Raw genomic sequence first — 57,671 nt, 5'->3', positions numbered from 1 at the left:
AGCCTTGTGCGCCGAACTGGACGGCCGTGAACAGATCGGCCACATCGTCCGACACCGTCAGGATCACGATGCGGATGTGAGGGTAGCGCTGTTTGATCTGGCGGGTCGCCTCCAGGCCGTTCACGGGTCTCATGTGGATGTCCATGAGCACCACATCCGGCTGCAGGTTGCCGCAGAGGGCGATCGCTTCCTCGCCGTTATAGGCTTCGCCGACGACGGTGAATGAAGGATCGTCCTCCAGCAAGCTCTGGATAGCCTGGCGGGCAAGCGGGTGATCATCCGCGATGAGAACGCGATAACAGGTCTTTGACATGGGGTTTCCTCCTTGCTGATGTGACGGACAGCTCCGTGCCGTTTTCCGGCGAAGACTGAAGTTCCCACGAGGCTCCAAGCTCGGCGGCCCGCTTGCGCATCATGGTCAGGCCGTAACGGTGCCGCTGGGGTTCGTCTTCCGAGAATCCGACTCCGTTGTCGGCGATTTTGAGCGACCATTCCGCGCCGCTCGTTTCCAGATCGATGGAAGCCTGGGTCGCGCGGGAATGCTTGCGGATATTGGTGAAAGCTTCCTGGACGATGGCGAAAATCTGCACTTCTTCGGCAGCCGTGAGAACTTTGTCGGTCGCCCGCAGATTTTGGACGGTTTCAATGCCGGTCAGCACCTCCCAGTCCTGCAGCCATTTGCCGATGCGCAGCGAGAAGGAGGTTCCTTCCTCGGGCAGGGTACGGAGATTGAAAATCGCCTGACGGAGATGATGATCGATTTCGGAGACGGCGGCTTTGGCTTCTTCGGTTTTACCCTGCTTCAGTTTCACGTTGATAAAAAACAGCGTCTGGGCGAGATTGTCGTGCAATTCCCTGGCCAGCCGTTCGCGTTCTTCATAAACGGCGCGTTTGGATGTTTCGCGGGCCAGCCGGTTGTTGGTACGCTCGATGCTGCGGAACATCCAGGTGGCGAATATGTAGGAGACGAGGAGAGTAAGGAACGTAATGTACCAGTTTCCGGTTTCCATGGACATATAGCTCAGCATGAATTCATGCCGGATAAACTCGAATCCTCCGATAAACAGGGCAGGGGTCAAAGCGGCCAGCCATTTGAGGGTTTTAAGCGACATATCAGCCCGTCCTTTGCATAAATAATGGTTCTTGGTATAACGATGTACCCAATATACCGTAACGCGTGGGGAGCAACAAGGCGAGAGAATTTTTCCTCTTCGCACACCGCGACTTTTTGGAGAAACTTTCGTCTAATGGGTTTAGCGTCCTTTTCCGGACGAAAAACATGCCTTCGGGCAAAGCAAAACCGGCCCCTCGGGTCAAAGGGCCGGCTGCGGGTCAGTCAATAGAGCATTTCCCGTAAGGAAGCTCCTTTATTAATCGATTGAGCGGGCAGGACCGCATAACAGAACGGATCGCTCTCTTCCTCCACAACTTCAATCATGAGAATGTGTTCGATCGGAAGAAGAACGTTATTCATCTTAATCAGACCAAACTGTTCGTAATGATTGGAAATGACGCCGGTAATGGTATCATTGCCGCAGATGACTTTAACTTTCTGCTTTTGGTATATGAGTATATCAAACATAAATAAACTCACCTCTCTATTAAGATATGACAAGTCCTTTGTGATATTCGTCACACCATTTTTTAAAAAGAAAGAACATTAAATTTAATTAAAGACAATTTAAAGATTTGTCTTTAAATGAAGTCTTTCTTTAAAATAGAGAAAGAATGTAAACGCCTACAATACACAATCGCCGAGTACGTGCTTATCGCAGCGGAAATCCGGCCAGGGACAAGGAGGATGTGCAGCATGGAAATAAAACGACCCCCCAGCCGGGACGAAATTATGATCGGACTGATCGGTCCGGAAGAGCTCCTGGATAAAGCGGAGGAGACGATCAAAGCGTTTCCTTCTTTTCATCCTTTGTCTTTAAAATGGGAAGGGGAGCCGAACGGGCTTCCGGACGTTCAGCGTCTCGGCGAGCAGGCCGAGGTGCTGCTTTTTACGGACCCGGACACATTCCGCCTGGCTAAGCAGAGCGTCACGTTCCGGATTCCGGCGCACTATGTGCCGCTGACGGGCACCGGCTTGTACCGCGCGCTCTATCTGGCCGGACATACCGGCTCTCCCGGAAAACTGACCGTGGACGGACTGACGGAGCCTGTCGTCGCCAAGGCACTGAGGGAACTCGGGGAGAACGGTATGGACGTGGTCTGCTACGGGGGACAGAGCGACGGCACCCCGCAGGAGCTGATCGACTTCCACCGGGCAGGGGCATCGAGGGAAACGGTCGCCCTGACAGGAATGAAGGCGGTTGCGGAGGCTCTGACGAAGGAAGGGCTGCGCAGCGAATGGATCGCCCCGACCGAGCACGATATGACGATTTCGCTGCAGCGCGCGCTGCTCTCCACGGAAACGCGCCGGAGCAAAGAGGGCCAGATCGTCATCGGGTTCATCAACATCGACGGGTTTGAGCGGCTGGCCGCCAGATCGGGCTCCGAGCACGAAGTGCAGCGGATGAAGCTGGACCTTCACCGGATCGTGCTGGACTACGTCGAACATCTCGACGGGTATCTGAACACGCTCGGCGGGGACGAGTTTCTGTTCATGACGACGAGAGGGATATTCGAGCGGGAGACGGGCGGCTACAAATCCATTCCGCTGGCCAAAGATTTGTCGCTCATGCACGACCTCACGCTGAGCATCGGCATCGGCTTCGGCCGTTCCGCCAACGAAGCGGGTACGCATGCGCGCCTTGCCCTGCGTCGCTCCAAAGATGCGGGAGGCAACATCACGTTCATCGTGCGCGAGGACCGCAGTGTCATCGGTCCGCTGGAGATGACGGAGCCCAACCGCTTCGACCTGTCCCTGCTCGATGCCGAACTGATCAAGGAAGCGGGCAGGGCGGGGATGACGCCCGCTTACCTGAGCCGGCTGGTCGCGTATGTGACCCGGTTCGGCAAGCTGGATTACACGGCGCAGGAGCTTGCGGCCGTTTTGGACGTGACGGTGCGCAGCACCCACCGCTTCCTGCTGGCCTGGCAGGACGCCGGGCTTGTCGACGTCATCGGCGAAGAACGCGGCGTTTCCAAAGGGCGTCCGAAGCAGATTTTCCGTCTGGCCTTTCTGCAGGAGAGAATCCGTTCGTAACGGTGACCCGAGGCCCTGCCGGCTACTCGCGGATTGCGGAGAACGGGCCGTCCCTTGGCGGCAGCGGCGAATAAAGATGGGACAGGCGGAGCACACTGTCAATGATTTACTCCATGCCCGGTTGTTTCTAATCCGGTTGATGCGCTTTTTTTGAAGCCATGCCCAAATAAAAAAGCCCCTCGGCGAGGAGCTCTCAAGTAAGCGACTGCGGAACGGGGCTCTTCCGCCATAAGCGGAGGCCTTTACGCCCGGTGCATACGGGTTTCGAATTTTTTGCCGAGCAGCCAAAGCAGGCCGATCACGACCAGGACGATCAGGAACTTCCAGGGCTGGCGGATAAAAGACATGATGTCGTACCCGACGAACGCCATGGTAAACACCATCACCGCTTTCCCCGCAACGATAGCCGGCAGAAAAATCATTTTCTCGACCCGGGACAGGGCCGCCGCCACTACGACCAGCGAAGAAGGCGTAAACGGGAAGCAGCTCAGCAGGAAGATCGTGCCGAATCCGTGGTTATGAATCCAATTCATCCCGTTGCGCAATTTGGGCGAACGGGTCAGCTTCTGCATAAATGCGGTATTGGACAGTCTGCGGAACAGCAGGAACAGGCAGATCGCGCCCAGACTCGTGCCGAGCCAAGAGTACAGGAAGCCGAAGCCGAGCCCGTAGGACGCGGCATTTCCCATGACAATCACGAATAGCGGAAGAACAGGAATGAACGCTTCGATAAACGTCAGCAATATACCGGGCAAAGGACCGAGAGAGTTATAATGAGACAAAAACAGCGCAATCTTCTCTTCGGTCAGCACACTTTTTATAGATTCCCAAGTCACGGCGGTTTCAAGAGCTCCTTTTTCGGGTAGTGAAAGATCAACTGGACTGTTTTAATGTTTCGTAAAAAAGGGTTTATACATGAGTATAACGAATGAAATCCGGAATGGTTTCTCGGGCAGAGGCAGTATCCATGTCCGGCAGGTTCATCCGTTACCCAGTTTACCTTAAAACAGAATATTTCTTACACAGCACGAAAGGGGAATTTTGTTCATGGCAAACCGCAGCAATTACAACGGAGGTGGCCCTTTGAAAACGGATCTTACCCGCATTCAGGATTACTTGGAGTGGCTTAAAACGAAAATCTATCTGGACTCTTTGTCCGATAAAGCGAAAACGCGTGCCCTGCGCCGCGGCGAAGTCTACAAATGCAATTTGGGAAAAGGCATCGGAAGCGAAGAAGAGAAAGAGCGTCCGTGCATCATTTTACAAAACGACGTCGGCAACAAACATTCCGGGAACACGATCATCGCGCCTATTACGCACACAGCGGGCATTCCGAGCGTATCCGTAGAACTCAAGGGCAGCTATACGTATTTGGAAGCGGGCAAAGAAAAGCAGCTTACCGGTTACGTACTGCTGGCCAATATTATGACTGTCAGCAAGTCGCGCATTACGGGGAGCTGCCTGGCAAACATCCGCGAAGAGATGGACGAGATTGAAGAAAAAGTGATGGTCTCTCTGGGTATGTTCAAAAAATATAAGGATCTTCTCGACAAAAAAGAGAGGGACAAAGCGTTTATCAAACGCCTGCTGCAGGAAAATTACGCGCTCAAAGAAAAGCTGGATTTGTATGAGCGTCCGGACAGCGCCTCGGAAATACATGGTTGACAATGCTTATTTGGTGTGGTTTAATTGTCTTAGCGACTTACAAATATGTTTGATCGGTTGATCGAATCGCATCCCAAAGGTCCATTACAATATCAAATATAAGGAGTCCGTTGATTCCTTCGTCTTTCGAAAAAAGATCTCCCGCCAGAGGTCTTTTTTTCATGTCTACTAAATAATACACGGCAGGGGATATTTTGAAACGGGGAGACGCAAAAAGTGGAGCCTAAATGCAGTTCTGCAATCGTTTTCGAGCCGCTTGGAGACCAAGCGGTTGTACTCCGTCTGGGTGAAAGCATATCCGAAGACATACACCGGCGTGTTCTGGAGGCGGCGGAAGCGATAAGCCGCAGCCCGTTTCCGGGACTAGTCGAAATCGTACCTACCTATACAACGGTCACGGTCTGGTACTCCGTCGTAGAGGCGGCGGTAGCCGCCGGAAGGCATTTTTCTCCTTCGGAGCTGGAAGAAACCGAGGCTATGCTGGCAGGCGGAGAGCCTGTCGTTTACACGTGGATCTGCAGGCATCTGGAGCGTGTTCTGAAAACGGGTGCTGCGGAGCATTCGGTTCTCCCAGCTTCTCCTTCGCGGGAAATTTTTATTCCGGTATGTTATGGAGGCTCCTTCGGTCCGGACCTGGAGGATACCGCACGTGCGCTTGCCATGAGCCCGGAGCAGGTAGTCCGGCTGCACAGCGGAAGCGTGTACCGGGTCTATATGATCGGCTTCGTGCCCGGATTCCCTTATTTGGGAGGACTTCCTTCTTCACTGGCTCTTGGCCGGAGAGCTAATCCCAGACTCGCCATTCCGGCCGGATCGGTGGGAATCGGAGGCAGCCAGACCGGAATCTATCCGCTTCCTTCTCCGGGGGGCTGGCATATTATCGGCCGTACGCCGCTTGATCTGCTGCGGACGCGGGAAAATCCTCCCGTGCTTCTGCAGGCGGGGGATACGGTCCGCTTCGTGCCTGTAGAGGAAGCGGAATACGGGCGGCTGTGCCGAGAAGAAACGGATATTTCTAAGGAGGGGAACCGCGGATGAGCCTGCTTGTCGAAAAACCCGGGCTGTATACGACCGTGCAGGATACGGGGCGCTTCGGTTTCCGCCGCTTCGGTTTTGTCGCCGGCGGGGCGATGGACGCCTTGTCGATGCAGGCGGCCAACATTCTCGCGGGTAATCCCCGGCATGCGGCCGTGCTAGAATGGACGCTGCAGGGCCCCCGGCTGCTGCTGCTTCAAGATACGCTCGCCGCGTGGTGCGGGCCGGAGCTTGCGGTATACGCCGGCGGGGAACCCGTTCCCGGCTGGCGGCCCGTCTATATGCGGGCGGGGACGCTGCTTGCGCTGGGCAGCACACGCAGCGGATGCCGCGGCTATCTTGCCCTTGCGGGAGGCGTCGACGTTCCGCTTGTGCTGGGCAGCCGGAGCACCTATACCCGCGCCGGACTGGGCGGGTTGGAGGGGCGGCCGCTTCAAGCCGGCGATGAACTTCAAGCGGGAAGGCCGTCTCCCGCGGCGGAACGGATGATGGCAGAGCTCCGGCTCCAGGCTTCCGCTGAAGGCAGGGAAGTTCAGGCCGCCCCGTGGGAGGCTTCCTTGGCCGTAAGACCTGGCGGGACGGCGGGGGACCCCGCGGTTCTTCGTGTCGTCCGCGGAAGTGAGAGCGGCCGATTTAAGGGCGGTCTGGACGCCCTGACCGCGAATGTTTACCGCGTGCAGCCCCAATCGGACCGCATGGGCTGCCGGCTGCAAGGCCCTGCCCTGGAGCTGTCCGTTCCGGGCGAGCTTGTATCGGAAAGCACGGCGCCCGGGACCATCCAGGTTCCGCCGGACGGACAGCCGATCGTGCTGGCCGCTGACAGCCAGACGACCGGCGGGTATCCGCGAATCGGGCATGTCATCAGCGCGGATCTGCCGGTTCTGGGCCAGCTTGCTCCCGGCGCGTCCGTGCGTTTCGCGGAAGTGACCCTGCATGAGGCGCAGGCGGAGCTTATGCGCCAGGAAATGAACCTGAGGCTGCTTCAGACCGGAGTATGCGCAAGGATGGGGAGATAAGACATGTTCACGATCGATTTGAACTGCGACATGGGTGAAAGCTACGGCGCTTACCGGTTCGGCCGGGACGAGGAGCTGCTGGAAAGCGTGTCCTCGGCGAATATCGCCTGCGGGTTTCACGCGGGAGATCCCGGCGTCATGCGCCGGACAGTGGCGCTTTGCCTGGAGAAAGGCGCCGCCGTCGGCGCGCATCCCGGGCTGCCCGACCTGGCCGGCTTCGGCCGCCGGGAGATGGCGGTCGGCGCCGAAGAAGTCTACGAGCTGACCTTGTATCAGCTCGGGGCCCTTCAAGCCTTCGTACAGGCCGAAGGCGGCACTCTCCGCCATGTGAAGCCCCATGGCGCTCTGTACCACATGGCGGCCGCACGCTGCGATCTGGCCGATGCGGTCGCCCGGGCGGCGCTGCGCGTCAGCGGCGGCGGTCTCGTGCTGCTCGGGCCTCCGGGCAGCGAACTGCTCCGCGCCGGGAAGGCGCATGGGCTGCGCGTAGCGGCCGAGGCGTTCGCCGACCGGACGTACCGGCCGGACGGCACCCTGACGCCCCGGACGGAGCCGGGAGCGCTGCTGAGCGATCCGGCGCAGGCGGCCGCCCAGGTGCTGCGCCTCGTGCGCGAGGGCGCCGTGACCGGTGCGCGCGGCGAGACCGTGCCGCTGACCGCGGAGACGGTCTGCGTGCACGGGGACGGCCCGCACGCGGCGGCCATCGCCCGCTCGGTCCGGGCGGCGCTGGACGAGGCGGGCGTAGCGGTCCGCCCGCCGTGGGGAGCATAAGCGGCACCGTGCGAGTTTCAGTGCGCGGAGAGGCATCGCATGACGGGCGGCCAGTCGCAGCGAGCGCAGAGGCACCGCATAACGAGGGGCCAGTCACACGCGGTTGATGCTTGTCCTGCGGACAGCGCCGCTCGGCTGGGCAGGCTCCCCGGACTGATAGCGCTGGCGTCTGGAGTCAGCGGACGATTCGCTGCGGCCGCTTGTCCGAGGCCATCTTAGAGAGCCGGTGCAGGTGTCCTTTCGAAGTCAGAATGCGGCCCGTTGTCTCCGGGTTGAGGCGGGATGTGCAGTTCAATTTGCCGAACCGCCTGAGCCCGGTCCCGAGGACCGATTCTGTGACCGACTGGCCGGCGCACTCGATCCGGTGTTCCGCCGGCTTAGGATCAAAGCGGAAGTCCGCGCTTTGGCTGATCTTCTGAAGATGACGCAGCAGGATTCGGACCGCATCTAATCCGAGCCCCGTTGCGAAATCCGATCCTGTTCCCGCCGAAGCGGAACGCCGCCAAGGAATTTTTGGAAAGAACGATTATAACGAATCTTCCCCTTGAGAACGGTCCCGCAGGTGTGCGTTAATAGAGATGCAGCCGGCCGGCTCCACTCTATCAGGAAAGGAGTGATTCGGAACAATGAACACGACAATGGAGGTGGCTTCTGCGTAAGCGGAAGCCCGTGTCGAACCGGGGGCGGCAGCGCCCCCGGTTTTTATTTTCCTGAAAGATATGTGAATATGCGTGACAAAAACGGGCCGACTCCATATAATTGGAAATAGTAAACCCAAAAAAACTAGGTGAAAGGAGATGTTTTCCATGAAGTTTGTTCAAACAGTAAGAGTGAAAGTCACCGTAGAGGTGCTCATTTTCTAACTGCTATCATCATGGAAGTACCGTTCACCTGTTTGTATATACATACAAGCTGCGGCACGATACCTATCGTGTATATCTTTCCTTATGAATGATAGCAGGTGCGGAAGATGAAGACCCTCTACGTTTGACGATGCGGTACGGATCATACACGACCAATTCGAGGAGGTTTTCATCCGATGAGTTACAAGAACGGCAAGGATATTCTTCCGGCCAGCTTGCTTAAAGAGCTGCAGAATTACATTCAGGGAGAGATCATTTACGTTCCGAAGAAAGAGAAGAAACGCGCAGGCTGGGGAGAAAATAACGGAACCCGCCTCATCATAGAACGGCGCAACCGCGAAATATTCCGGTTATACCAAAACGGTTCAACCGTGCTGGAGCTGATTCAGACGTTTCATCTATCGGAAGACAGCATACGCAAGATCATTGGAAAAACACGCGAGCGGCTGAAAGAAGCTGCCGCGACACCATAAAACGGCGACCTCTAAGGCCGCCGTTTTTCTGTGTCTTCCGGCTTCTTCCCCAGAGGCTGGCAATTTTTTTACCCGGGTCGGGCCCATGTGCTATTATAGATAAAAAGTTGCGGTGGATGGTTTATGGAAGGATTTCGGGAATTTTAATCGAACCCTATCGGTGTAGAAACAGACCGAAGACGAACGGGAGGAATGGGCTTGAATCCATACCGCATTTTGCTTGCAGACGACGAAGCCGCGCTCCGGTTTTTATTGACAGAGACGCTTTCGGACGAAGGATACGCCATCACGGAGGTTATGGACGGCAAAGAAGCGGTTGCCGAGCTCGTTAAGGAGCGTTACGATCTGGTCATTCTGGATTACATGATGCCGGAGAAAACCGGGGTCGAGGTGTGCCAATGGCTGCGCTCGGAAGGCGGAATCAACCGGGAAGTGCCCGTTATCCTGCTGACCGCCAAGGCTCAGGACAAGGACCGCGAGAAAGCGACTGCGGCCGGTGTCAGCACTTATATTGTCAAACCGTTTAGCCCTCTGCAACTGGTCGATACCGTGGAGGCTCTTATAGGCGGCGCGTGACAGCGATTACTCGATTACGAACGGAGTGAATCTCAACCATGAATCAACCGAGCTCCCGGGGGCATGGCGCAGATGCCAAGGGAAGAGACGAACGGCTGCTGAAGCAGGGGCGCAGGCTGTTCATGAAGGAATTGGCCCACCAAATCGCACAGATGGATGACCTGCTGGTGATTATAGCTTCCTCTCCCGAGATGAAGGATCTCCAGGACATGTACCGGATCGTTCACATGCTGAAAGGGAGCGCCCCCATGTTCCAGTTCGGGAGGATCGGCAAAATCGCCGAGGAACTTGTCCGCGTGTGGGAATGGACGCAGTCCCTTCATCCTTCTGCGGCGTTGACGGCGGATTTCACCCCTCTGGTCAATGAAAGCGTCAAGCATACGAGCGAATATATCCGTCATCTGCTGATGGAACACGATGTTTCGGTGATCGAGCTCGAGTTGGACGAACAGAAGGAAAACGGGATCGTACACAATATGGGCGGCAAAAGGCGCCTGTTGATCATAGACGATGACGATGTGCTGCGCACGTATCTGGTGCGGCGGCTTGAACTGGACGGCTACATAGTGGACGAAGCGAGCGACGTGCCGTCCGCGAAGCTGCTTTTGCGGCGGCAGTCCTACGATTTGATTACGCTGGATCTTATGATGTACCCGCAGTCGGGCTATGAGCTTTTCGATTTTCTCAAGGAAGATCCGACTTTGAAATGGGTCCCTCTGATCGTGTTGTCCGGCCGTGATGATTTAAGCGATAAAGTGCGCTGTTTTCATCTGGGTGCGGATGATTACGTAACGAAGCCTTTTCAATATGAAGAGCTGGCCGCACGCATTTACGGGATTGTGAAAAGAACCAAAAATTTCGAAGAGCTGGCCTTCCGCGATCCTCTAACGGCGGTGTTCAACCGGAGGTACTTCGATCACCAGATTCAGCTGGAGCTGGAGAGGGTGCAGCGCTATCCGTCCGCCATCTCGCTCGCCTTTATCGATATCGATAATTTCAAGCGGATCAACGACCGGCACGGTCACCACACGGGGGATCTGGTTCTTCAAGGCCTCGCCCATCTGCTGCAGACCCGGATGCGCTCGACGGACCTTGTTTTCCGTTTCGGAGGAGAAGAGTTTGTCGTGGTCATGCCGGGGACGGGAGCGGAAGCGGCGGCGGAGTCGCTGCGCGCGCTGCTCGAGATGGCGCATCTTCAGCCGATCGTGTCCGACGAAGGGGAGGACTACTGGATTACGTTCTCTGCGGGCGTGTCGTCCTGGAATCCGGATCTGTCCAACGACGAATGGATTCTGAGAGCCGACCGGGCGATGTACCGGGCGAAACAGGACGGCAAAGACCGGATCTATATCGAGGAGGAGACGGAAGCTGCCCCGGCCGGCATCGGAGGGAGCCTCCGGCGCCGTCCCAAGCTGCTCGTCGTGGATGACGATAAAATTTTGCGCGCCATCGTCGTCTCGGGTCTCCAGCACCTGCCTCTCGATATCGAAGAGGCGGCAGACGGAGAAGCCGCCTACGAGCGACTCCGCGAGGGCGGCATAGATTTGTGCATTTTGGATGGCATCATGCCCAAAATGAGCGGAATCGAGCTGCTGGAGCGTCTTAAAGCCGAACCGCCCGTGACGGGAGACATGTGCAAGGTGCTTATGCTTTCCGGTCGAAAAAAAGAAGAGAACGTGGACACGCTGCAAAAGCTCGGCGTTTACGAATACATGACGAAGCCCTTCTCGATGGTCGAGCTGGAGATGAACGTGAAACGGCTGCTGGATTGAGGCGCGTTTACCGGCTTCATTTAATTAAAAAAACATTTCAGCCTGCGGCAGGCCGAAATGTTTTTTTAATTTTGAAAGGTGAGCCGGGGACCGAATTGCCCGGTTGGGCTCAGATGCTAAGACCGCTTTACACGAGCTGTCCCTGCGCCGTAAAAAATACGCGTCCGCCGACATGTATGGCGAAGCGGCCGTCATTTTCGCTCCCCCGCAAATATAGCAAGGACGGGCGGCCGATCTCATAACCCTGCTCGACAGACGTTTCGACGGAGGGGCCGCCGAAATAGCGGTAACGCGCCAGGTAAGCGGCCAGGCAGCCGTTAGCGCTGCCCGTAGCCGGATCCTCCGGCACTCCGAGCTCATCGACGAACACGCGGGCGTTGATCCCGTTCGCGTTGTCGTAAGTCTCCGGGCAGAACGGCATGACGGGAACGGCGGCCTCGGCGGGGAGCGCGGCCGCCGCTTCGGAGCGGTAAACCGCGCTGCGCACGGAAGCGATGGTTTTCACGGGAATGAGGAGGAAGGGGATGCCGGTCGATACCACTTGGGCAGGGTAACGCTCGTCGATTTCCTCCGTTGCCAGTCCGATTACCGCTGCTGCGGCGGAAGCGGAAACAAGGCTTCCGAAAGAAGGCTGAAGCTGCTCCATCCACAGGACGCCATCGCTGCCGAACGTGACCGGAATGTTTCCGGCGGGAACTTTCAGGGTAATTTCTTGTGCATCGTGACTGTACAGGTGACGGACGATCCAGGCGGTCCCCAGACAAGGATGACCGGCGAACGGCAGCTCGCTGTTCGGCGTAAAGATACGGACCCGGTAGCTTCCGTCCGCATCCGGCTCCGGCTGGAGGAACGTGGTCTCGGAATAATTCATTTCACGGGCAATGCTCTGCATGTCCGGGGCGGACAGCGGCTCGGGACAAACGATGACGGCGAGAGGATTTCCCGCATATTTACTTTCGGCGAATACATCCACCACATAAAATTTCTGGCTGGACAAGCTCATAGCGGGGCCGCCTTTCTATGGAAAATAGGGTTTGACATGATTTTATTGAAATACTCGTTGAAAGTACAGCACAGAGACAGACGCAGAAGCAGGACTTCGCCCTTCATTCATGGAATTGTCATCTGAGTTTTCTTTTTCCTCCTTTTTCATCGCGTATACTGGAGAGGCTGACGGCTCAAGACATTCGATTCGGGGAACCTGTTTCTGGTACACTCATCTTAGGGGGTGAGTAAATGGCCAAACGATATTTTACGGTAGAGGAAGCCAATGCCCTGCTGCCTTCGGTGCAGGACCAGATTTCCGGTCTTAAGGAAATCAAGAAGAAGTTCGAGGACAAGTACACGGAGCTCCGTGAAAAAAGACAAGCGGTCCGCAAGCTGGGCGGGAATGAGCCGTACGATCCGCTCTTCGAGCTGGAATGCGATCTGGAATTTCTGCAGATCGAAGCCCGCGGAATGATTCAGCACTTTTATCATCAAGGAATCGAGCTTAAGGACATTGATTCCGGCCTGGTGGATTTTCCGTCCATTCTGGAAGGCGAGGAAGTCCTCCTCTGCTGGCGCAGCGGAGAGGAACGCATCGGTTATTATCATAGCCGGCATGACGGATACACGGGCCGCAAACCGCTTCCCGGAGACAGTTAGTTCCGGGAAGCGTGACTCACAAAATTGCGGGGGGCGAATGGACTGAACATGAAGGAAAAGGTAGTGAAGCCGGCTAGGCGGGCCTTTATAGCGGCTGGCCTGCTGTGCCTGCTCGTCATCCTGGGAGGATTGTTTCCCCGGGAGGCGTTTGCGCATGCGATTCTGACCGGGACGGATCCCGCTCCGAACAGTACGCTCGCGCAGGCGCCGGAACAGATCAAGCTGACCTTTAACGAGGCGCTTGAAGAAGGCGTCTACTATATACGCGTTCTCGATCAGTCCGGCGCGAAGGTTACGGACAATGCGGCGGCGATGACGAAAGACCGGACGGGGATCTTTTTGCAACTGCCCAAGCTGGACGACGGGCTTTACGTGGTGTCTTACCACGTCATCTCCGGTGACGGCCACCCGGTGGGCGGCAGTTATCCGCTCACGGTCGGCAAAGCGGCGCCCGCAGCCGGGAACGCCAATACGGACGGTACGTCTGCCGGGCACAACCATAATCTCGGCAGCACGGGCGTAGACGGGCTGATCCAATATGCGGCGCGCGGTCTATGGTATGCGGCGATGCTCGCGCTGACCGGCTGGCTGCTTTGGAGGCGCTCCGGATCCGGCCGCAGGCTGCCGGAGGACGTTTCCGCGAAATGGACGCTGAATCTGCAGCGTTTTTACCTGGTCGCTCTGCTTTTTGTCATTCTTACACATGTGGAGGCCCTCCTCGGCGACGGAGAACTTTCCCAGCTCGGCAGTCTGCTGACGGGCACGGGAATCGGCATATCCTGGCTGGTTTCGCTTGGCTTGTCTCTGGCGGGCTTTGTGCTGTTGGGACGAGCGGCCTGGCTGGATTACGTCTGGGCGGCCGCTCTGCTCGCGGTTAAATCCCTATCCGGCCATGCGGTAACGTTCCCGCCTGTCTGGGCAAGCATAGCCGCCGATTTTATCCATCTGGCGGCGGCGGCCGTCTGGGTAGGCGGCTTGACGGCGGCGGCTGCGGTGTACCGGAACAGACGGGAGGAGTTTACCTCCTTCCTGGGGCGCTTCTCCGGAGCGGCGCTTTGGTCGATTATCGCGCTTACCGTAAGCGGTGTTGTGCTGGCGCTGTTGTTCCTGCCGAGTCTGGACATGATTTTTTATACCCAGTGGGGTATTCTTATGCTCGTGAAGGTTGGCGTCGTCGTGCTTGTTGTAGGAACGGCCGCCTTCCTGCGCTATACCTTGAAGAACAAGCGGGATAGGGCGACAGCCAAGCTCTATAAGGTCGATTTCAGCTTTATGCTGATTATATTGGCCGTGGTCGGCGTCCTGACTTACTTGTCTCCGGCTCCCCCCAATGAGCCGCTGAACTGGCACGAGATGGGCAAAAGCGTCCATATGACGGCCGAAGTGTCACCGAAAGCACCGGGGACCAACACGTTCAAGGTGACGGTCTGGGTGCTGGATACGATGGGACCGCCCAAGCATGTGCAGATGAACGCCCAGTACGAGCCGAAGGAAGAGGAGGAGGCCACGCTGGCTCCTATCCAGATTCCGCTGGAGCTTCAGGAGAATCAGGAAGAGAACTGGCTGGAGGGGTACAACATGTACACCTATTACACCCAGGGACCTTACCTGCCGCTTCCCGGCAAGTGTACGCTGGAAGTCCGGATTATGGACTCCAACGACGACGAGGCGGTTTACAAGAAAGAATTCAGGCTTTATTAAACAGCGAAAACAGCCCCTTATGCTTGCCTGCATAAGGGGCTGTTTTTTTGCGGCTGCGGAGGCCGGGGAAGCGGCGGGGCCGGAGCGTGAACGTGACCCGTGGCGGCGGCCCGGACAGGGTGACGGAGGCTGAGCGCCGTCATGATCCGGGACCTAAACCGTTCTGTGGCGGCCTTGCATCTGCTGCCGTTGGACCGGCCACCGGGCCAGCGGGTTTGAGCCGCAAGCGCGGCGGGCCCGGTGATTTAGTATCGGCCCCGGAGCCACTCAGAGCCGCCAGGAGCTCCCGGAGCTTCCCGGATCTCCCCGGATCTTTCCGGAGCTTTCCGGAGTTTCCCGGCGATTCGTTCACCGGGTTTCCTCGCGTCCCGGCGACAGGCGGCCGTAGGTCCATTTTCTCCAGACCCATTCGGCGGGCCCGTAGCGGAATCTTTTCAGCCAGAATGCCGAAAAGGCGATCTGCAGCGGGTAAATGACGAGGCAGAGCAGGGTGCCCTGCCATAGGCTGACTTGACCGTACAGGCGGAAGCCGAGGAACAGAACGACGCAGAGGACCGTCTGTGTCAAATAATTGGTCAGCGCCATCCGGCCGTAAGGCTGGAGGAAGCGGAGCCGCCGCTGCCAAATCGGATTTTGGAGCAGCAGGACAAGGGAAGCGATGTAGACAAACGCCAGCGTGAACCCGCTCATGTAGACGAGGAAGAACGTCACGAGGCTCAGCTCGGTTTCCGCCCCGATAGCGTAAATGGCGGCGATGGCAGCCAAAAGCGGGATGCTGGCCGCGAGGCCCCGGCTGCGGATCCTGCGCCACTGCTCCCGGTGGGCGCTTGCGTCACGGAGCAGGCCGCTCTTACCGGCGGCAAGCCCCAGCAGGAACATGCCGAGGACGACGGGCAGCAGGGAGAGCTGACTGGACAGCGAGTCCCACACTTCGCTGCGCCAGTGCCAGGCCAGCCAGTCGGGCCAGGACAGCGTCCGGAAGGCATGGAGGCTTGCGGCGGCTTCGGCTTGCGTGTATAGGGGGCCTCCCAGCGAGGGGTCGATTCCTCCCCTCGCGTACGCGACCAGCACCACGATAAGGGCGGGCAGGCCGAGAATGAGCAGCAGGTAGCCGAGTACGAGGAGGAGTCCCCACGTGCGGACGGTTTCCGTTCTCATCCGGTAAAAAGCGGGGAGCAGGAAGCCTGTGATGGCGTAAAGAGTCAGAATGTCTCCTCTCCACAGAAGCGCCAGATGCAGGAAGCCGATCAGCAGCAGCACGAACAGGCGTCTGCGGAACAGGCCGGGCCCGTATCCCTTTTGTTCGGCGCGCGACATGAAGATGTAAAATCCGAGCCCGAACAAGAAGGAGAATATCAGATAAAACTTTCCTTGAACGAACAAATCGAACAGCAGCCGGAGCCATCTGTCCGCGCCGTGGTAGACCGCAAATTCGCTTCCGCTTAAGGTCGGCACATTGACCAGGAAGATACCGAGCAGAGCGAAGCCGCGGATGATATCGAGGGCGATGATGCGTTCAGTTCCTGCGGAGGGGCCGATCATGGAGGTAACACCGTCCCGTCATAGCCCTGAAAGGCGGATTTTTCCTCATCATACGTGAAAGAACCTCCGGTAGCAAATCGGAGGCTTGCGGCCGCATGTTCCCCCCTCAGAACAGCGTGAGCGCCCACAGAATGAACGAAGTGGCGGGGACGAGGAGCACCTGTGCCAGAATCGTTCCGGCCAGACGGGAGAGCATGAGGAGGCCGAACATTTTGTTTACGGCCTCCTGGCTGGCTTTGCCGTGCATCGCCCGGTCCGTCAGCAGCCCGACCTTCGGGTCGATCAGCAGCGTCATAATGATGGTGGCGATGCCGTTGATGAGGGCGGAGGACATGGTGGCCTGCGACTTGTTGTCGGGGCTGAAGGCCGACGCGTACAGGGCCGACAGGACGCCGACCGTATAGATGGCCGTAACGACGACATTGAGCAGCACGAGGCGTTTGGGCACCCCGCCGATCCGCAGGCGGGAGAGCATCTGCAGGCGGGGCGGGCGCAGGTGCTTGCGGGCCTGCTTGATGCCGTGCACGTTGGCCGTAGCTTTCAGCAGAAGCGGAATGGACCCCGTGACTTCGAAATGGGCGATCATCCGCGCCGACAAGGAGACGAGCGTCGGAAACAGCACGATCGCCAGGGCCGTTCCGACCGATGCCGACATCAGGACGAAGCGGAACGGGGCCAGCGCCAGATGGGGATCGGTTTGTCCCGCCTTATCGGCGATGCCGGAGATCATCAGGCCTTGTACCATGTTCGAGGTCCGCGAGATCAGGACGATCATTCCCGCCAGGGAAAGGGCGACAGCCAGTTTGGCGGTCCGGATTCCGGCCAGCCGGAAGGCGTAGGCGGACGTTTCGGCCGCGTGAATAATCAGAGTGAACAAACAGGCGAGGAGAAGCATGGTCAAGAGATATCGACTCTCCTTTAAAGGTATGGAATCGCGCCGTCGGTTAGGGCCGTATGCGGGGCTCTATCCGGGCAAGGGCCAAAGGAAGGACGGCACGATATGCCGAGCTGCTTTAACGGTCCGTTCATTTGGCGCGGTTTTTGCCGGAGTGTTCAGTTCCGTACGGTCTTTCTAGTGGAATTATACAAGGAACCCTTCCTTTAAGCGAGAGAGCGCGGCAGGCAAAGGAAGATTTTTACACGGGTATACGGAATCGTTTTAGCGGAAAAACGAGAGTTTTCAGGTTGACAACCTCGCTGTAAAAAGGTATTATTCCTTGTGAATGATAATCATTATCACCAAGAGCGGACAGGAGAGAATAAAACGAATGAAATCAGCAGCACGCAAATCTTACGTATTGTGTCTGATTGTCCTTGCGATGGCGCTTGCTTTGGCAGGATGCGGCAAAGGCAACCAGGCTTCGGATGGGGGAGCGGCATCGCCCGCGCCCGGAGATACAGCGAAACAAACGATCAAGGTTAAACATGCCATGGGCGAGACCGAAGTGCCGGCTGCGCCGAAACGCGTCGTCATTCTGACGAATGAAGGAACGGAAGCCTTGCTGGCTCTGGGCATCAAGCCGGTCGGAGCGGTTAAATCGTTCACCGGTAACCCATGGTACGACCACATCAAGGCCGATATGGAAGGCGTAACCGTCGTAGGCGACGAGCAGCAGCCGAGCATGGAAACGATTATCAGCCTGAAACCGGATCTGATCATCGGCAACAAAATGCGCCAGGAGAAGGTCTACACGCAGCTCAGCGCGATCGCGCCGACCGTGTTCTCCGAAACGCTGCGCGGCGAGTGGAAGAACAACTTCAGCCTCTACGCCGAGGCGGTGAACAAAAAAGCGGACGGCGAGAAATTGATCGCCGACTTCGACAAGCGCATTGAAGACTTCAAATCCAAAGCGGGCGACAAACTGAAAGAGAAAGTTTCCGTCGTGCGTTTTATGGCCGGCAAAACCCGCATCTATCTCGACGATACGTTTACCGGCATTATTTTCAAGCAGATCGGCATTGCCCGTACGCCTGTAAAAGCCAAGGATACATTCGTGGAGGAAATTACGAAAGAGCGCGTGCCGGAAGTGGATTCCGACCGTCTGTTCTACTTCACGTATGAAACCGGCGACGGCAACGGTACGAAGCAGGAAGAAGCGATTACCAAGGACCCGCTCTGGCAGAACCTGAACGTGGTGAAGAACGGCAAAGCCCAGAAGGTGAACGACGTAACCTGGAACACCGCGGGCGGCGTTAAAGCGGCTAATCTGCTTCTCGACGATCTGTACAAGTTCTACGACATCAAGTAAACATGACTGGCGAAGCTCCGGCAGCGCCAAGCGAAAACTCCGTCCTCCGGGCGGGGTTTTTTTACTGTGCTGCAGACGCTTATCTTAAAATAGTTTAAGAAATTCCACAAAATAGGATATGGTATCATTATGGATAAAGACAGAAAACGGGCGGTTGGTCAAACCGTTAGCCGTGTTGGAGGTACTGTTATGTACGGGGGAACGATCCTGCTTGTCGACGACGAAACCGAAATCACCAATCTTCTCGAAATTTATTTGAAAAATGAAGGCTACCGGCTGTTGAAAGCTTCCGACGGTGCCGAGGCTCTCGAGCTTTTGAACGAAAATGAAGTCGATCTCATCATTCTCGACGTCATGATGCCCCGGATGGACGGGATCGAGGCCTGCATGAAAATACGGGAAGAAAAGCATATGCCGATCATCATGCTGTCGGCCAAAAGTCAGGAGATCGACAAAATCACGGGGCTGAGCATAGGGGCCGACGATTATGTGATCAAACCGTTCAGTCCGCTGGAAATGCTGGCACGGGTCAAATCGCAGCTCCGCAGGTACCGGCAGCTCAACGGCCACCAGGCCAAAAACGAGAATGAAATTCTCATCGAAGACCTGCTCATTAATCTGGGAACCCATAAAGTATATGTGGAGGGCAGCGAGGTCAGACTGACGCCCAGAGAGTTTGCCATTCTTCATGTACTGGCCCGGAACAGGGGACAAGTGCTGAGCATGGAGCAAATTTACGAAGCCGTATGGGACGAGCCTTTTTTTGAATCGAACAATACCGTCATGGTTCATATCCGCAAAATCCGTGAAAAAATCGAAAAGGACCCGAGCCGTCCGCAAATGATCAAAACGGTCTGGGGAATCGGCTACACCATCGAATAAGTTCGGCTCTCAGGGGCAAGACTGGAGTGAACAAACTTGAAAAACAAATTTATCCACACCGTGCGCTGGCAGTTTATTTTCGTCTTTATTCTCAGCATTGTGTTCGCTGCGGGAACCGTGCTTCTCGCCTATCGGATAGTGAAATCGATCATCGGTCTCAGCTATTACTCGGGACCCCTCCGCTGGGTCGTCAACAACATCGGCTCTACGCCCGTGATAGTCGTGGTCGGGGGCGGGCTGTTTCTTGTTTATTTTTTTATTTTCAGCCGCAAGATTATCGGGTATTTGGAAGAGATCACACAGGGCGTGCAGGAAATCGCGAAAGGCAATCTCGACTATGAAATCGTGGCCCGTTCTTCCGACGAGCTTGGCGAGGTTGCGGAAACGATCAACGTCATGACCCGGAAGCTGAAAAAGTCTATCGAAGAGGAAAGAAAAGCGGAACGGACGAAAAACGAGCTGATCACGGGCGTTTCGCACGATCTCCGTACCCCTCTGACGTCGATTTTGGGCTATCTGGAACTGATTGAGACGGATCGGTACAAGGATGAAGTCGAGTTAAGATATTATACGCGCATCGCTTTTGAGAAAACGAAAAATTTGAACAAGCTCATCGACTACTTGTTCGAATATACGTCGCTGCCCGGCGAAGGCATCGAGCTTGAAATGAAGAAAGTGAACATCTACGGCTTTCTGAAGCAGCTGGCGGAGGAGTTCGTCCCGATTTTAACGAAAGCGGACATGACGTGCCGGGTGACTGCGGAGGACGACACGCTTTATATCCGGGCGGACGGCAGGCAGTTGGTCCGAGCCTACGAAAATCTGATCTCCAATGCGATCCGGTACGGCAGCGAAGGCAAGGTTGTCGATATCAAAATCAGCCGCAGCGGGCAGGAGGCTGTCGTGGAGATTGTCAATTACGGAGAGCCCATTCCGGAATCAGACCTGCCGTATATCTTCGAACGGTTTTACCGGGCGGAGAAGTCAAGATCGTCCCGTACGGGCGGAACCGGCCTGGGGCTGGCTATCGCCAAGAGCATCATCGAAATGCACGGCGGCGAAATAGCGGCGCGCAGCCACCGGAAGCAGACGGTTTTCGAAACGCGGCTTCCTCTGCAGCCTTCAGGACAACCGGGAACAGACAGCTAAGGAAGGCCGATCATTAGCGGCCTTCTTTTTTTTCTATCGGCAGGGAAATCCTTAAGTTTTCTTAAGAATGCTTTAAGCGGACGGTAAGCGGTCCTAAACCGAACCTTAAAATCTCTCTTGTATACTAGAAATCACGAGAACGCCGAAAGGAGCGGAATCATGAACCGTAAAAAATGGGTATGGGGCGCATTGGCGGTAATTTTTCTGCTGGCGGCATATGTGAGGATCGATTTTCTCCGTTCGGTCGACCACGAGATGCCCCACGACTCGCTGAATTACGATACGATGGTCAGACAACTGCTGGAGACGGGAGTATACGCCTATAACGGCGAGACCCCGAACGCGCTCGTGACCCCCGGTTATCCGCTTTTTTTGGCGGCAGTATATGAGATGGCGGATTATAAGGAGCACGACCCGCTTCCCTGGGTCCGGTACATACAGGCGCTGCTGAGTCTGGGCGCTTTGGGGTTCGTCTACCGGATTGCGAGAAGGTTTTCCGGCGAGCTGACGGCACTCATTGCGCTTCTGATCGCGGCCGTATATCCGCCGTTCGTCTGGGCCAACGGGGCCATTCTGACCGAGGTGCTGGCCATTTTCCTCTTGATGGGATATCTGCTTGCTCAGATCCGGGTTTTCGAAACGCCTTCTTACGGACGGGCTGCGGCCGCGGGAATCTGGCTCGGTCTGACCGTGCTTGTACGCCCCGAATTTCTGCCGCTGATTGCCGTGGCTTTCGCGTTCCAGTGGCTGCGGGACAAAGAAGCGAGAAAGCGGACGATCCGGCAGTTTGCCTGCTCCGCCGCGGCCGTTGTGCTGCTGCTTGCGCCCTGGTGGATTCGCAATGCGGTTACGCTGCATCAATGGGTCGCGACGGCGACCCAGGAAAATCCGTTCAGGGCGGGAACGTATCCGTACAATACGTTTAACGACGAGAGTCTGGTCGATCCTGCGGGCAAAACGGAGAAAGAGCTGGCCATAGCCCGGTTGAAAGCCGGTTTCACGACGCAGCCGGGGCTGTTTATCAAGTGGTATACGATCGGAAAAATGCAGTACGTATACCAGAGCGTATACCGCGGCGGCGGCCATGAGCCGTATTATGCGGTAATTCCGCTTAACGCGAACCTGCTTCACCGCACGCTTGCGCTGTCCGGCGCCATAGCCGTTCTGGCCGCACTGAGGCGCTGGAGGGAGACCGTCACGCTGCTGGCTCTCGTGATTATCACGATGAGCCTGATCCGTCTCGGCTTCGTGGCGGATTACCGCTACAACGTCACGATGATGCCCTTGATCATCATTCTGGATTGTGTCCTGGGCCGGCGTGCGATTATGTGGTGGAAGGGCAGGCGTACACAGAGGGCCGCGGTTTTGAAGCCGGTTGAATAAAGAAACGAAACATGCAAACGAATGAAATGAAAATGAAAATGAAATTTACGAGGTGCAAAATGTTGCGTTCACTTTTTACAGGTAAAAAAAGTCTTTTACTCGTTCTTGTTCTAGTTCTTCTGGTGGGTGCCGGAGGGGGCTGGTATTATTATTCCTCCAAGTGGAAGGCCGCTGTCGGGGGACCGCTTCCGGCCAAGCAGGAGCTGACCAAAGTCGTATCGGCCGACAAGCTGCAAGACAGCTATGACATTGTTGTGGTCGGCACGGACCCCGAAGGCGTCAGCGCGGCCGTGTCCGCGTCCCGCAGCGGGCTGAAGACCCTGCTGATCGAACCCCGCAAGCGTACGGTTCTGGGCGGTCTTATGACGGAAGGCTGGCTGAACAGCATCGACATGAACTGGGACAAAACCGTGTCGACTCTGCCCGGCACAGAGCCGGAGTATTTCAACCAGGGCATTTTCAAAGAATGGTACGAGAAAATCGAAGGGCATTCCTTTGACGTAACGACGGCGGCCAACGCGTTCAACAAGCTGGTGCAGGATGAGAAAAATATCGACGTCTCGATGGACGGCTACAGCGTGGAGCCGGTTCTTAAGCAAGAAGGAACCGCTCAAACCGTAACCGGAATCACCGTGACTAAACAAGATGGGACGAAACAGACCATCGGCACCAAAACCGTGATCGACGCGACCCAGGATGCGGATTTCGCCGCGGCTGCGGGAGTGGCTTTTACGATCGGACGGGAAGATATCGGGGATAAAAAAGCCCGGATGGCCGTCACGGCCGTATTCCGGCTCAAAAATGTCACGGACGATGTGTGGAGCAAGGTCGCCAAAAGGCTGAACGGCGACAATGATAAGGATACGGGCCTGGACAAAATGTCCGCTTGGGGATACGGCAAAGAGATGGCGGGCTATGTGCCGCTGAATAAAGAACGGATGAAGATGCGCGGACTCAATATCGGCAGACAGCTTGACGGTACGGTGCTGATCAATGCGCTCCATATTTTCAATATCGACGGCTTGAATGCGAAATCCCAGCAGGAAGGGCTGGAGATCGCCGCCAAGGAAATTCCGAATGTCGTCAAATATTTGAAGACGTTCGATGAATTTAAGAACGTCGAGCTGGACAGCATCGCTCCCGAGCTGTATGTGCGTGAAACCCGCCACATGGAGGGGCTGTACAGGCTCAGCGTCGTGGATTTGCTGGAAAACCGCGACCAGTGGGACCGGATCGCCTTCGGATCTTATCCGGCGGATATCCAAAGAACGTCGCCTAACGATAACGGCGCGGTCGTCGTTCATCCGACGAAGTACGCGGTTCCGTTCCGCAGCATCGTACCGCAGAACGTAGACGGCCTTCTCGTCGTCGGCCGGAGTGCCAGCTACGACACGCTGGCACACGGCAGCGCCCGCGTCATCCCCGTCGGCATGGCCGAGGGCGAAGCGGCAGGAGCGGCGGCCAAGCTGGCCGCGGAGAAGGGTGCGACCTTCCGCGCCATGGCGGAATCCAAATCCCTGATCGCCGAGCTGCAGAAGCGGCTGAACGACCAGGGGATGGACCTCAAGCCTTACAAGCTGGACGAAGCGGCGTTTATGAAGCATAAGGCGTATCCCGGCCTGAAGGCGGCGGTATCTATGGGCATCGCTTACGGCTCTTATGCCAACGTGGGCTTTAAGGAGCTGGATAATCCGTCGAACGCGCAGCGGATAGTCAACCAGATGAACAGCGTAAGACGGATGTTTGCCGCTTCTTTCCCGGGAGATCCTTCCGCCGCCGTAAAAGGGGTGGAGGAGCCTGCGAAGAAAACGCTGACTCTGCAGCAGGCGAGCTACACGATCGCGCTGGCCGCGGGGCTGAAGGTAGAAGCCTCGGAAGCGCAGGCCGCGCTGGAAAGCGGCGGGCTGCTCAGCAAAGCGACCCTCGGCATCATCGCCAATAAAGAGAAGTTAAGCGACGGCGATGTGTACATGATGCTCAAAGACGCGGTAGAAAAGCAGGCAGGGGCGAAATTCTAGAAAACCGAAGACTGTACAGGCGGGAACGGAGCGCTATAAGGGCCAGGTTCATCTGAAGGCCGGGCCCGGGTGACTTGAAGAGTCCCTCCTGCGCAAGAGATGCTTACGAAGGACAGACTTGCGGAAAACGGGATATAGCCGTTCCTGAAAAAATTGAATGCCCTGTTCCGGCGCCGGGACAGGGCATTTTCTTTTTCGGGCTTTTATCGCAAATTTATTGCAGATTGATTTTTACCGCTTTGTCCGGCCCCGCATTTTCTTTGTGAAGAAGCTGGAGCCTGGGATCGCCCTTGGGCTGCTCGAACACCAGAGTGCCCGAAACTGTGCCGCCCGGAGCCAGTTCGCCGTATTTGAGGCCGGTTTCCCCCGAGAAGGAAGCAAGGACTTTGTCGCTGGTCATTCCCCGGCTGTTGGCCATTTCAAAGCTGTAGGGGTTGTATGCGAGCTCTTTGGTGCCGGAATTTTCGATATTCAGCGTGACCACGACAAATTCGCCGTCCGGCAGGTTAGGTGTCTCGGGACCCTGCTCCGTAAATTTTTCCACTTTGCTTACTTTAATTTTCGCATCCCCGATTTGAACGGTATCTTCTTTGGAGTATTCCTGAGCGGGAGGCGCGGCATAACGCGGGGCTTTGGCGGCGGAGGACCGGTCTGCGGCGCCGCCCTGTTTGAGCGGGGATGCTTGCTCCTTATAGTCGCCGCATGCGGTCAAGGCCAGACACGAAACGGCGGCAAGCAGGCCGAGTTTTGTTTTCAAGAGACTCTCCCCCAATCTGAATGTTCTTCGTTAAGACTTATAACCCGCAAACGAAACCAGGTAAACAATTCCGGCGCAAACAATTGCCTTCCTCGACACCGCCTGATAAACTGATGGAAAGCAAGCCGAAAGCATATCGATCACGATGAAGAAGAAGAGTAAGCGTCAGGCAGGACTTCAGAGAGCTGATGGCAGGTGAGAATCAGTGTCAGGCAGACGCCGAATGGGCTTCCGAGTGCCGGTCCGAACCCCTTTGCGGGCAAGTAGGAGCCGGCGGCATCCGGTCCGGCCGTTATCCTTGGACCCCGTATCGAAAGCAGCCCGCTTTCCGTACGTTAGAGCGCGTTTGTCCAGGCAAACGAACAAAGGTGGTACCGCGAAGAGAAACTTCGTCCTTTTTTAAGGACGGAGTTTTTTTGTTGTCCGGTTTACGTTTCGGGCCTTAATCTTCGAAAACATTTTATTTCACATAAAGGGGGTGATGGCCGTGGAAGACGGTTGGTGGTGGCGTCCGGAAAGCAGGACGGAAGCAGTGCGGAACCATTTGCGCAAAAACATTAAAACCAACACTCAAAGGAGCAACGAATATGGAACGAATATTAACGGGAGACCGCATCACCGGGAAGCTGCACCTCGGTCATTACGCCGGAAGTTTGAAAAAGCGGGTGGAGTTGCAGCATCAGATGGAAACGTTTCTGCTGCTGGCGGATGTGCAGGCGTTGACGACTCATTTTGAGGACCCGGATCTGGTAAGAAAACATCTGCGGCTTGTCGCGCTGGACTACTTGGCGGCCGGAATCGATCCGGAGAAGGCAGTGCTCTGCGTGCAGTCGCTCATTCCGGAAATCGCCGAACTGACGGTGTTTTACTCGATGTTCGTCACCGTCAGCTCGCTGAGGCATAACCCGACGACCAAAAGCGAGGCGGAGCAGCGGGGGTACGACGATTTGTACTACGGCTTCCTTGGTTATCCGGTCAGCCAGGCGGCGGACATCACGTTCTGCAAGGCAACGCTAGTCCCGGTGGGCGACGACCAGGTTCCTCATATCGAGCAGACCCGCAAAATCGTCCGCAGATTCAACTCGCTCTACCGGCCGGTGTTCGAAGAACCCCGGGCGCTGGTCGGTCATACGCCGCGCCTGATCGGCCTGGACGGGAACGGCAAAATGAGCAAGAGCCTGGGTAACGGCATACAACTCGATGCCTCTGCGGAAGAGATAGCGGATAAGCTGAAGCGGGCCAAAACGGATCCTTCCAGAATCCGCAAAGACGATCCGGGACATCCCGGGATTTGCCCGGTCTTCTCCTACCACGAAGCGTTTCGGGCCGAGGATGCCCCGGAAATAAAGGAAAGCTGCGAGCGGGGAAGCATAGGCTGTTCCGCTTGCAAAGAGAAGCTGGCGGAAGGGTTGCACGTCCTGCTGGAGCCGATGCGGGAGCGCAGGGCTTATTACGGGGCGAAGCCTGCCGAAGTGGACGAAATTCTCCAATCCGGCACAGCCAAAGCGCGCGGCATCGGTCGCGAAACGATGCGGGAAGTGCGGGAAGCGATGCGGATTGATTATTTCGGACGTTGACGGGCCAGTGCGGCAGTGTACCTATGCCGTACCGCAAGGCTCCGTAGGGCGCCCAGCCATGCCGCAAGGGTAGCCGGGCAGCCGCACGGCAACGCAAAAAAGCCTATCCGTTAAAAATCCGGATAGGCTTTTTGCGTGTGCAATCATGCGCCGGAAGCTTCCGCTTCTTCCGTCCATGCTTGCGGGTGGTTGTCGCTCAGATACTGCGCCGCTTTCGCGTTGCTTTCGACTTGAGCGACGTTTTTGCAGCCCGGGATGACGGCGCTGACCGCGTCATGCTTCAAGCACCACGCGAGGGCCCACGTCGCCATGTCCATCGCTTCCGGCACTTCGTGCTCGCGGATGCGCTGTACCTCCTCGAGCTTGCGCTGTGTCTCGGCGGGGTCGTGCCGGTGGCGCGTGTCCGTGGCGGCGAAAGTGGCGCCCGGCTTGTACTTGCCGCTGAGATAGCCGCTGGCGAGGGGAACGCGGGCAAGTACGCCGAGGTTCTGCTGCAGGCACGACTGGAACACGCTCTCTTCCGGAGCGCGGTCGAGACGGTTGTACACGACCTGAATCGCTTCCGAGCCGACCTGCGTGGAGGCGGCTACCTGATGAAGGTTGTCGTTCTTCGCGATGGAAGTGCCGATGTGAAGAATTTTGCCCGCCTGCTTCTGTTTGTCCAGCGCCGTCCACAGGGCGTCGTTGTCGAACACGGAATCCGTTCCCGAATGGAACTGGTACAAGTCGACGTAGTCTAATCCCAACGCTTTCAGAGAGGCGTCCAGCTGCCCGATCATATCTTCCGCCGAAAAACGCTCGTCCCGTTTAAACCGGTCATGGTAATGGTGGCCGAACTTGGTCGCCACGACCCAGCCTTCACGGCCCCGGCGGCTCAAATAATCGCCGATAAACGATTCCGACAAATGATCGCCGTAGCATTCCGCCGTATCGATGAGGTTGATCCCGAGCTCCTTTGCCTTATCCAGGACAGCGTCCACTTCGTCCTGCGTAAAATCCTGTCCCCATTCGCCGCCGAACTGCCATGTGCCGACGCCGATCACGGACACTTTTAATCCCGTTTTGCCGAGTGTGCGGTATTTCATCTTTTCAACCTCCCGCGTGCGTATTTGACCGTGTCGGATCCGGAATCCGTACGGTATATTCTCTTTCATTTAAAGGGAAAATGAAGGCAAAGTCAAAATGCCGCTTGATCCGAAAGCGAAAATGTGACATACTATACCTAACTAATGTTAGTTAGGAGAATGAGGCTCATGAATACCCCCGAGCGGATCAAAGCGGCCGCACTCGATTTGTTTGCCGCCCAAGGCTACGAAGGCACCTCCATGGCGAATATCGCGGAAGCCGTAGGGATTAAAACGCCTTCCATCTACGCACACTTTAAAGGCAAAGAGGAATTGTTTCTCAGTCTGCTGCAGGATGCGTCCCGAGGCGAGCTGGAATTTGCAGCTTCGCATCTGGAAGCCGGCGGCGAAGCGCTGGACTGCAAGCTGTATAAGCTTTTATCCCATACGCGCAGCAAGTACGAGCATAACGGTTCGACGAAATTCTGGATCCGGATGATGTACTTTCCGCCGTCTTCGTTGTACAGGGAAACGATAGATCTTTCTTATACGTACTTGTCCCGGATGGAGGAACGGCTTACGTCCGTGTTTACCGCGGACCGCGCCGCTATCGGCGTGGACCCGGACAAAGCAGCGGCCGCCTTTCTTTGTCTGATGGACGGGGTGATTGTGGAACTGCTGTACGGTACGGCCGAAAGCTATAATAAAAGGCTGGAGGCTTCGTGGGACGTCTACTGGCGGGGAATCTCCCATTCATGAGCCTTCATAAGCATACGGGGAAAGAAGGAGGCACAATTCGATTATGAATCGGAACTGGTTATATGTACTGGCGGCGGGACTGCTGGAAATCGGCTGGGTTTCGGGTCTGAAACATGCGCATGACGCGTTTACCTGGATATTGACCGTAGCCGCGATCCTGCTCAGCTTCTGGGTGCTGCTGATGGCGACAAGCCGTCTGCCCGTAGGAACGGTGTACGCGGTATTTACGGGGATCGGCACGGCGGGAACGGTCCTTACGGAAACGATCGTGTTCGGAGAGCCGATCAGCTGGCTGAAGATTGTCTTTATCCTGATTCTGCTCGGCGGTGTGGTCGGGCTTAAAATCACGACGAAAGAACCGGAAGAACCGGCGAAAGGAGCGAATTCCTGATGGCATGGGCCGCACTGATATTGGCGGGATGTTCGGAAATTTTCGGCGTACTCGCCATGAACAAAATCGCGCAGAAGAAGACGATTTGGGCTTACGCGCTGCTTTTCTTCGGCTTCGGCATCAGCTTTTCGCTGCTGTCCTTTGCCATGGAATCCATCCCGATGGGCACGGCTTACGCGGTGTGGACGGGAATCGGCACATGCGGAGGCACACTGCTGGGCATGTTTATGTTCGGCGAGTCCAAAGACTGGCGCCGCATCCTGTTTATCGCCATGATTATTTCGGCGGCCGTAGGACTCAAGCTTCTTACGTAACCGCCGTATGTTCTTTTTTTTTTTGCAAGGGAAGCGGGCATTGAATGGGCTTGCAACGCCGCGCCGATTTTCATATAATAGGTGGCATAGTTAAACGCAGCATCAATTCCATAGCAAGTGCAATGAAGGAGAAAAGTACGCAGTGCTTCCTGACAGGGAGGAGACGCCGGAGATTGAGAGCGTCCCCGTGGAACCAGGCTGCCGAAGTTCGCTCCCGAGCAGTCTCTTGAACCGTGGCCTGCGGCCAGTCAGTAGAGAGTACCGGCTACGAACCGTTATTTCGAAGAGTGAGACACGTCAGAGGCAAATGACCTTCCGGGAAGGCATTTTGCGCAGCAGGCGGTCTAACAAGGGTGGTACCACGGCTTTTTCGTCCCTTACCGGGCGGAGAAGCTTTTTTTGTTGTCCGGAAACCGTCAAGGGTTGCCAGATCTAAAGGAGGGATTACACATGAGAGAACGTTTGGAAGCGTTAAAAGTACAAGCGCTGCAGGAATTGGCCGCCGTCGGCAGCCAGCAGGAGCTGAATGAGCTCAGAATCAAGTATTTGGGCAAAAAAGGGCCGCTGACCGAAATTTTGCGCGGCATGGGCGCGTTAAGCGCGGAGGAGCGCCCCGTTATCGGCCAGGTGGCCAATGACGTCCGCGGTGCGATCGAAGAAGTGATCGCGGCGAAGCAGGAAGAATACGACCGCCAGGAGACGGAAAACCGCCTCCGCGCCGAAACGATCGACGTTTCGCTGCCGGGCCGTCCGTCCGTACAGGGAGCCGTTCATCCGCTGAACAAGATCGTCGAAGAGATCCAGGACATTTTCATCGGGATGGGATTCACCGTCGTGGAAGGGCCGGAAGTGGAGCGCGATTACTATAACTTCGAAGCGTTGAATCTGCCGAAGGACCACCCGGCGCGCGATATGCAGGATTCGTTCTACATCACCGAGGAGCTCCTGCTCCGCACGCATACGTCCCCTGTTCAGGTCCGGACGATGGAAGGCCGCAAAGGAGCCGTGCCGGTCAAAATCATTTCTCCGGGTAAAGTGTACCGGCGCGATGACGACGATGCGACGCACTCCCACCAGTTCACGCAAATCGAGGGGCTTGTCATCGACAAGAACATCCGGATGAGCGATCTGAAAGGAACGCTGCTGCAGTTCGTGCGCGAGCTGTACGGCCCGCAGACTCAAATCCGCCTGCGTCCGAGCTTCTTCCCGTTCACCGAGCCGAGCGCGGAAGTCGACGTGTCCTGCATGATGTGCGGCGGCGTAGGCTGCCGGACCTGCAAGCAAACCGGCTGGATCGAAATTCTGGGTTCCGGCATGGTTCACCCGAAAGTGCTCGAAATGTCCGGGTACGATCCGAACGAATACAGCGGGTTCGCCTTCGGCATGGGGCCCGAGCGCGTAGCGATGCTTAAATACGGGGTAGAGGATATCCGTAATTTCTATACGAACGACCTGCGCTTCCTGAAGCAGTTCGTCCACCTATAAACCGGAGAGAAGGAGGAGAAGACGATGAAAGTATCTTATCAATGGCTGTCGGAATATGTAGATGTACAGGGCTTCACGGCTGAAGACCTTGCAGATAAAATGACACGGAGCGGTATCGAAGTCGACATTGTCGAATCGCTGAACAAAGGCGTGTCGGGCGTTGTCGTCGGCTTTGTCAAATCGAAGACGAAACATCCCGATGCGGACAAACTTAACGTTTGTACGGTCGATGTCGGAACGGGTGAAGACCTGCAGATCGTCTGCGGAGCCAAAAATGTGGATGCCGGACAAAAGGTCCCGGTTGCCGTTATCGGCGCCGTACTTCCCGGAGATTTCAAAATCAAGCGCGCCAAGCTTCGCGGCGTGGAATCCCAGGGCATGATCTGCTCCGCCAAAGAGCTGGGCATGAACGATAAACTGCTGCCGAAGGAAATTCAGGAAGGTATCCTGGTTCTTCCGGAAAATACCGAAATCGGAAAGCCGATCGTGGACGTGCTGGCTCTAAGCGACAATGTCCTGGAACTCGAGCTGACGCCGAACCGTTCGGACTGCCTGAGCATGATCGGCACCGCGTATGAAATCGGGGCCATTCTCGGACGTCCGGTGAAGCTGCCGGAAGAAGGGCGCAACGTTAATGTGGATTTCAGTGCCGTCAAAGCGGAAGACAAAATCTCCGTTTCGATCGCCGCTCCCGAACAGTGCACGCATTACGCGGCGCGCCTCATTGAGGGCGTCCGCGTCGGCACGTCTCCGCTCTGGCTCCAGAACCGCCTGATGGCGGCGGGCATCCGTCCCATCAATAACATCGTAGACGTGACGAATTACGTGATGCTGGAATACGGCCAGCCGCTGCACGCGTTTGACGCGGATCAGGTCGCGGGCGGCAAAATCGAGGTCCGCCTTGCGAAGGAAGGGGAGAAGCTGGTTACCCTGGACGATGTGGAGCGCACGCTGGAGCCGCACATGCTGCTCATAACCGACGCCCTCAAACCTATCGCGATTGCGGGCGTTATGGGTGGCGCCAATTCCGAAGTGACGGAAAGCACCACTTCGATTTTGCTGGAGTCGGCACGGTTTGCCGGCCCGTCTGTCCGTAAAACGTCCCGCCAGCTCGGTCTGCGTTCGGAGGCGAGCCTCCGTTTCGAGAAGGAAGTCAACCCGGAAGCGGTCATTCCTGCACTTGACCGTGCGGCGGCTCTCCTTGTGCTTTGCGCCGGAGGCCAGGTCGCCCAAGGCATTGTGCAGGAGACCGTTCAAACCTTCTCCGGCGTCAAGATTCCGTTGAAGCTGGAACGTGTCAATACGTACCTTGGAACGGATCTTTCGCTGCAGCAGGTAAAAGAAATTTTCGACCGTCTCGGTCTCGAATACGGACTGCTTGAAGAAGACTCTCTCATCGTTCACGTGCCGGGCCGTCGCGGGGATATCACCCGAGACGTTGATCTCATCGAAGAGGTCGCGCGTCTGTACGGCTACGACAACATCCCGACGACGCTGATGACCGGCGTAACGACCCCCGGCTCTTTGACGCGCGAACAGTCCCTGCGCCGGACCATCCGCCGTCTGCTTGCGGGAAGCGGTCTGCACGAAGTGATCACGTACACGCTGGGACAGCGGGAAAATGCCGCAGATTATCCGGGCCTTTATCCGGAATACGCGCCGATCCCGCTTGCGATGCCGATGAGTGAGGACCGCAGCGCCCTGCGCACGTCGCTTGTGCCTCATCTGCTTGAGGTGGTGAGCTATAACCGCAACCGGAACAACGACGATGTCGCGATTTTCGAAACGGGTACGGTATTCCTGTCCAAGGAGACGGCCTTGACCGCACAGCCGCAGGAAAAGCGTCTGCTGAGCATCGCGATGACCGGAAACTGGAGCGGCGCTCACTGGGGGCAAAAAGCCCGCAAAGCCGACTTCTACGATTTGAAGGGCGTGCTGGAACGGGTCCTTTCTTACCTGGGCGTAAACATCGAGTTTAGGTCCGCACAAAAAGAAGGCTTCCACCCGGGACGCACGGCGGAGCTATTCCTGCTCACTCCGGAAGGAGAGCGCCGGTCCATCGGATACATGGGGCAGCTGCATCCGACGCTTCAGAAGAAGCGGGATCTCGAAGATACCTACGTGCTGGAAGCCGAGCTTGATCCGCTTCTCCAGCATGCCGATTTTGAAGTGGACTACCGCATACTTCCCCGCTACCCGTCGGTAGGGCGCGATATGGCGCTCGTCGTGGACACGGCTGTTCCGGTAGGCGATCTCGAACGGCTGGCGGCGGAAACGGCGGCGGAGCTGCTGGAATCCATCCGCGTTTTCGATGTTTACACGGGAGAACGTCTGGGCGAAGGCAAAAAGAGCATCGCTCTGGCGCTGGTGTATCGTCATCCCGAGCGCACGCTTCAGGACGAAGAAGTCACAGAAACGCATGCGCGTGTCGTGAAGGCATTGGAATCGGCGTTCGGAGCCGAGCTCCGTAAGTGATCTTTCGCTGAAATATCAAGGCTACGGAAGGAAATAGGGCCGGTCGCATCGAATTCTTTTTCGATGGACCGGCTTTTTTCTATAAAACAAGGAAACAAATGGAAAAATCCGATGTCTTCAACCGGAACCGCCATGCAGGCGGCCGGATTCGAGTGTTTAAACCGAAGGAGGATATCTCATGAATTCGGAAGAAAAAACGAAAATCATCGTTGATATATATGGAAATGAATATAAGCTGAAAGCCAGCAACAGTCCCGGCTACGTGCGCAAAGTGGCGGCGGAAGTCAATGACCAGATGGTGCAGATCGCCGAAAGCTATCCGAGACTCGATACCTACAAAATCGCGGTGCTGGCGGCCGTCAATCTGACGGATGAGAAAGCCAAAGTCGAACAGAGGTTCAGCGAGACGGAAAGTCGGCTGAACGATTTGCAGCGGGCGCTTTCCAAAGCCGACGCCGCGGTGGAAACGGCACGCGGGCAGCTCGAAAGAGCCCATCAGGAAGAGCAGCTGCGCAAAGCGGAACTGGCGGAAGCCCGGGAGCAGGGAGCTAAGGCCGCCAAGCGCCAGCAGGAGCTGACTGCATCCCTGGAGCAGACGAAGCAGCGCGCGGAGCAGAATCAGCGGGAGCTGAACGCGGCGAAGGAAAAGGCCCAGCAGGGAGCGAAGCGGGAAGAACAGCTCAAGGCGGAGCTTCAGCAGGCCAGACAAAGTACCGAGAAGCTCCAGCGGGAGCAGGCGTCTCTTAAGCAGCAGATGGAGAAAGAAGCCCGCAAGGCCGATCAGTGGAAAAAGGAGCTGGAGCAGGCGGCGTCGCAAATCAAGACGCTTGAAAGCAAAATCGGGCAGGCGAAGCGCGATGCCGACTCGCTGCTTGAGCAGTTGGAACAGGAAAAAACGGCGGCCGGTCAGGCGAGAGAAGAATCGGCGGCCGCGCTTCTGCAAATCCAGGAAGCCGCTGAGAGGGAACAGACCCTGCGGGCCGAGCTTCAGCTGGTCAAACAGCGCAGCGAGCAAGTTCAGCGCGATCTGCAGGCGTCCAAAGAGCGGGAGCAGCAGCAGACCGGGCAGATGGAACAATTGCGGCAGGAACTGGCGGAATCGGCTGAAAGAGAAGCCGCGGTCCGGAAAGAAGCGGATCAGGCGAAGCAGGATGGCGAAGCGTTTTTGGAGGAGCTGGAGTTTGAAAAAGCCGCCGCCGAAGAGAACCGGCAGCAGGCCGCAGCCGAGCTGGAGAAGCTTGCCCGCGAGCAGAAGAACACGGAGGAACAGCTCCGCCAGTTGAAGGATGCGCTCGAACTGGCAAAACTGGAGGCGGACGAAAGCCGGGAAAGAGAAGAGCGGCTGAACGCCGATGCTCAGCAGGCGGCCGAGCGGGAAAAAATGCTGCGCAGCGAGCTCCAGCAGGCCCAGCGGGACGCCGAAGCGCTTCTGGAGGAAGCGGAGCTTGAAAAAGCCGCGGCGGAGAGCTTGAAGGAGCAGCTCCGCGAAGCCGGGGAGCGCGAGCAGACGCAGCGCACCGAACTTGCGCTGATGAAACAGCGCGGGGAGCATATGCAGCGCGAGCTGGCCGAAAGTAAAGAACAAACCGCACAGCGCGAGCAGAGTCTGCGGGAAGCGGCCGATCAGCTGGAAGAAATTCGCGACGAGCTGGAAAAGTCCCGTAAAGACGCGGAGGCGCTTCTGGAAGAACTGGAGGCGAACAAGGCTTCGGCGGAAGAAGAGCTCCGTGAATCTACGGAAGCGCTCAAAGCGGCACGCCTTGAATCCAAAGCGGTGCGAGAAGCGGCAGAGAACGAGAAAGCGGCGGCGGAAACGAGACTGCGAAATGCCGAAGAAGCGCTGGAAACGGCGCGGCGGGAAGCGGAGGAGAGCCTGACGACGGCCCGGATGGAAGCTGCGGAGAAGCTCGAAGCTCTGCGGAAGGAGTCTGCCGAGCAGTTGGAGCTGGCGCAGCTTGAAGCGGAAGAGCAGCTGGAAGCTTTGCGCAGGGAAGCGGCCGATCTGGAAGCGGCGCGGAAAGAGACCGACGCGCAGCTGGAAGCTATGAAACGGCAAAGCGCCGAGGAGCTGGAGCTGGCCCAGCTGGAAGCCGAGGAAAAGCTGGAGACCGCACGACGTGAAGCGGCAGCGAAGCTGTCGGAAGCCGAGAACGAAGCGGCTGCCAAGCTTCTGGCGGCCGTACGCGAGGCCGAAGAAGTGGAGGCCGCCCGCAAGGAGGCGGCAGCCAAGCTGGAAGAAGCCCAGCGTGAAGCTGCGGCCGCGCGCGAGGCTTTCCGGCAGGAGCTGGAGGCGGCGCGTGAGCGGGCCGAGCAAGAGCTGCTGGAAGCGATGGAAGCGGCGGAACAGGAAAGCGAGGCCCGCAAGGAGGCCCAGCGGGGCCAAGAGGCCGCCGAAGCCAAACTGCGCGAAGCGTCCGAGGCTCTGCGGGCATTGGACCTGAGAGCGTCCGGGCTGGAAGCGGAGAAGGAAGAAGCTTCCGCGCGTCTGGAAGCGCTGGAGCGCGAAACCGCCGAGCGATTTGAAGCTTTGAGGCGTCAAGGAGCCGAAGAGCTGGAGTTGGCGCAGCTTGAAGCGGAAGAACAGCTCGACATCGCAAGACGGGAGTCGGCAGCGGTGCTGGAGGAAGCGCGGCGCGAAGCCGGCGAGAAACTCCAAGCCGCCGCGCGCGAAGCGCAGGAGCTGGAAGCGGCCCGCAAGGAAGCGGCGGACAAGCTGGCGGAAGCGCAGCGTGAGGCCGAGGCCGCGCGTGAAGCGTTCCGGCAGGAACTGGCTGCCGAGCGGGAGAAGGCCGAGCAGGAGCTGCTGGAAGCGATGGAAGCGGCTGAGAGGGAAACAGAAGCGCGTTTAGCGGTGCAGCGCGAGAAAGTCGACACGGAAGCCAAGCTGCGCGAAGCGTCCGAAGCACTGCAAGCCGCGGAGCGTAAAGCGGCCGAACTCGAAGCGCAGAAGGAAGCCGCTGCGGCACAGCTGGAAGCTCTGAAGCGGGAAAGCGCGGATGAGCTGGAGCTGGCACAGCTGGAGGCGGAAGAGCGCCTGGAAGCCGTGCGCAAAGAAGCGGCGGCCGAACTGAAAGCCGTGGAGAACGCTGCTGCGGAGAAGCTTTTGGCAGCGGAGCGCAGGGCCGAGGAGGCTGAGGCCGCCCGTAGGGAGGCGGCGGACAAGCTGGAAGCGGCACGCCGTGAGGCCGAGGCCGCGCAGGAAGCGCTTCGCCGGGAGCTGGAAGAAGAGCGCGAGAAAGCGGAGCTGGCTCAGTTGGAGGCGGAAGAGCAGATGGAAGCTCTGCGCAAGGAAGCGGCGGCAGAACGGGAGTCTGCGCAGAGCGCTGCCGCGGAGAAGCTTCAGGCGGCGGAGCGCAGGTCCGAGGAGTTGGAGTCTGCCCGCAAGGAAATTGCCGTTCAGCTGGAAGCGGCACGCCGTGAGGCAGAGGCCGCGCAGGAAGCGCTTCGCCGGGAGTTTGCCGAAGAGCGGGGGAAAGCGGAGCAGGAGCTGCTGGAAGCGATGGAAGCGGCCGAACGGGAGACCGAGGCACGTCTGGCGGTCCAGCGCGAGAAGGAAGCCGCGGAAGTCCGCCTTCGCGAGACGGAGCAGGCGCTTGCGGCCGTCCGGCAGGAAGCCGGGGAGCTGGCGGCTTCCCGCAGCGAGGCGGCGGAAGAATTGGCCGCCGCCCGGAAAGATTTTGCCGAACAGCTCGAGTTTGCGGAGCTAGAGGCGGCGGAGAAGCTGGAGGAAGCTCACAAGGAAGCGTCCGAGAAGCTGGCTTCCGCACAGCGGGAAGGCGAAGCCGCCCGCCAGCGCGAACTTGCCGCGGAACGCGAAAGAGCCGAGCGGGAGCTGCTGGAAACGGCGGGAGCCGCGGAGCGGGACAAAGCGGCGCGGGAAGCGGCCGAGATGGAGAAGGCCGCTGCCCTGGCCAAGCTGCGCGAAACCTCCGAAGCGCTTGAAGCGGCCCGGCAGGAAGCCGAACAGACGCGCGAATCGGCCGCGAAGCTTGTCGATACGCTCCGTGCGGAGCTGACACAGGCGCGGCAGGACGCCGAAGCCCTGCTCGAAGACCTCGAGCAGGATAAATCCGCAGCGGATGAGGAGCTGCGGAAAGTATCCGAAGCCCTGCGCGCCGCACAGCAGGAAGCGGCAGCCGCCGCGAGTGCCGCAAACGCCGCGAAAGCCGCGGAGCGGGAAGCGGAAGCCCGCGCAGCCTCCTTGCGGGAGGAAATGGCGGCCCGGCTGAAAGCCTCCGAAGAGCGCGAAGAAGCGCTGCGCGCGGAGCTGGGGCAGGCGCGTCAGGACGCCGAGGCGCTGCTGGAGGACCTGGAGCAGGGGCAGAGCGCCGCGGCTGAGCGGCTGCGTGAAGCGGAGAAGGCGCTGGAGGAAGCGCGTGCGGAAGTGGACCGCGCCCGTGAGGACCGCGCCAAGCTGGAGGCTTCCCTTAAGGAAGAGCTGACCGAAACGCTCAAGCAGGGCGAACTCATGCTGAGCCAGGTAGCCGCCGCTCGGGAAAAGGCCGACAAGGAGCTTGCGTCCGAACGCGGCCGTTCGGCCCAAGAGCGGCTTGCGGCAGCGGAACTTGCCGCTCAGCTGGAAGCGGCCCTCAAACGCGAAGAAACGATCCGGGGCGAGCTGAACCGGGCACGTCAGGACGCCGAAGCGCTCCTCGAAGATTTGGAGCAGGGCCAGGGCGCGGCGGCGGCCAAGCTGCAGGAGACGGCAGCCGTATTGGAAGCCGCCCGCGAAGCTGCGGTACGCGAGCTGGCCGCCGAGTGCGACAAGTCCGCCGAAGCGCGGCGCAAAGCGGAAGAGCTTGCCGGACAGCTGCACGAGGCGCTTGCCGGCCGGGAAGATGCGGCCGAGAGAGAGGCGAAGCTGCGCGAGGAACTTAACCGGGTGAAGGCATCCGGAGAGGCGCTCAATGCCGAGCTGACGGCCGCCCTCCGCGAAGTAGCCGCTACCCAGCAGATGGCTCACGAGCAGGTGCTCCAGGAGCAGGCTATCCGCCGGGAGCTCGACGGCTCGATGCAGGAGCGCCGCTCTCTGCAGGAAGAGCTGGACGCGTACCGCCAGCTTATGGACGAGCAGGCTGATCACGAGCGAGCCAGCCTTGGAGAACTGGGCGGCCTGCGCGGAGAGACCGAACAGCTTCGCCAGGAAGTGGCCCGGATTACCGAAGAACTGGAAACGGAAGCTAAGCGGAGCGGACTTCTCCGGCATCAGCTGGAGGAATTGGAGCAGGCTCACCTCCAGGCGGAGCAGGGCCTCAAAGAAATGAGCCGTCTGCATGAACAGACGAAGGGACGCTGGGACGAACTGCAGGAAGAACACCGCAAGCTCCAGGACGAGTATGCGAAGCTTCAAACGGAGTATAACGAATGGATTCAGCTTGTGATGGAAGAACCGAAGAAATAATGACTCTTCCTTCCTGGAATGTGCTGGATTGGTCTATCCTCGTGCTTATCGCCGGAGGACTTGTTCTGGGCTACGCGCGGGGATTGATCTCTCAGCTGGTTTCAATTGCCGGATTGTTTATCGCCCTGTACGTCGCCGTCCGTTTTTACGAGCCCGTTGCCACGTATTTACTGCAATGGCTTTCCCTTTCTTCTTTTTCCGGTTATGATAAATATGAGTTTTTGGTAAAAGGGCTGAATTTGGAGCGTTATATCGCGAATGCCCTCTCTTTTGCCCTGCTGTTCTTTCTGGTCAAGCTTGCCCTTGGAATCGGGGGGAGAATGCTCAACCTGATTGCCCGGCTGCCTGGTTTGCATACCGTTAACCGGGTGACGGGGGCGCTGCTCGGAGGGATAGAAGCTTTTGTGATTGCCGCGGTTGCGGTTCATATCATGACGATCCTGCCGTCCGATTATGTTCAAGACAAGCTCGGTCAGTCCCGGTTTGCTCCTTATATCCTGAATGACGTAATGGAATGGGCCCGGAAATTATGGCAGCAGAGCATGTAAGTTCAAGGATCCTTCCTCCCGTAAGGGAGGTTTTTTATTCATTATAATCGGCTCTCCAGCGAATCCGGTCGGCGTGAAGCGCGGTTGCTGGAATTTGCACCGGTACTCCTCGTACAAGCAAGACTACGCAGATGCACGCGGCTATCCCGCCTAAGCCTGCTTCCGTCACGGCGAGCGACGACGATGCGATTGTGGAGCAAGGGAGGGAGAAACCGTATGGAACAGACGTTAGCCGCCGGCAGCGTTGTGACCACAGCTTGTATCATGGCTGCAGCATGTCTCGGTTGGTTTTATGTATGGATTCGTAGAAAACAAAAAGCGGAGGGTGCCGCTCTCCTGCAGTCGGTCATAACGGCTTTGGCCGTGACGTTCTTTTTCCTGCTGCCGCTGCTGATTATGTTCGTGTGCGTCTATGCGGCTCTACTCAGTGCGGGGACGTTCCTGCCCGACAGTGTCTGGTTCCAACAGTCCGAGGATCTGCTCAGCCTGGCTCTGCTGCTTATTTTCGCCCAGACGCTGCTGAGCATTCCGGTAAGGCTGCTGCTCCGGATGGGGGCTTTGAAGGGGCTTGGGGAATTCCGTAAAAAAATCGGGATGCCGCTCATTCCGCTGCAGCTCAGCCTGACGATGCTGACTCTCGCCCTCGGCTATCTGGCCGCTAGGGAATGGCATCTCACTTCTGTCGAACTGACCGAAAGCGGGCTGTATTACGTGTCGATTCTGCCGCCTCTCGCCGCATTCGGTATTTTTACCCTGCTGCGCAGAAGGAGAGGAGACCATCCGGGCCCCGGCGCATAGGCTGGTGAGCGGGGACAGACTGTGACAGGTATGTCCTTTCTTGCCGGAAAAGCGTTCACGTGTTGCGGCGCCGCATGACGGAAGTCAATCTAACAGCTTTCCAGGGCCCGCTGCACCTGCTTTGCGGCCAAACCAAAAAGGCTTGCGGACGTATCGAACGATACGTAACCGCAAGCCTTTATTTAGACTCGCCGGAAATGACCGGCGGGCTTATTTTATTCTACAACGAGCTTGGCCGTCATTGTGGAGTGGCCGCTTCCGCAGGGAATGCTGCAGAGAATATTGTAAGTGCCGGCTTTTTCCGGAGTAATGACTTTGCTCTTGCTGTTGTTGTCGAGACTGACCTTCAAATCGGGAATCGATACGCCGTGAACGCCTTCTTTGATTTCCAGGTTGATTTTCAGGGGCTCGCCTTTTTTGACTTTATATTCAGGCTGATCGAATTTCCAATTGGAAGCTTGAAGCGTAATTTCCTGGCTTGCCGTCGCGTTAGCGTCCGTAGCCGTAGTATCCGTCTTTTTGCCGCAGGCGGCCAGAGCGAATACAAGGACCAGAGCCATCAGCAGTGCTGCTGTTTTTTTCATAAAATTCCCTCCCTTTGTTTCATACACCCTCATCATACACCCGGAAGGCGGGGAAGTCAGCGGCTAACAAGTGAACCCTTTATGACAAATCGTCGATTAGGATGTGAGGAAATGGTCGGGGTAAAGGAGGAAAGAGGAAGATGAAAAAGACCGGATTCCGCTCGGGAGAGCGAGAATCCGGCCGCGGCATCCCGCCGGTCAGTGCGTGCTTTTGTGTCGGCTGTCTTTTCTGTCAAACGGAGAGACCGGAATAAACAGATCGACAATTCCGACGACAAGAGCGGCAAGGATTGCACCGATGATGGAGGCGCGTACGCCCGTAACGATGAACTGGGACAGCCAGATGACAAGCGCGCTTGTCAGGAAGCCCACGATTCCCCGTCCGAACGGCGTAATCTGCCTGCCGAAGATGCTTTCGATAATCCAGGCCAGCACAGCAATGACGATGGCCAGCAGCAGGGCGCTTACGAACCCGCCCACTGAAAAACCGGGAACGATCCAGCTGACAACCATCAAAATCAGTGCGGAAACGATAAATCTGATCACATGACCGAGAAATCGCATCGGAAAGGCACCTCCTTGATTTGTTGACGGAACGGCGCAACGCAGCGGTCGGCGCTTGATTCCCCGTTTGAACGGGTTCTCTTCTTCTTGCGGCCCGAGGACCGAAAGACGTAAACGTGCCGCCGCGTATCATGGCAGGATGCGCGTCTTTTAGCATGCCCGCCTTCGCGCTTTCGCATGAACCGGAGGTTATAAAAGAACTCTCCATAGCTTCGCCGTCCCGGATTGGATATAATAAAGAGATCATATTAGATGTGATGAGGGAGAATGCTTTGAATACCAAAACGTTTAAGACCATGGAATTTCATAAAATCACACATAAACTGAGCAGCCACGCGGCCACCTCGCTGGGAACGGCTAAAGCGGCGGAGGTAAAACCTTCGGGGGATTTCGAAGAAGTGAAGCTGCGCCTGCAGGCGACGGACGAAGCTTTCGCTGTGGACCGTCTTAAGGGCGGGGCTCCTTTCGGGGGCATCCGCGATATCCGTGCGGCCGTTCACCGGGCCAGAGTGGGCGGAATGCTCAACCCGAGCGAGCTTCTTGATATCGCGACTACGATCTACGGGGGCCGACGGCTTCGCAAATTCCTGGAGACGATGGATGAACAGCATCCGGTTCCGATGCTTTTGAGCTGGGCCGAGCTGCTGAGCGACAACAAGGAGACGGAGGATCGGATCAAAAGCTGCATCGACGACAACGCGGCGGTGATGGACAGCGCGAGCGGCGAGCTTTCCCGGGTGCGCAGCGAGCTGCGTACGGGCGAAGCGCGTGTACGCGAGAAGCTGGAGCAGATGATCCGCAACCCATCCGTGCAGAAGATGCTGCAGGATGCGCTGGTCACTATGCGGGGAGACCGCTATGTCATTCCCGTTAAACAGGAATACCGCTCTTCGTTCGGGGGCATGATTCATGATCAGTCCGCTTCGGGAGCTACCCTGTTTATCGAACCGGAAGCCGTCGTTACCCTGAACAACCGGCTCCGCGAGCTGAAATTCAAGGAAGAAGCCGAAGTGGAGAAAATTCTCCGGATGCTGACGGCCCAGGTTGCGGAAATCGAGGAAGATCTCCTCTCGGACGTCGAGCTGCTTGCTCAGCTGGACTTTACGTTTGCCAAGGCCGGACTTGCCCGTGAAATGAAAGCGACGCTGCCGGAGCTGAACGACCGGGGCTTTCTTAAGCTGAAAAAGGCGCGTCATCCGCTGATCCCGCTCGACAAAGTCGTTCCGATCGATCTGGAACTCGGCGGGAGCTTCACGACGATTATCGTGACGGGTCCGAACACCGGCGGTAAGACGGTTTCCTTAAAAACCGTCGGCCTGCTCAGCCTTATGGCGATGTCCGGCCTGTTCGTTCCGGCGGAGGAAGGCAGCGAGCTGTGCGTCTTCGACGGCATCTTCGCCGATATCGGCGACGAGCAGAGCATCGAGCAGAGCCTCAGTACTTTCTCCAGCCATATGACGAATATTATCGGCATCCTCCGGGATATGACGCCGAAGAGCCTCGTGCTCCTCGATGAGCTGGGCGCCGGCACCGATCCGGCCGAGGGCTCCGCGCTTGCCATCTCGCTGCTGGAGAACATCCACCGGATGGGCTGCCGCATGATCGCGACGACCCACTACAGCGAGCTGAAGGCGTACGCCTACGAGCGCCGCGGCGTGATCAACGCCAGCATGGAGTTCGACGTGCAGACGCTGAGCCCGACTTACCGCCTGCTCGTCGGGGTTCCCGGCCGAAGCAACGCGTTCGCGATCGCGGAGCGCCTCGGTCTTCCGCGCGCGATTATCGACAAGGCGCGCGGACAGGTCAGCGACGAGGACCAGCGCGTCGAGTCGATGATCGCCTCGCTGGAGGAGAACCGGCTGACCGCCGAAGCGGAGCGCCACAGCGCCGAGCAGATTCGGCGCGAGAACGAAGAGCTGCGGGCGGCGCTCTCCGCGGAGCGCGCCAAGCTGGAGGAGCAGCGCGACAAGGTGCTGCTCAAAGCCGAGCGCGAAGCGCAGGACGCGATCGCCAAGGCCCGCCGCGAAGCGGAAGAGATCATCGCCGATCTGCGGCGTCTGGCGAAGGAAGAGGCCGGCGCGATCAAGGATCACAAGCTGATCGCCGCCCGCCGACGCCTCGACGAGGCCGAGCCGAAGCTCCGCAAGCCGGGAGCTAAGCGCCCCGAGCGGAGCAAGGCGGAGGTCGAGCCGGGTGACGAGGTGCGCGTAGTGAGCCTTGGCCAGAAAGGCCACGTCGTGGAAATCGTGAATCCGTCGGAAGTGACGGTGCAGCTCGGCATTATGAAGATGAAGGTGAACAAGACCGACCTGGAAGTGATCAAGGCTTCGCCTCAGAAGAAGCCGGTTCAGCAGGTGGCCGCCACGGTTAAAAGAACTCGGGACGATAATATCCGCATGGAGGTCGATCTTCGCGGAACGAACGTGGAAGAAGGCATCATGGAGCTTGACCGGTTCCTGGACGAATCGTTCCTAAACAACTTTGCCCAGGTGTACGTCATCCACGGCAAAGGAACGGGCGTGCTGCGGACGGGCATCCAGGACTATCTGCGCAAGCACAAGCATGTCAAAAGCTTCCGGATCGGAGCCTATAACGAGGGCGGCAACGGCGTAACGGTGGTTGAACTGAACTAACGGGATGGAAGTTCCGTAAAAATATTTGGAAATGATTGAAACGTTCTTGCAGGTCCCCCGTATGAAAAAGTATGAAAGTTTTAAAAGCACAATTCAAACGAAAGCGGGAGGGAATTCCAAATGGGAATTTTTAAAAGACTTAGAGACTTGACGATGGCTTCGATGAACGATTTACTCGATAAAGCGGAAGATCCGGTAAAAATGCTGAACCAGTTCCTCAGAGACATGGAGCAGGACATTCAGGAAGCGGAAGTGGCGGTAGCCAAGCAGATCGCGATCGAGAAGAAATTCAAGCAGCAGTACGAAGAAGCGGAAGAAATGGTCGGCAAGCGTACGGAGCAGGCGATGAAAGCTCTGGAGCAGGGCAATGAAGACCTCGCCCGCCGCGCGTTGGAAGACAAGAAAGAGCACCAGACCCGTTTCGACGAAATGAAGCGCCAGTACGACATCGCCAAAACGAATGCCGATCAGCTTCGTAATCAGCTCGCCGAAATGAAAGACGAATTTTCGAAAATGAAAAACAAGAAAGACCTTCTGATCGCCCGTGCCGAAGCGGCGAAAGCCCAGAAGCACATCAACCAGGCGATGTCCGGTTTCGGAACCGACAACGCGGCGAAAGGCTTCGACCGCATGTCCGAGAAGGTGCTGCAGCTTGAAGCCGAAGCGCAAGCGAGCGGCGAACTCCGCTCCAAAGGCAAGAGCCTGGACGACGAACTCGACCAGCTCGGCAAGAACGACGGAATCGACGACGAGCTTGCGGCCATGAAAGCGAAGCTGGCTGAAAAAAAACAATAAGCATGATATAATGGCGGTATGCCTAACGCGGAGACTGAGAATTTTCTCAGTCTCTTCCCTTGTTTACCATTCCTTGCGACGGAGGAGGCATACATTTGTACGAAGAGGTGAATCAGTTGGTCAGCAATCCTTACCTTGGAGCGCTAGCGTACTTCTCTGTGGCGGTCGTGGCCGTTATCGTATTTCTTACCATTTTCGAGATTGTAACGAAGTATAACGACTGGGAAGAGATCAAGCGCGGGAATGTCTCTGTAGCTATGGCTACGGGCGGTAAAATATTCGGGATCTGCAATCTGTTCCGGTTTGCTATCGAAAACAACGATTCGCTTATCCGCTCTCTCATTTGGGCCGGATACGGCTTCCTTCTATTGATGGCCGCTTATTTTATTTTTGAATTTTTGACGCCGTATTTTAAAATCGACGAAGAAATCCAGAAAGACAACCGCGCGGTGGGACTGCTGTCGCTGATGATATCCGTCTCCATTTCGTATGTCGTCGGAGCGTGCGTGCCTTAAAGGGCGGCATTCGAATCCGGCTCTTCGGGCGCTTGGCGATGGCGGAAAGGAAAGCGAAAGATGAAATATTTATGGGGAATTTTATTTGCTCTGGCCGTATTGTTTATGGGGCTGGGCGTCTGGTATTTGATGAATCATTGACCTGTCGGAGGTGAACTGGCGTGAACGAGGAAGAACTGAAAACCGTATGTCCGTGGTGTCAGACGGAAATCGTATGGGATCCGGAGATCGGACTGGAAGAAGAATGTCCGCACTGCTATAACGAACTGAGCGATTACCGCAGTATCCGGCTTGGTGCGGATGAAGAAGACGGGGAAGAGCCGGCTAACGAAGCGGAACCGGCGGCCAGTCCGGATGATTTCCTGGACTGGGAAGAAGACGGCAGCTACACCAATCAATACGCCGAAGCCGTCCAGAATGTGCTGGATACCCAGGAGGAAGCGCCGGAGTGCTCCGCCTGCCGGGAACTTATGCTCCACGGTGGCACGCAGGTAACTGCGGGTACAGGCTATACTCCCGTCATACCGGGACCGGTCGGCAGGCCTTTCCTGAATCCCGGCTACAAATTGAATGTATTTGTCTGCCCGTCCTGTTTCAAGGTCGAGACCTTTTTGGCGGAAGAAGACCGGGAAAAGCTTCTGGCCGTTTTGAATCCGTCCAAAGAGGGAACGGACAACTAAAGAGATCCATTGTAAACCGCTGCCGTCCTTGGGACGGCAGCGGTTTGTTTTTCCGCTTCGCATGAGGCTCACGGAGCTGTGTTCGGCTTCATGACTGCGGTCAGCCGCCATGCCGCGGCTTGGGCTGGAGCGGTGCGGCGTTCACGCATGAGCGGGGTCTCCTGGCAAGGAAAACAGGAAAAAAACGGAACCTGTTTGCTTCTTTGAAGAGACCTTCTTTTGGACAGGATAAGGAAGATCAGGCTTCGAAAGGAAGGGATTTGAGGATGCAGCAGGACAAATACCGGGGCCGCTCCCGGCTGGCAGGCTGGCTCGGAACAGCCGAGGAATCGGCCGAAGCGCAGCCCTGGGAACATGAAGCGGATACCGCAGCTTCCGCGGGGAAGAAGAAGAAACCTACCATTGGAAGACTGGATGCCCAGTCCGCCCTGCTGCTTATAGAAAATATGCTTTTCGCGGCCGCCAACGCCTTGTCCGGGACGTTCGTCAGTATTTACCTGTGGAAAGCCAAAAGCGATTTTGCCATGATCGGATGGTTTACACTCACGCATCAGCTTGCGATGGCGCTCACCTTCTGGGTGGCGGGCAAGTGGGTGAAAGAACATAACAAAATGAACTGCCTCCGTGCGGGCGTTGTCATGTCGGCGGTTTTTTACCTGCTCGTTCTAATGCTCGGTCTGTCCAGCGTGAATTACATTTTTCTGCTCGGTGCGGTTCAGGGGATGGCTTCGGGTTTTTTCTGGCTGGCGTTCAACATCGTCTACTTCGAGGTTACGAGCAGGGAGACACGGGACAAATTCAACGGTTGGGCGGGCTTGCTGGGAGCGGGCGTCGGGATGCTGGCCCCTTGGATTTCCGGACTCATCATCGTTCATATGACGGGTACGAGCGGTTACCGGGTTATCTTCTCGATCTCGCTCGGTATTTTTGTTCTCGGCGTGGCGGTGAGCTTTTTCCTGAAAAAGCGGAAGATCGAAGGCACTTACGGCTGGACGTACGGTTTCCGTCATTTGCGGCAGGGCGATACTCCGTGGCGGCCGGTGTGTGCCGCTTTGATGGCGCAAGGTTTCCGCGAAGGCGTATTCGGGTTTATGATTTCGCTGCTGGTGTATATCGCTACGACGAGCGAGCAAAAGCTCGGAAGCTACGCCTTGGTTACTTCGGGAGTTTCCTTCGTCAGTTTCTGGCTGGTGGGCCGTGTGCTGAAACCCAAATACAGAAGCAGAGGGATGCTCATCGGGGTCCTAATGGTGATCGCGGCTATATTCCCTTTTTTCTGGAAAGTGAATTATATGACTTTGCTCGTATTCGGAATCGGGACGTCCCTTTTTCTGCCGCTGTTTACGATTCCCATGACGTCGTCCGTATTTGATCTGATCGGAAAAGACGAGGAGAGCGTGAAACACCGGGAGGAGTTCGTCATTTTGAGGGAGCTGGCACTGAATGCCGGGCGTGTTCTGGGTACGCTGCTGTTTATTGCCGTTATTTCTCAAAGCACCTCTCCGATGGTAATCAATACGCTGCTGCTTGTGATCGGAAGCGCGCCTTTCCTGAGCTGGCTCTTCATGAGAAAGGTTCTGAACCCAGAAAACTCTTGACAGAGCTGTCCATTCCTATAAAAATAGTGGGTATATGTTTGGAACCCAATGTGTTGGAAAAAGGAACAATCGTGCTTCGGGGAGGAGACCGGTAATGAGCGGGAAATTGGTAAACAGCATCGCGGAACTGATTGGAGACACGCCTGCCGTACGGCTTAACCGCCTGACAAGCGAAGAGCATGCGGAAGTCTATGTTAAGCTGGAATATTTCAATCCGAGCGGGAGCGTAAAAGACCGCGCGGCTTATAATTTGATAGCGCAGGCCGAGCAAGACGGCCTGCTGAAGCCCGGCGCGACGATCATCGAGCCGACGAGCGGCAACACCGGCATCGGACTGGCGATGAACGCGGCCGCGAAGGGGTATAAAGCGATTTTGGTCATGCCGGATAACATGACCAAGGAGCGGATCACTCTGCTCAAGGCCTACGGAGCGGATGTGGTGCTGACGCCTGCGGCGGAACGTATGCCGGGTGCCATTGCCAAAGCGCTGGAGCTTCAGCGCGGCATTCCCGGCAGCTTCATTCCGCAGCAGTTCGAGAACAAGGCGAACCCGGACATTCACCGGGTGACTACCGCCTTGGAGATTCTCGAGCAGACGGGCGGCAGGCTCGACGCGTTCGTCGCTTCGTCCGGCACGGGCGGGACGATCACGGGCACGGGCGAGGTGCTCCGCGAGCGGATCCCGGGCATCGAGATCTACGTAGTCGAGCCCGCCGGATCGCCGGTGCTGTCGGGCGGAGAGCCCGGCCCGCACAAGCTGGTCGGCACGTCGCCGGGCTTCGTGCCGAAGATTTTGAACACGGACGTCTACGATGAGATCGTCCGGGTAGAGGACGAGGATGCGCTGCGCACCACCCGCGAGCTCGCGGCCAAGGAAGGCATCCTCGTCGGTCCGTCCGCTGGCGCGACCGTGTGGACGGCCATCCAGGTGGCCCGCAAGCTGGGTCCCGGCAAGCGCGTCCTGTGCATCGCGCCCGATACGGGCGAGCGTTACCTCAGTATGGGCATCTTCGGCGAATAAAACGCGGGATGGCGGCGCATACGGCCTTATCACATCACTGCGTCATTCCGCGAGGATAAATTTCCGCGTAAGAGGCTCGTTCAGACCGATACAAGGTCGGACACTTGATTATCAACAGTCGATCCGGGGCGTTCTCATACAGCACGTGCCGAATAGGGCGCGCAATCGGTGTCCGCATGAAAAGAGCTTTCCCAAAGTTCAGGGAAGGCTCTTTTTTTGGCCGCTCGCCGTTTTATACCGGCGACGGTTTCTAACGTTAAGGAGTCCCGTTGATCCAGCGGGAGACAAAGTCCGCGGTTTCCGCAGTGCTGTTTCTGGCCCCGTCAAACCACCAGACTCCCGAACCGGCAACGCGGGCTCCTTCTTGAATGGCCTGATTAACGGCTATCGAATGATTGGCCGCGTTTTCGTGAGGAAGGTGCGATGCCGTGTTTTCGTACACGCCCGGCCCGAGCGGAACCAGGGCACAGTTGGCCGGAAGCGCGCTGCTGAACCGTTTGACGCTGTCCTTGATGGCCAGCTTGTAGGAAGACGCATCCGAGGTGGACTCGTTTGCGGGGTAGGGAGCCGGACCGCTCGGATCGGTCGTGTCATAGTCCATGACGACGATCATATCAAGCAGAGCACCGAACTGCGTAATTTCACCGGCGGGCATGCTGGAAGCGAACGGGTTCCCGTCGATGGACAAATGCTTGGAAGGTCCGATCGCCGTTCTCACTTTTTGGATAAGCTCTCTGTAATCTTGGCTGGCGGCGCCCGCTTTCAGCGGTTCGAAATCCAGGTTGATTCCGTCGAGGCCGTACTTCTCGACCATTAGTTTACAATGCTTCGCGATGTTGTCGTGCATTACGGATTTGGAGACGGAAGGGGTATGCAATTTTGCGGGTTTATCCGCAAATTTTTCCTGCCAAGGCAGCCCCTGCACATGGAGAATGGAATTTCCGTTCACCGAACCGATCAGTTTCATTTCGGGAGCGAGCTGCCGGGACATTTGAACCCATCTGCCGAGCTGAGCATAGGAGGCGGGTCTCATCGTGCCGTCCATCGGAAGCTGTTCATCGTCATCGTACGTTTTGCTGTCGTAATCTTTATCGAAAAAACCGATGTCGATCATTTGAAACTTCGTCTGATACGTTTTCATTTGCCCGATAACGGTTTGAATCGTGCTGTCCGTTTGGGGATAAAGCACCCAATCGGGGGTGGTGAAGACGACGTTGTTCGTCCGGTAGGCGGTATCGGCTGTCCATGCCTGAACTTCGACAAAATGGTTGTAGGCATTGGCAGAGCTTCCGTTGGAGTAGATTCTTAAGTAGCGGGCATTTACGGGGTTGAAGTGAATGGTTTTACCGTCCGCCGTGCTCGCATACTCGGCATCGGTTCCTTTTCCCAGGCCGGAGGAGCCGTCCGCGTCATTGTTGAAAACGGTAGTGGCTTTCGTAAAAGCCGCGCTGTCCGATACTTGGACGATCACATCCTTGTACGTCCGCTGATCAAGGTAATACTGCCACAGTGCAATCCGGTCGATCTTGTAGCTTGCGCCGAAATCCAGCTGGATGTAGGTGCTGCCGGTCCCCGCTTCCGTAAACCGTGTACTGTCATCGCTTTTGCCGTCCGTGGATAGAGCCGGGTTGGCAAGGGCCGTGTTTGATACGGGAATTTTGCCCGCCGCTATATTATTGCTGGAAGCGGAAACGGAGGATACCCCCGCATAGGACAGTGCGGAAAGCAGAAGTGCTGCCGCAAGCGTGCTTTTTTTCAACATATTCATTGAAGATCCCTCCCGGTAAGATTGGATGAAACAGGAATGAAAAATCAATCATCCCTTTAATTAATAAGGACACCTTACGAATCAAATGTATAACGGTATCCATTTTTTGTCAACTTGGAGAATAGAGGAAGATGATTGAGAATTTGTAAATAAAATCAAACCGAAAGCCCATATGCATGTGAGTATGCGAAAATGCTCACCAAATTTGTGAAGGATACATATAAAGAACGGAAAGTTTCGTCTCGACACCCGCAGGCGTTAGTGCGGAATGGCCGGAGTGTTTTGGCCTTGCGCGTATTGCGGACGTTTCTGAAGGAGGGGAATAGGTTTCTTGGCGGAAAGTGCGGAATATGAGAGCAAGTCATTGAATAAAAATACAGTATCATGTATAATTATCACATATTCACTTGTCCGTAGAAAGGTGGCCTACATTAATGATTTCGTTGTCCGGTGAAATGCCTAAACCATGGGTCTTGAATCCCTTTATACAATCCTATACAGAATTAACTTCACAGAAGGTCGATCGTAAAAATCTGAAACAGATCGCGAACGGCCGGTTTATTTCCGCTTACGAGGATCAGAAGCTGGTTGGAATCGCGTTTTGTACCGGAGACGTAGAGTGGGAGAACGAAGTATCCCTTTCGGTTCTTATTCTGCCTTCCTACCGCAAGAGAGGGATCGAATCGGCCATGCTGCGTCTGCTTCGCGGCAAGCAGTCGGCCTACAGCCGTACAGTAGGCTGAGCGGAATGCAGCCGTCAGGACGGCGGGCTGTCCTACAAGCACAACAAAGCACGTCTGGCTGCCCCGGAAGCCCATGCATAGGCAGATTGCTTACGCAGAAAGGATTTTCGGGCAGAGAGCTGCGTGACGGAAGCTTCGGCAGGCCGCAGCGGTTGGCCTTGCGGTTCACCGCCGTCGGGCGATGCCGCACCGCGTGCCGGGGCAAGTAAAGGAAGCTGCAAGGAGCACGTGCTTGCGGCTTTTTTGCGCTTCCGTTTTTTATTGAATTCGGCGGGGGCTGCGTGTAATATGGAAGATAACGATTTTCCCGATCCGATGCTTGATTTCATTGGACCTTATTCATGATGATTCTTAGTAGGAGGCTTGACGATGGACGATTTGAAGCACAAGATTCTGGATATTCTGAAAGAGGATTCCCGCCGTTCTCCGGCGCTTATCGCGACCATGCTGGGAATTACGGAAGAAGAGGCGACGGCGGCCATCCGCCAGATGGAAGACGAGCACATCATCGTGAAGTACGCCACCGTGCTCAATTGGAGCAAAGTGGACAGCGACAAGGTGAACGCGCTGATCGAAGTGCAGATCACGCCTGAACGGGGAACCGGATTCGACGCGATTGCGGAACGCATTTATTTATATCCGGAAGTGAAGTCGGTTTATCTGATGTCCGGAGCTTACGATCTGCTTGTGGAGATCGAGGGCCGTACGCTGAGAGAAGTGTCTTCTTTCGTTTCCAGCAAGCTGTCGACACTGGACCGGGTATTGTCAACCAAAACTCATTTTATTCTGAAAAAATACAAACAGGATGGAATCATTTTCGATGACCGTGAGGATGATCATCGGATGCTGGTCTCACCATAAAGGACGATGACGATGATAAACCAGGAAGAAATCGGACGAAAACCGAAATCCATGCAGGGCTATTTGTCACCGCTGGTCCGGGACATTCCTCCTTCGGGCATCCGGCGTTTTTTTGATTTGGTAAGCGGAAGCAAGGATATTATTTCTCTGGGCGTCGGGGAGCCGGATTTTGTGACGCCTTGGCATGTCCGCGAGGCATGCGTGTATTCCCTGGAAAGAGGCCGGACGAACTATACGCCGAATGCGGGCCTCCCTGAGCTTCGCGAAGCGATCGCCGAGTATTTATATACGCATTTCGCCGTAAAATACGAACCTTCGAACGAGGTCGTCGTAACCGTTGGCGGCAGCGAGGCGATTGACCTTGCGCTGCGCGCGCTGATTACGCCGGGCGATGAAATTCTCGTTCCCGAGCCCTGTTACATCGCTTACAGTCCGATCGTTACGATCGGCGGGGGAATCCCGGTCGGCATCGAGACCTTCGCGAAGGACAGCTTCAAGCTGAAGCCCGAGGCGCTCCGCGCAAGTCTGTCGCCGAAATCCAAGGTTCTCGTTCTGAGCTATCCGAGCAACCCGACCGGCGGCATCATGACGTACGAGGATTGGGAGCCGATCGCCCGGATCGTGGAAGAGAACGATCTGATCGTCATCGCCGATGAAATTTATGCGGAGCTCACGTACGGAAGCAAGCATGTGAGCTTCGCATCGCTGCCCGGCATGCGGGACCGCACGATTCTCGTCAGCGGCTTCGCAAAGGCTTTTGCCATGACGGGCTGGAGAGTCGGCTACATGTGCGGGCATCCGGACCTGATCTCCGCTATGCTGAAGATCCATCAGTACACGGTGATGTGCGCTCCGATCATGGGTCAGATTGCCGCTCTTGAGGCGCTCCGCAACGGACTGGAGGAGAAAGACCGGATGATCGAGTCCTACAACCAGCGCCGGCGCCTGGTGGTTCAAGGCTTCCGGCAGATCGGTCTCGACTGCCACGAGCCTCAGGGCGCGTTCTACGCGTTCCCTTCCATCGCTTCGACAGGCCTCAGCTCGGAAGAGTTCGCTCAGCGCCTTCTGACCGAAGTGAAGGTGGCGGCCGTGCCGGGACAGGTGTTCGGCAACGGCGGAGAAGGCTTCGTCCGGTGCTCCTATGCGACTTCCGTTTCACAGCTGAACGAGGCTTTGGACCGTATTGGGTCTTTTGTGAAAAATTTGTAAAGACTTGTCCCAAAAAATAGTTTTCAGAATCGGAAAAAACTGATATCTTTAGGGTAAAGGAGGGATATGTATGGCTTATTTAGAATATCGTCTGGCCGACAACTCGGGTTGGTACAGCCATGACGTTTCCGATCAACGCTGGTTATCGAAACGACCTGTCAAATTAGCCTCCCTCTTTCACCTGGAAGAAGAAATTCAGTTTATGCGGAACAGACTGGAGCAGATGGTCCAGTCCGGTGAGGCTATGACTTCCGAGTCTGTAATTGAAATGAGTATGCTTCTTGATCATAAGATTAACGAATATATGAATTTAGTCCAGAAGAGCCGGTAAATGCCGGCTTTTTTGCAGCGTTTGCACAGCTATCAGGCAACGGAGGGGTTACGATGACACAGAAACGCTGGTTTCCGGCTGCGGTACTGCTTTTATTATTCACCGTCTTGGTTTCCGGGTGCGGGAAGGCCCAGCCCAAAGCGGATGTTTCCATCTTTATGATGGCCCGTGAAGGCATACCGGTCGATGCCGCTTTTAAGCTTGAAAATTCGTTGAAAGCGCTTGTGGGGGACAAGCCGTCGATCTATTTGAGTACGTCCCCGCTTTTTTCCAATGAGAAGATGATCGTCGAAATGGGGTACGGCAATCACGGTATCCTGATCATCCCGGAAGAGCAGTTTAAGATTTATGCGGCCGAAGGGGCATTTTTGCCGCTGGAAGAGCATTTCAAGCAGGAGGACTATCCGGAGGGCGTGCTCGAGGCGACGATTGAACCTGGCGGCAAGAAAAAGAATCCGCCCGAAGAGCCCAAGAAGGAGACGCATCTGTACGGCATTCCGCTCCAGTATTCCAAGTGGATGAAGGATAACGGCTTGGAAGGCAAAGGGCTCGTCGCTTTCATGGCGGTGAACAGCCGCAATCCCGAGCAGTCGTTCGAGGTGCTCAAGAAGATCGCCGCCAAATCGTGACGTGCCGGCCGTGCCGGGAGCTGCACGCGGTGTGGTGACTAAAGTCCTTGTCTTTCCGGCGCCGCTTGGCCTATAATGGGGGATGAACTTGAAGGCCCAACCTCATACGTTTACCGTCAGGTCCCGAAGCGGCGTCTCCCAGCGGAGCCAAAGCCCAGGGTGAAAAGGGAAGCCGGTGCAAATCCGGCACGGTCCCGCCACTGTAATACGGAGTTCGTCTTACGATGCCACTGTCCGCACGCGGATGGGAAGGCAAGACGGTTAACCATCCGTAAGTCAGGAGACCTGCCTGCCGGTTTGCAGCACAATATCCTTCGAGGAGAGGATCGCGCGAAACCGGAAAGGACGTCCGACTGACGGCCGTTTCACTCGTGATTCTGAAAGTTATCCCCTCTATCTCCGGATAGAGGGGATTTTTTGTTGACATGCGCGAACATCGTGGGACAACCTCAAGTCAAACTAAACCAGTAAGGGAGTAAAGAACATGAACAACGAACGAAGAACAGCCAAGGGTTATAAATACGCTCTGCTGCTGCTTGTTTTGACGCTGGCCGTCGGTCTGGCAGCTTGCGGCAGCAAAAGTACGGATAACGGAACGGCGGGCTCGGCCTCTCCGGCGGCAAGCACCGCTCCGCAAACGAACGCGAAGAAAACGCAGTATCCTCTGAAAGTGACCGATGCGACTGGCAAGGAATTTACGTTCGAGAAAGCGCCCGAGAAAATCGTGTCGGTTTCACCGGCCGAGACGGAAGCTCTTTTTGCGATCGGCCTGGGCGATAAGATCGTCGGCGTGTCCGATTTTGACGATTATCCGGCGGAAGCGAAAAATAAGCCGAAAATGGGCGGAATTACGCAGCCTAACCAGGAATCGGTTATCGCGTCGGGAGCCGACGTTGTTTTTACAGGCGTTTCCATGAAAAAAGAATCGGTCGAAAAGCTGCGCGCCATGGGCATCAACGTATTCAAAGTGGAGCCTAAGACACTTGACGACGTCATGAAAAATATTCAGCTCTACGGCCAGATTACCGACCATCAGGAACAGGCGGAAAAAGTCGCCGCGAAAATGAAAGAAGACCGTCAGAAAGTAACGGATGCCGTCAAAACCGTAGCGGCGGACAAGAAGAAAAAAGTCTATATCGAATTCTCACCGGGCTGGACAGTCGGCAAGGGCGAATTCATGGATGAGCTCATCACACTGGCAGGCGGTGTCAATGTCGCTTCCGACATTACGGGCTGGAAGCAGATCAGCGAGGAGAAAATCATCCAGCAGAATCCGGACGTTATTTTATTCGCCAAAGACGTCGTGGATGACAAAACGAAGAAAAGTCTTGAAGAACTCATTCGCGGACGCAGCGGGTGGAACGAAATCAATGCCGTTAAAAACAACCAGGTGATCGGTCTCGACCAGAATACGCTGACCCGTCCGGGACCGCGTCTGACAGAGGGACTCCTGCAAATGGCTAAAGCCATTTATCCGGACCTGGTGAAATAAATGAAACCTAGATGGGGACTTTGGGGAGGAGTAGGAGTTTTACTCCTTCTTCTTTCTATTGTGCTGAGTCTTTCGCTGGGCTCGGCCCATCTGCCGGTGAGTCAGATCGCTTCGATTCTGGGGAGCAAGCTGCCTTGGATCGGAGACCGAATCACGCCGGACTGGCCCGTATCCTCGGAGCAGATTATTATGAAGGTAAGGCTGCCGCGCGTGATGCTGGCCATCCTTGTCGGAGCCTCCCTTTCCATAGCGGGAGCCGCTTTTCAAGGCGTCCTGCGCAATCCGCTTGCGGACCCGTATACGCTTGGGGTAAGCAGCGGAACGAGCGTCGGCGCGGCGTTCGTCATTTACTTCGGTCTGCAAACGACGTTTTTCGGGACGTGGACGATACCGGTCGTCGGTTTTGCCACAGGCGCCGTTTCGCTCTGGATCGTATTGCGTCTGGCCCAGACCGACGGCAAAATCCGTATGGAGACGCTGCTGCTCTCCGGCGTCGTGATGCAAGCGTTTCTCGGCTCCGTGGTTTCTTTTCTCGTGTCGATGTCCAAGCAAGTCGTTAACGAAATCATTTTCTGGCTGATGGGAAGCCTAGCCATGAAAGGCTGGTCGTATACAACCGTTCTCCTCCCTTATTTTATCGTAACCTTCGTTGTGCTTTACAGCTATGCGCGGACACTCAACCTGCTGGCGCTCGGGGAACGTCAGGCCGCCCATCTGGGCATCCATGTCGAGCGGACGAAGCTAGTCGTTCTGATCACCGCTACACTAGTGACGGCTGCCGCCGTTTCCGTATCCGGCGTAATCGGGTTTGTCGGACTGATCGTGCCTCATCTGATCCGTCTTATCGCCGGCCCGGATTACCGGCTGATCGTGCCGCTTTCCGCCGTAGGCGGAGCCATCTACGTCTTGTGGGCCGACACGCTGGCACGGACGCTTCTAAGCCCGACGGAGATCCCTCTGGGCGTCATCACCGCGTTTCTGGGTGCGCCGTTCTTCGCATATCTGCTGCGCAAACAGAAAAAATGGGGGAGAAGCTGATGAAACCGATCATCGAAGTGCAGGGTGCGGGCAAAAGTTTCGGCGGAACCCGCGTGCTCAAAGATATCCGTTTCGAGGTGAAGCCCGGCGAATTTTTCGGCATTATCGGGCCCAACGGAAGCGGGAAATCGACCCTGCTGAGGCTTGTTTCCGGCGTTGACCCTCTTACGGAGGGCCGTATTCTTCTCCAGGGGAAGGAAGTCGCGGGCTACTCCCGTAAGGAGCTCGCCCGCTGGCTTGCCGTGCTTCAGCAGGATGCGCTGCCTCCGCTCGGTTTCACCGTCCGTGAGGTGGTCGAAATGGGCAGGTTCCCTTTCCAGAACTGGCTCGGAGAAGACCGGGAGGACGCCGCCGCACTAGTCGACCGGATTATGCGGCGGCTCGATCTGGAGTCGCTGGCCGACCGGACAGTGGAGAACTTGAGCGGAGGCCAGAAGCAGCGCGTGGCGCTGGCCAAGGTGATGGCTCAGGAACCCCGCCTCCTGCTGCTCGACGAGCCCACGACTTATCTGGACATCGGCTACCAGATGCAGCTGATGGACTACGTGCGGCAGTGGCAGCGTGAAGTAGGACTGACGGTGGTCGCCGTCCTTCACGATCTGAACCTGGCCGCTCTTTACTGCGAACGGCTTCTCGTCGTTCATGAGGGAGAAGGCGTATCGATCGGTACGCCGGAGGAGATTATGAGAAGCGAGCTGATCCGGGACGTCTACGGGACGGAACCGATCGTCCTGGAGCATCCGGATCACGGCATTCCTCAAATCCTGCTGCGACGGGGAGATTAAAACGCATGAATCCTGACCGCCCGCAGGGGGCGGTTTACATACATACCGACATACACTACATACCGAGGAGGAACAAACATGAACGAACTTCAGGATGTAATCCGCGCCATTCGCCCTCTCAGTCAGGAAGCGATGGATGCGGCATCCGTTCATCTCGATAATCTGACCAAACCGCCGGGAAGCCTCGGCAAACTGGAGGATATGGCACGCCGGCTTGCGGGGATTGCCGGAGAAGTTACGCCCGATATGAGCCGCAAGGCCATCGTCGTCATGGCGGCCGACCACGGCGTCTGCGAAGAAGGCGTCAGCGCGTTTCCGCAGGAAGTGACCCGCCAGATGGTGATGAACTTCCTGCAGGGCGGCGCGGCCGTCAATGTGCTGGCCCGGCATGCGGGAGCGGAAGTCGTGTGCGTCGATATCGGCGTCAACGCCGACCTGGAGCATCCGGACCTCCTCTCCCGCAAAGTCCGGAATGGCACGGCCAATATGGCCCGGGAAGCCGCCATGACCCGGGAAGAGGCTCTCCAGGCCATCCGCGCCGGAATTGAAGTCGCAGACGGACTGGCCGGACGCGGGGTGCGGGTTCTGGCGACCGGGGAGATGGGGATCGGCAACACCACGGCCAGTTCCGCGCTGCTGAGCGTGCTCGGGGGCGTCGCCGTAGAAGACGCGGTAGGACGCGGAACGGGCATCGACGATGCCCGCTGGCTGCACAAGCAGGAAGTTATCCGCAGAGCCATCGAGGTCAACAAGCCGGATGCGGACGATGCGCTCGATGTGCTGGCGAAAGTCGGCGGCCTCGAAATCGCGGGTCTGACCGGAGTCATACTCGGTGCGGCCAAGAACGCTTGTCCGGTCGTGATCGACGGTTTCATCTCTTCGGCCGCCGCGCTGGTTGCTTCACGGCTGGCTCCGGAGTCCCAGCCGTATATGATCGCCTCTCATCAGTCACACGAGCAGGGC

Annotated in this window: 51 protein-coding genes, 1 riboswitch and 1 other annotated feature (2 of these 53 running past the window's edge); of the genes, 39 read left to right on the top strand and 12 right to left on the bottom strand. The window is 56.9% G+C overall.

Translation table 11 applies throughout. The features are described 5' to 3' along the window. From AC58P5_RS13640 to AC58P5_RS13630, 3 genes are all read right to left on the bottom strand, one after another. A protein-coding gene (locus AC58P5_RS13640) for a response regulator (protein ID WP_497387253.1) crosses the window boundary here: on the bottom strand, window positions 1-313 show its start. 356 nt of this gene lie to the left of the window's left edge; only the first 313 of its 669 coding nucleotides appear in the window; its start codon is at window positions 311-313; its stop codon lies beyond the left edge, outside the window. Further along, entirely contained in the window at window positions 276-1,112 is an 837-nt protein-coding gene (locus AC58P5_RS13635; protein ID WP_497387251.1) for a sensor histidine kinase, read from the bottom strand. Before AC58P5_RS13635 ends, AC58P5_RS13640 begins: the two co-directional genes overlap by 38 nt. A 224-nt stretch (window positions 1,113-1,336) precedes the next feature. Further along, window positions 1,337-1,582 carry a hypothetical protein gene (locus tag AC58P5_RS13630; RefSeq protein ID WP_497387249.1) on the bottom strand — a complete coding sequence of 82 codons (246 nt, stop codon included), beginning with the start codon at window positions 1,580-1,582 and terminating at the stop codon, window positions 1,337-1,339. A 228-nt stretch (window positions 1,583-1,810) separates the two neighbouring features. Here AC58P5_RS13630 and AC58P5_RS13625 point away from each other — a divergent pair, with 228 nt between their 5' ends. Next, window positions 1,811-3,151 carry a hypothetical protein gene (locus tag AC58P5_RS13625; RefSeq protein WP_497387247.1) on the top strand — a complete coding sequence of 447 codons (1,341 nt, stop codon included), beginning with the start codon at window positions 1,811-1,813 and terminating at the stop codon, window positions 3,149-3,151. A 242-nt stretch (window positions 3,152-3,393) separates the two neighbouring features. On the opposite strand, the gene AC58P5_RS13620 is transcribed toward AC58P5_RS13625, so the two are convergent. After that, on the bottom strand, window positions 3,394-3,987 hold the full coding sequence (locus AC58P5_RS13620; RefSeq protein ID WP_497387245.1) for a TVP38/TMEM64 family protein: 594 nt from the start codon (window positions 3,985-3,987) through the stop codon (window positions 3,394-3,396). Window positions 3,988-4,198: 211 nt separating this feature from the next. On the opposite strand from AC58P5_RS13620, the gene AC58P5_RS13615 reads away from it, so the two are divergent. From AC58P5_RS13615 to AC58P5_RS13585, 7 genes are all read left to right on the top strand, one after another. Beyond that, entirely contained in the window at window positions 4,199-4,816 is a 618-nt protein-coding gene (locus AC58P5_RS13615; RefSeq protein ID WP_497387243.1) for a type II toxin-antitoxin system PemK/MazF family toxin, read from the top strand. A gap of 216 nt (window positions 4,817-5,032) precedes the next feature. After that, window positions 5,033-5,854, top strand: a complete 822-nt coding sequence (gene pxpB, locus AC58P5_RS13610) for a 5-oxoprolinase subunit PxpB (protein WP_497387241.1) — start codon at window positions 5,033-5,035, stop codon at window positions 5,852-5,854. Next, window positions 5,851-6,867, top strand: a complete 1,017-nt coding sequence (locus AC58P5_RS13605; RefSeq protein WP_497387239.1) for a 5-oxoprolinase subunit C family protein — start codon at window positions 5,851-5,853, stop codon at window positions 6,865-6,867. Before pxpB ends, AC58P5_RS13605 begins: the two co-directional genes overlap by 4 nt. Before the next feature lie 3 nt (window positions 6,868-6,870). Then, window positions 6,871-7,638, top strand: a complete 768-nt coding sequence (locus tag AC58P5_RS13600; RefSeq protein WP_497387237.1) for a LamB/YcsF family protein — start codon at window positions 6,871-6,873, stop codon at window positions 7,636-7,638. Window positions 7,639-8,677: 1,039 nt separating this feature from the next. Continuing rightward, window positions 8,678-8,974: a CD3324 family protein gene (locus AC58P5_RS13595; protein ID WP_009676152.1), complete on the top strand. Its 297-nt coding sequence runs from the start codon at window positions 8,678-8,680 to the stop codon at window positions 8,972-8,974. A gap of 198 nt (window positions 8,975-9,172) precedes the next feature. Further along, window positions 9,173-9,550, top strand: coding sequence for a response regulator transcription factor (locus AC58P5_RS13590; protein ID WP_497387235.1), 378 nt, complete (start codon window positions 9,173-9,175; stop codon window positions 9,548-9,550). A gap of 38 nt (window positions 9,551-9,588) precedes the next feature. Further along, the gene (locus AC58P5_RS13585) at window positions 9,589-11,322 is read left to right on the top strand and encodes a diguanylate cyclase (protein WP_497387233.1); all 1,734 of its coding nucleotides are present in this window, start codon (window positions 9,589-9,591) and stop codon (window positions 11,320-11,322) included. 127 nt (window positions 11,323-11,449) lie between these two features. On the opposite strand, the gene AC58P5_RS13580 is transcribed toward AC58P5_RS13585, so the two are convergent. After that, on the bottom strand, window positions 11,450-12,325 hold the full coding sequence (locus AC58P5_RS13580; protein WP_497387231.1) for a PhzF family phenazine biosynthesis protein: 876 nt from the start codon (window positions 12,323-12,325) through the stop codon (window positions 11,450-11,452). Window positions 12,326-12,558: 233 nt separating this feature from the next. Here AC58P5_RS13580 and AC58P5_RS13575 point away from each other — a divergent pair, with 233 nt between their 5' ends. Both AC58P5_RS13575 and AC58P5_RS13570 read left to right on the top strand, forming a co-directional pair. Next, complete coding sequence (locus tag AC58P5_RS13575) at window positions 12,559-12,969, top strand: DUF2203 domain-containing protein (RefSeq protein WP_497387229.1); 411 nt, start codon at window positions 12,559-12,561, stop codon at window positions 12,967-12,969. Between the two features lie 48 nt (window positions 12,970-13,017). Then, window positions 13,018-14,670, top strand: coding sequence for a copper resistance CopC/CopD family protein (locus AC58P5_RS13570; RefSeq protein ID WP_497387227.1), 1,653 nt, complete (start codon window positions 13,018-13,020; stop codon window positions 14,668-14,670). A gap of 348 nt (window positions 14,671-15,018) precedes the next feature. Here the strand turns inward: AC58P5_RS13570 and AC58P5_RS13565 are convergent, their stop codons facing one another. Both AC58P5_RS13565 and AC58P5_RS13560 read right to left on the bottom strand, forming a co-directional pair. After that, complete coding sequence (locus AC58P5_RS13565) at window positions 15,019-16,212, bottom strand: DUF418 domain-containing protein (protein ID WP_497387225.1); 1,194 nt, start codon at window positions 16,210-16,212, stop codon at window positions 15,019-15,021. A gap of 106 nt (window positions 16,213-16,318) precedes the next feature. Beyond that, a complete protein-coding gene (locus AC58P5_RS13560) occupies window positions 16,319-17,107 on the bottom strand; it encodes a lipid II flippase Amj family protein (protein ID WP_497387582.1) in 789 nt (262 codons plus the stop codon). Between the two features lie 373 nt (window positions 17,108-17,480). Between AC58P5_RS13560 and AC58P5_RS13555 the strand changes: the two genes are divergently transcribed. The 5 genes from AC58P5_RS13555 (at window position 17,481) to AC58P5_RS13535 (ending at window position 23,893) form a co-directional block, all read left to right on the top strand. Continuing rightward, entirely contained in the window at window positions 17,481-18,461 is a 981-nt protein-coding gene (locus AC58P5_RS13555; RefSeq protein ID WP_497387223.1) for an ABC transporter substrate-binding protein, read from the top strand. 189 nt (window positions 18,462-18,650) lie between these two features. Next, a complete protein-coding gene (locus AC58P5_RS13550) occupies window positions 18,651-19,343 on the top strand; it encodes a response regulator transcription factor (RefSeq protein WP_497387221.1) in 693 nt (230 codons plus the stop codon). A 36-nt stretch (window positions 19,344-19,379) separates the two neighbouring features. After that, window positions 19,380-20,492: a sensor histidine kinase gene (locus AC58P5_RS13545; protein WP_497387219.1), complete on the top strand. Its 1,113-nt coding sequence runs from the start codon at window positions 19,380-19,382 to the stop codon at window positions 20,490-20,492. 159 nt (window positions 20,493-20,651) lie between these two features. Beyond that, window positions 20,652-21,875, top strand: a complete 1,224-nt coding sequence (locus AC58P5_RS13540; RefSeq protein ID WP_497387217.1) for an ArnT family glycosyltransferase — start codon at window positions 20,652-20,654, stop codon at window positions 21,873-21,875. Between the two features lie 59 nt (window positions 21,876-21,934). Continuing rightward, window positions 21,935-23,893 carry an FAD-dependent oxidoreductase gene (locus tag AC58P5_RS13535; RefSeq protein ID WP_497387215.1) on the top strand — a complete coding sequence of 653 codons (1,959 nt, stop codon included), beginning with the start codon at window positions 21,935-21,937 and terminating at the stop codon, window positions 23,891-23,893. 214 nt (window positions 23,894-24,107) lie between these two features. Here the strand turns inward: AC58P5_RS13535 and AC58P5_RS13530 are convergent, their stop codons facing one another. After that, on the bottom strand, window positions 24,108-24,650 hold the full coding sequence (locus tag AC58P5_RS13530; RefSeq protein ID WP_497387213.1) for a DUF4352 domain-containing protein: 543 nt from the start codon (window positions 24,648-24,650) through the stop codon (window positions 24,108-24,110). 136 nt (window positions 24,651-24,786) lie between these two features. Then, window positions 24,787-25,050: a binding site (T-box leader), on the top strand. 187 nt (window positions 25,051-25,237) lie between these two features. Between AC58P5_RS13530 and trpS the strand changes: the two genes are divergently transcribed. After that, the gene (gene trpS / locus AC58P5_RS13525; RefSeq protein WP_497387212.1) at window positions 25,238-26,227 is read left to right on the top strand and encodes a tryptophan--tRNA ligase; all 990 of its coding nucleotides are present in this window, start codon (window positions 25,238-25,240) and stop codon (window positions 26,225-26,227) included. A 143-nt stretch (window positions 26,228-26,370) separates the two neighbouring features. Here trpS and AC58P5_RS13520 read toward each other — a convergent pair whose 3' ends face one another. Then, window positions 26,371-27,312 (bottom strand): aldo/keto reductase, encoded by a 942-nt coding sequence (locus AC58P5_RS13520; protein ID WP_497387210.1) that lies wholly within the window; start codon window positions 27,310-27,312, stop codon window positions 26,371-26,373. Window positions 27,313-27,480: 168 nt separating this feature from the next. Here AC58P5_RS13520 and AC58P5_RS13515 point away from each other — a divergent pair, with 168 nt between their 5' ends. The 8 genes from AC58P5_RS13515 (at window position 27,481) to AC58P5_RS13480 (ending at window position 39,462) form a co-directional block, all read left to right on the top strand. Further along, window positions 27,481-28,050: a TetR/AcrR family transcriptional regulator gene (locus tag AC58P5_RS13515; protein ID WP_497387208.1), complete on the top strand. Its 570-nt coding sequence runs from the start codon at window positions 27,481-27,483 to the stop codon at window positions 28,048-28,050. Between the two features lie 43 nt (window positions 28,051-28,093). Continuing rightward, window positions 28,094-28,441 carry a DMT family transporter gene (locus tag AC58P5_RS13510; protein ID WP_497387206.1) on the top strand — a complete coding sequence of 116 codons (348 nt, stop codon included), beginning with the start codon at window positions 28,094-28,096 and terminating at the stop codon, window positions 28,439-28,441. Continuing rightward, window positions 28,441-28,755, top strand: a complete 315-nt coding sequence (locus AC58P5_RS13505; protein ID WP_369994109.1) for a DMT family transporter — start codon at window positions 28,441-28,443, stop codon at window positions 28,753-28,755. The genes AC58P5_RS13510 and AC58P5_RS13505 overlap by 1 nt, the downstream gene beginning before the upstream one ends. A gap of 450 nt (window positions 28,756-29,205) precedes the next feature. Then, window positions 29,206-30,240, top strand: coding sequence for a phenylalanine--tRNA ligase subunit alpha (gene pheS, locus AC58P5_RS13500; RefSeq protein WP_497387204.1), 1,035 nt, complete (start codon window positions 29,206-29,208; stop codon window positions 30,238-30,240). 24 nt (window positions 30,241-30,264) lie between these two features. Continuing rightward, entirely contained in the window at window positions 30,265-32,715 is a 2,451-nt protein-coding gene (pheT, locus tag AC58P5_RS13495) for a phenylalanine--tRNA ligase subunit beta (RefSeq protein ID WP_497387202.1), read from the top strand. 178 nt (window positions 32,716-32,893) lie between these two features. Further along, window positions 32,894-38,116, top strand: coding sequence for a hypothetical protein (locus tag AC58P5_RS13490; protein WP_497387200.1), 5,223 nt, complete (start codon window positions 32,894-32,896; stop codon window positions 38,114-38,116). Further along, window positions 38,080-38,664 (top strand): CvpA family protein, encoded by a 585-nt coding sequence (locus AC58P5_RS13485; protein ID WP_497387198.1) that lies wholly within the window; start codon window positions 38,080-38,082, stop codon window positions 38,662-38,664. Before AC58P5_RS13490 ends, AC58P5_RS13485 begins: the two co-directional genes overlap by 37 nt. Window positions 38,665-38,880: 216 nt before the next feature. Beyond that, window positions 38,881-39,462: a hypothetical protein gene (locus AC58P5_RS13480; protein ID WP_497387196.1), complete on the top strand. Its 582-nt coding sequence runs from the start codon at window positions 38,881-38,883 to the stop codon at window positions 39,460-39,462. 215 nt (window positions 39,463-39,677) lie between these two features. On the opposite strand, the gene AC58P5_RS13475 is transcribed toward AC58P5_RS13480, so the two are convergent. Together AC58P5_RS13475 and AC58P5_RS13470 are read right to left on the bottom strand one after the other, a co-directional pair. Beyond that, complete coding sequence (locus AC58P5_RS13475; RefSeq protein WP_497387194.1) at window positions 39,678-40,046, bottom strand: cupredoxin domain-containing protein; 369 nt, start codon at window positions 40,044-40,046, stop codon at window positions 39,678-39,680. A gap of 198 nt (window positions 40,047-40,244) precedes the next feature. Then, window positions 40,245-40,610 carry a phage holin family protein gene (locus tag AC58P5_RS13470; RefSeq protein ID WP_497387192.1) on the bottom strand — a complete coding sequence of 122 codons (366 nt, stop codon included), beginning with the start codon at window positions 40,608-40,610 and terminating at the stop codon, window positions 40,245-40,247. A gap of 272 nt (window positions 40,611-40,882) precedes the next feature. Between AC58P5_RS13470 and AC58P5_RS13465 the strand changes: the two genes are divergently transcribed. The 6 genes from AC58P5_RS13465 (at window position 40,883) to cysK (ending at window position 47,852) form a co-directional block, all read left to right on the top strand. Next, the gene (locus AC58P5_RS13465; RefSeq protein ID WP_497387190.1) at window positions 40,883-43,243 is read left to right on the top strand and encodes an endonuclease MutS2; all 2,361 of its coding nucleotides are present in this window, start codon (window positions 40,883-40,885) and stop codon (window positions 43,241-43,243) included. Between the two features lie 120 nt (window positions 43,244-43,363). After that, on the top strand, window positions 43,364-44,038 hold the full coding sequence (locus AC58P5_RS13460; protein WP_326055073.1) for a PspA/IM30 family protein: 675 nt from the start codon (window positions 43,364-43,366) through the stop codon (window positions 44,036-44,038). A 95-nt stretch (window positions 44,039-44,133) separates the two neighbouring features. Then, the gene (locus AC58P5_RS13455) at window positions 44,134-44,553 is read left to right on the top strand and encodes a DUF350 domain-containing protein (protein ID WP_009676216.1); all 420 of its coding nucleotides are present in this window, start codon (window positions 44,134-44,136) and stop codon (window positions 44,551-44,553) included. 161 nt (window positions 44,554-44,714) lie between these two features. Beyond that, window positions 44,715-45,233: a hypothetical protein gene (locus AC58P5_RS13450; protein WP_497387188.1), complete on the top strand. Its 519-nt coding sequence runs from the start codon at window positions 44,715-44,717 to the stop codon at window positions 45,231-45,233. Window positions 45,234-45,499: 266 nt separating this feature from the next. Next, entirely contained in the window at window positions 45,500-46,831 is a 1,332-nt protein-coding gene (locus AC58P5_RS13445) for an MFS transporter (protein ID WP_497387186.1), read from the top strand. Between the two features lie 94 nt (window positions 46,832-46,925). Continuing rightward, the gene (cysK, locus tag AC58P5_RS13440) at window positions 46,926-47,852 is read left to right on the top strand and encodes a cysteine synthase A (RefSeq protein ID WP_497387184.1); all 927 of its coding nucleotides are present in this window, start codon (window positions 46,926-46,928) and stop codon (window positions 47,850-47,852) included. Window positions 47,853-48,108: 256 nt separating this feature from the next. On the opposite strand, the gene AC58P5_RS13435 is transcribed toward cysK, so the two are convergent. After that, window positions 48,109-49,620, bottom strand: coding sequence for a glycosyl hydrolase family 18 protein (locus AC58P5_RS13435; RefSeq protein ID WP_497387182.1), 1,512 nt, complete (start codon window positions 49,618-49,620; stop codon window positions 48,109-48,111). Between the two features lie 434 nt (window positions 49,621-50,054). On the opposite strand from AC58P5_RS13435, the gene AC58P5_RS13430 reads away from it, so the two are divergent. The 9 genes from AC58P5_RS13430 to cobT all read left to right on the top strand — a co-directional run. Continuing rightward, on the top strand, window positions 50,055-50,363 hold the full coding sequence (locus tag AC58P5_RS13430) for a GNAT family N-acetyltransferase (RefSeq protein WP_497387180.1): 309 nt from the start codon (window positions 50,055-50,057) through the stop codon (window positions 50,361-50,363). A 369-nt stretch (window positions 50,364-50,732) separates the two neighbouring features. Beyond that, the gene (locus AC58P5_RS13425) at window positions 50,733-51,224 is read left to right on the top strand and encodes an Lrp/AsnC family transcriptional regulator (protein WP_009676149.1); all 492 of its coding nucleotides are present in this window, start codon (window positions 50,733-50,735) and stop codon (window positions 51,222-51,224) included. 12 nt (window positions 51,225-51,236) lie between these two features. Beyond that, window positions 51,237-52,433: an aminotransferase class I/II-fold pyridoxal phosphate-dependent enzyme gene (locus AC58P5_RS13420; protein WP_497387178.1), complete on the top strand. Its 1,197-nt coding sequence runs from the start codon at window positions 51,237-51,239 to the stop codon at window positions 52,431-52,433. A 70-nt stretch (window positions 52,434-52,503) separates the two neighbouring features. Beyond that, window positions 52,504-52,764: an aspartyl-phosphate phosphatase Spo0E family protein gene (locus AC58P5_RS13415; RefSeq protein WP_497387176.1), complete on the top strand. Its 261-nt coding sequence runs from the start codon at window positions 52,504-52,506 to the stop codon at window positions 52,762-52,764. A gap of 53 nt (window positions 52,765-52,817) precedes the next feature. Beyond that, window positions 52,818-53,393: a hypothetical protein gene (locus AC58P5_RS13410; protein WP_497387174.1), complete on the top strand. Its 576-nt coding sequence runs from the start codon at window positions 52,818-52,820 to the stop codon at window positions 53,391-53,393. 101 nt (window positions 53,394-53,494) lie between these two features. Then, a riboswitch (cobalamin riboswitch) is annotated at window positions 53,495-53,700 on the top strand. 177 nt (window positions 53,701-53,877) lie between these two features. After that, window positions 53,878-54,885: an ABC transporter substrate-binding protein gene (locus AC58P5_RS13405; RefSeq protein WP_497387173.1), complete on the top strand. Its 1,008-nt coding sequence runs from the start codon at window positions 53,878-53,880 to the stop codon at window positions 54,883-54,885. Continuing rightward, entirely contained in the window at window positions 54,886-55,923 is a 1,038-nt protein-coding gene (locus AC58P5_RS13400) for a FecCD family ABC transporter permease (RefSeq protein ID WP_497387172.1), read from the top strand. Then, window positions 55,923-56,708: an ABC transporter ATP-binding protein gene (locus tag AC58P5_RS13395; RefSeq protein ID WP_497387171.1), complete on the top strand. Its 786-nt coding sequence runs from the start codon at window positions 55,923-55,925 to the stop codon at window positions 56,706-56,708. Before AC58P5_RS13400 ends, AC58P5_RS13395 begins: the two co-directional genes overlap by 1 nt. Before the next feature lie 78 nt (window positions 56,709-56,786). After that, window positions 56,787-57,671, top strand: partial view of a nicotinate-nucleotide--dimethylbenzimidazole phosphoribosyltransferase gene (gene cobT, locus AC58P5_RS13390; protein WP_497387170.1) — the 5' portion only. 165 nt of this gene lie beyond the right edge of the window; only the first 885 of its 1,050 coding nucleotides appear in the window; it begins with the start codon at window positions 56,787-56,789; its stop codon lies off the right edge, out of view.

Source organism: Paenibacillus sp. JT31N7 (genome assembly GCF_059692095.1).
The sequence above is the reverse complement of the archived record's forward strand: the minus strand, read 5'-3'. Positions and strand labels throughout refer to the sequence as shown.

Excerpts from the sequence above, each read along its gene's own strand:
- AC58P5_RS13635 (WP_497387251.1), bottom strand. The coding sequence starts at position 1,112 with ATGTCGCTTAAAACCCTCAAATGGCTGGCCGCTTTGACCCCTGCCCTG.
- AC58P5_RS13630 (WP_497387249.1), bottom strand. The coding sequence starts at position 1,582 with ATGTTTGATATACTCATATACCAAAAGCAGAAAGTTAAAGTCATCTGC.
- AC58P5_RS13625 (WP_497387247.1), top strand. The coding sequence starts at position 1,811 with ATGGAAATAAAACGACCCCCCAGCCGGGACGAAATTATGATCGGACTG.
- AC58P5_RS13615 (WP_497387243.1), top strand. The coding sequence starts at position 4,199 with ATGGCAAACCGCAGCAATTACAACGGAGGTGGCCCTTTGAAAACGGAT.
- AC58P5_RS13605 (WP_497387239.1), top strand. The coding sequence starts at position 5,851 with ATGAGCCTGCTTGTCGAAAAACCCGGGCTGTATACGACCGTGCAGGAT.
- AC58P5_RS13600 (WP_497387237.1), top strand. The coding sequence starts at position 6,871 with ATGTTCACGATCGATTTGAACTGCGACATGGGTGAAAGCTACGGCGCT.
- AC58P5_RS13595 (WP_009676152.1), top strand. The coding sequence starts at position 8,678 with ATGAGTTACAAGAACGGCAAGGATATTCTTCCGGCCAGCTTGCTTAAA.
- AC58P5_RS13585 (WP_497387233.1), top strand. The coding sequence starts at position 9,589 with ATGAATCAACCGAGCTCCCGGGGGCATGGCGCAGATGCCAAGGGAAGA.
- AC58P5_RS13580 (WP_497387231.1), bottom strand. The coding sequence starts at position 12,325 with ATGAGCTTGTCCAGCCAGAAATTTTATGTGGTGGATGTATTCGCCGAA.
- AC58P5_RS13575 (WP_497387229.1), top strand. The coding sequence starts at position 12,559 with ATGGCCAAACGATATTTTACGGTAGAGGAAGCCAATGCCCTGCTGCCT.
- AC58P5_RS13570 (WP_497387227.1), top strand. The coding sequence starts at position 13,018 with ATGAAGGAAAAGGTAGTGAAGCCGGCTAGGCGGGCCTTTATAGCGGCT.
- AC58P5_RS13565 (WP_497387225.1), bottom strand. The coding sequence starts at position 16,212 with ATGATCGGCCCCTCCGCAGGAACTGAACGCATCATCGCCCTCGATATC.
- AC58P5_RS13560 (WP_497387582.1), bottom strand. The coding sequence starts at position 17,107 with ATGCTTCTCCTCGCCTGTTTGTTCACTCTGATTATTCACGCGGCCGAA.
- AC58P5_RS13555 (WP_497387223.1), top strand. The coding sequence starts at position 17,481 with ATGAAATCAGCAGCACGCAAATCTTACGTATTGTGTCTGATTGTCCTT.
- AC58P5_RS13550 (WP_497387221.1), top strand. The coding sequence starts at position 18,651 with ATGTACGGGGGAACGATCCTGCTTGTCGACGACGAAACCGAAATCACC.
- AC58P5_RS13540 (WP_497387217.1), top strand. The coding sequence starts at position 20,652 with ATGAACCGTAAAAAATGGGTATGGGGCGCATTGGCGGTAATTTTTCTG.
- AC58P5_RS13535 (WP_497387215.1), top strand. The coding sequence starts at position 21,935 with ATGTTGCGTTCACTTTTTACAGGTAAAAAAAGTCTTTTACTCGTTCTT.
- trpS (WP_497387212.1), top strand. The coding sequence starts at position 25,238 with ATGGAACGAATATTAACGGGAGACCGCATCACCGGGAAGCTGCACCTC.
- AC58P5_RS13520 (WP_497387210.1), bottom strand. The coding sequence starts at position 27,312 with ATGAAATACCGCACACTCGGCAAAACGGGATTAAAAGTGTCCGTGATC.
- AC58P5_RS13515 (WP_497387208.1), top strand. The coding sequence starts at position 27,481 with ATGAATACCCCCGAGCGGATCAAAGCGGCCGCACTCGATTTGTTTGCC.
- AC58P5_RS13510 (WP_497387206.1), top strand. The coding sequence starts at position 28,094 with ATGAATCGGAACTGGTTATATGTACTGGCGGCGGGACTGCTGGAAATC.
- AC58P5_RS13505 (WP_369994109.1), top strand. The coding sequence starts at position 28,441 with ATGGCATGGGCCGCACTGATATTGGCGGGATGTTCGGAAATTTTCGGC.
- pheS (WP_497387204.1), top strand. The coding sequence starts at position 29,206 with ATGAGAGAACGTTTGGAAGCGTTAAAAGTACAAGCGCTGCAGGAATTG.
- pheT (WP_497387202.1), top strand. The coding sequence starts at position 30,265 with ATGAAAGTATCTTATCAATGGCTGTCGGAATATGTAGATGTACAGGGC.
- AC58P5_RS13490 (WP_497387200.1), top strand. The coding sequence starts at position 32,894 with ATGAATTCGGAAGAAAAAACGAAAATCATCGTTGATATATATGGAAAT.
- AC58P5_RS13485 (WP_497387198.1), top strand. The coding sequence starts at position 38,080 with ATGGATTCAGCTTGTGATGGAAGAACCGAAGAAATAATGACTCTTCCT.
- AC58P5_RS13480 (WP_497387196.1), top strand. The coding sequence starts at position 38,881 with ATGGAACAGACGTTAGCCGCCGGCAGCGTTGTGACCACAGCTTGTATC.
- AC58P5_RS13475 (WP_497387194.1), bottom strand. The coding sequence starts at position 40,046 with ATGAAAAAAACAGCAGCACTGCTGATGGCTCTGGTCCTTGTATTCGCT.
- AC58P5_RS13470 (WP_497387192.1), bottom strand. The coding sequence starts at position 40,610 with ATGCGATTTCTCGGTCATGTGATCAGATTTATCGTTTCCGCACTGATT.
- AC58P5_RS13460 (WP_326055073.1), top strand. The coding sequence starts at position 43,364 with ATGGGAATTTTTAAAAGACTTAGAGACTTGACGATGGCTTCGATGAAC.
- AC58P5_RS13445 (WP_497387186.1), top strand. The coding sequence starts at position 45,500 with ATGCAGCAGGACAAATACCGGGGCCGCTCCCGGCTGGCAGGCTGGCTC.
- cysK (WP_497387184.1), top strand. The coding sequence starts at position 46,926 with ATGAGCGGGAAATTGGTAAACAGCATCGCGGAACTGATTGGAGACACG.
- AC58P5_RS13435 (WP_497387182.1), bottom strand. The coding sequence starts at position 49,620 with ATGAATATGTTGAAAAAAAGCACGCTTGCGGCAGCACTTCTGCTTTCC.
- AC58P5_RS13430 (WP_497387180.1), top strand. The coding sequence starts at position 50,055 with ATGATTTCGTTGTCCGGTGAAATGCCTAAACCATGGGTCTTGAATCCC.
- AC58P5_RS13425 (WP_009676149.1), top strand. The coding sequence starts at position 50,733 with ATGGACGATTTGAAGCACAAGATTCTGGATATTCTGAAAGAGGATTCC.
- AC58P5_RS13420 (WP_497387178.1), top strand. The coding sequence starts at position 51,237 with ATGATAAACCAGGAAGAAATCGGACGAAAACCGAAATCCATGCAGGGC.
- AC58P5_RS13415 (WP_497387176.1), top strand. The coding sequence starts at position 52,504 with ATGGCTTATTTAGAATATCGTCTGGCCGACAACTCGGGTTGGTACAGC.
- AC58P5_RS13410 (WP_497387174.1), top strand. The coding sequence starts at position 52,818 with ATGACACAGAAACGCTGGTTTCCGGCTGCGGTACTGCTTTTATTATTC.
- AC58P5_RS13405 (WP_497387173.1), top strand. The coding sequence starts at position 53,878 with ATGAACAACGAACGAAGAACAGCCAAGGGTTATAAATACGCTCTGCTG.
- AC58P5_RS13400 (WP_497387172.1), top strand. The coding sequence starts at position 54,886 with ATGAAACCTAGATGGGGACTTTGGGGAGGAGTAGGAGTTTTACTCCTT.
- AC58P5_RS13395 (WP_497387171.1), top strand. The coding sequence starts at position 55,923 with ATGAAACCGATCATCGAAGTGCAGGGTGCGGGCAAAAGTTTCGGCGGA.